This is a genomic window from Mesorhizobium sp. Ca11 (assembly GCF_020165275.1).
Lineage (GTDB): Bacteria > Pseudomonadota > Alphaproteobacteria > Rhizobiales > Rhizobiaceae > Mesorhizobium.
In genome coordinates, this window is the sequence record NZ_JAIUHU010000012.1 from 1 (window position 1) to 56,635 (window position 56,635).

Sequence of the window (56,635 nt, forward strand, 5' to 3'; positions counted from 1 at the left end):
CCGGAGGGGGGAAAGGTGGCGCTGCGAAGCAGCGACGGATTGGGGGAACCACGTGGCAATCAAGCCTCGGCCTGATCAGTTGCGCCAGTCACAGAAGATGTGTGCATAGCGTAGCCCACTTCGTGGGGCGAGGAACCCGAACGGCGCCGCTTGTCCATTTGCATCGCTGCCCGAAAACATGCAGACATGGCGCCCGACGCGAGCGGTGCCAGAGGAATCAGCATGGTGGCGGTAGAGACAGTGCAGCGGGCATCGGGGCGCGGCATTTGGGGCTGGATGTTCTTCGACTGGGCGGCGCAGCCTTTCTTCACCGTTGTCACCACCTTCATCTTCGGACCCTATTTCGTCTCGCGCATGGCGAGCGATCCGACTGCCGGGCAGGCCGCCTGGGGCTACGGCATTGCCGCCGCGGGCCTGGTCATCGCGGTGCTGTCGCCGGTGCTCGGCTCGATCGCCGACCAGACCGGGCCGCGCAAGCCGTGGATCGCTTTTTTCGCGGCCATCAAGATCGCCAGCCTCACGCTTTTGTGGTTCGCGGCGCCGGGGTCCAACCTTTTCCTGGTCGTGCTCCTGTTCTCGCTGGCTTCGGTGGCGGCCGAATTCTCCACCGTGTTCAACGATTCCATGATGCCGCGGCTGGTGCCGAAGGAAGAGATCGGCCGGATCTCCAACATGGCCTGGGGGCTCGGCTATCTCGGCGGCATGATCGCGCTGATCTTCGTGGTGCTGTTCCTGGCCGGCAATCTCGAAACCGGCAAGACGCTCATCGGCCTCGATCCGTTGTTCGGACTCGATCCGAAACTCGGCGAGGACGCGCGCTTCACCGGGCCGATGTCGGCCGGCTGGTATTTCCTGTTCATCCTGCCGATGTTCTTGTTCACGCCGGACGCCATTAAGGGAATCCCGATCGGCCCGGCAGTGCGCGAGGGCCTGTCCGAGCTGAAGTCCACCCTGGTGGAAGTGCGCCAGCGCAGCGGCATCCTGCGCTTTCTCCTGGCCCGTATGATCTATCAGGACGGCGTCAATGCGCTGCTGGCGCTCGGCGGCACGTTCGCAGCCGGCATGTTCCAGTGGTCGATCACCGAGATCGGCTTGTTCGGCATCATCCTCAATGTCGTCGCCATCTTCGGCTGCTGGATCGCGGCGCGGCTCGATACTGCGCTCGGCTCGAAGCATGTGGTGATGATCGCGCTGGTGATGCTGTCGGTCGCCACCATCGGCGTCGTCTCGACAGGGCCTGGCTTCACGCTGCTCGGCCTGGTCCCGCTGCCGACCGCCGATTCCGGCGGCCTGTTCGGCACAGCTGCGGAGAAAGCCTATATCCTCTACGGCCTGCTGATCGGGCTTGCCTTCGGTCCGGTGCAGGCGTCATCGCGATCCTACATGGCGCGCAGCGTGACCGCCGCCGAGTCCGGCCGCTATTTCGGCATCTATGCGCTGGCCGGCCGGGCGACGAGCTTCCTGGCGCCGTTCATGGTGGCGAGCATCACCACCATCAGCGATTCGCCGCGGCTCGGCATGGCGGCGATCATCTTGTTCCTCGGCATCGGCATGGCGATCCTGGCGGGGACACCCTATCCGGCGGATAAGCCGAAGAGGTAGCGCGACTTTTCCTTCTCCCCTTGTGGGAGAAGGTGGATCGGCGCGGAGCGCCGAGACGGATGAGGGGTGCTCCAGCTTGGCGAACATGCCCGTCGAAAGCTGCAATCGCCCACGCCTCATTCCCTGGAGCACCCCTCATCCGTCGCCTTCGGCGACACCTTCTCCCACAAGGGGAGAAGGAAGAAGCGCATCAATGCCTGAAGTGCCTCACCCCGGTGAACACCATGGCGATGCCGTGCTCGTCGGCGGCGGCGATGACGTCCTCGTCGCGCATCGAGCCGCCGGGCTGGATGACCGCCGTGGCGCCGGCTTCAATTGCCGACAAGAGGCCGTCGGCGAAGGGGAAGAAGGCGTCCGAGGCGACGACCGAGCCTTTGGTCAGCGGCTCGGCGAGGCCCGCCGCTTCGGCAGCGTCGAGCGCCTTGCGGGCGGCGATGCGCGAGGAATCGACGCGGCTCATCTGGCCGGCGCCGATACCGACCGTCGCTCCGTCCCTGGCATAGACGATGGCGTTGGACTTGACATGCTTGGCGATGCGGAAGGCGAATTTGAGGTCGGCCATCTCAGCCGGCGTCGGCGCGCGCTTCGTCACCACCTTGAGCTCGATATCGTCGACGACCGCATTGTCGCGGCCTTGCACCAGCAGTCCGCCGGCGACGGATTTCACCGTCGTGCCGGCGGCGCGGGGATCGGGCAGGCCGCCGGTGACCAGCAGGCGCAAATTCTTCTTCGCCGCGACGATGGCGGCGGCCTCGTCGGTGGCATCGGGCGCGATGATGACCTCAGTGAAGGTCTTGACGATCTCTTCCGCCGCCTCGGCGTCGAGGATGCGGTTCATGGCGACGATGCCGCCGAAAGCCGAGACCGGATCGCAGGCCAACGCCTTGGCGTAGGCCGCCTTCAGCGATGAGCCTTCGGCAACGCCGCAGGGGTTGGCATGCTTGATGATAGCGACCGCCGCCGAGCGCGCCGGATCGAACTCGCCGACCAACTCGAAAGCGGCGTCGGTGTCGTTGATGTTGTTGTAGGAGAGCTGCTTGCCTTGCAACTGCTTTGCCGTTGCCACGCCCGGCCGCTTGTCTCCCGACAGGTAGAAGCCTGCGCCCTGATGCGGGTTCTCGCCATAGCGCATCACCTGGTCGAGCCGGCCGCCGAACGCGCGCCATGTCGGGTGCTCGATCTCCAGCGCCTCGGCGAACCATCCGGAGATCGCAGCGTCATAGGTGGCGGTGCGGGCAAAGGCCTTGGCCGCCAGCATCTTGCGGAAATCGAGCGACAGCGAGCCCAGATTCATCTCCAGCGCGTTGACGACGGAAGCATAGTCGGCCGGGTCGGTGACGATGGCGACGTAGGCGTGGTTCTTGGCCGAGGCGCGGATCATCGCCGGCCCGCCGATGTCGATGTTCTCGACGATCGAGGCATAGCCGGCGCCGGAGCGGCGGACGTCCTCGAACGGATAGAGATTGCAGACGACGAGATCGATCGGCTCGATGTTGTGGTCGTGCATCGCCTTGGCATGCTCGGCGTCGTCTCGGATGCCGAGCAGCGCGCCATGCACCGACGGATGCAAGGTCTTCACCCGCCCATCCATGATCTCGGGAAAGCCGGTGAGCTCGGAAACGTCGCGGACCGCCAGGCCCGCCCCGGCGAGGGCCTTTGCCGTGCCGCCGGTCGAAACCAGCTCAACGCCGGCGGCGGCGAGCGCCTTAGCGAAATCGACCAGGCCTGTCTTGTCGAAGACGGAAAGCAGCGCGCGACGCACCGGAACGAGGTCAGGCGCCGGAATGTTTTTTGTGGGCACGGCCATGGCGGGCGGCCTTTCAGAGCTGTTGGCAGGGACGTTGGCCGGCCCTAGCATATGAGCCCCGGAAATCAAGTGAGTCCGGGATCAGGCGCGCAGCCGTTTGCCAGCCAGCCTCAGTTGTTTTCGGAATAGCCGGAAATAATGGTGCGGGTCAGCTGCCAGTGGACCTCGGCAATTTCCGAGGCCTTGAAGGCGAGCACGATCTGCCGGCTGCGGCGCGGCCCGCTCAGGCCGGCAAAGTAGATCGATTCCTCGACCTCCGGCACCACTTCGGCGCAGGTGAAGACCCAGCTGTCGCCCTGCGCGCCGGCGAGCGTCAGGCGGTCGTGGTCGTCCTGCAGCAGGCTGATGTCGGGATGAACGTGGAAGCGCACCGTGACGAAGTCGCGGCCGTTGTTGCGGATCGCGGCATTGCCCGGGCGCAGGAAGCGGTCGCGGCCGGCAAGGACGTTGCCGTTGCTGGTCAGCTTCAGCTCGCGCTCATGCAGGAAGCCGAACTGCTGGACATAGCCGTCATGACGGGCGACGAAGCCTTGCATGCCCTTCTGGTCGAGGCGCTTGCAGGGCACATGCTGCGGGCCGCCGATCAGTGGCGAACCCAACAGGTCGCTGACGCGCAGCGAGTGGCTGAAGCGCGCCGACGAGGTGTCATTGAGCGTGGCGGTCGAATGCGCGGCGGTGGCGCGGGCCAGCGGCCGGAATTCCGGGGCGCCGTAGGTGTCGATGCCGGCATTGACGATGAAGTGCTGGCGCCCGGAGGAGAGCTCGAAGGCGAGGCAGCCGGCATGTGCTGCGTTGGAGACGTCGACCGGCGGCGGCAGGCCGGTGTCGGCGATCACCGTCACGCCGCCCATCGACAGGCGCTCGTAGCCGGAATGCGGCGCGTGCAGCAGCGGCGCGCCCACCGTGTCGTCATGGCGCATGATGGTGGCGATGCGGTCGTGGATGGTGGCGCCCATGCCGTTGAAGCGGGCAAGGCTGCCGTCCTGATGGCGAAAGAAACGCAGCGCCGGCAACATCCGGTCGATGGCGCCGATCAAGGCCGACGGCGGCGCCTCGGCCTGGTTGGCATAGGTCTGGCGCAACGGCAGAAGGTCGGCCAGCAGCTCCAGCACCGCCATCGGCTTGCGCGAGATATGGCCGCCATCAGGCAGGATCTGATGCTCGAGCTCCTCGGCCAGGTTGCGTGTCGCGGCACGCAGCGCCGAGGCCGGCGCCGGCAGGGACAGCGCGGCGAAGGCGAGCGCGATGCGGGCGCGCAGCCTGGCCTCGCCATCGGGCATCTCGCGCACCATCGAGCGGAGATAGCGGATCTGCACGGCGAGCGATTTCAGGAACGCGCGATAGAAAGGGAATTCGGCGCCCTGCAGCACCACCGAGGAGTGCTGCAGCCAGGCGATCACCCGCTTGGCCGTCGTTCCCGGCTCCCAGGCGATGCCGGAGATCTGGTTGCCATGCATGGCGATCCAGTCGGTCACCAGGGCTCTCGCATTGGCGGCGGCGAGCTCGGTGCCGGTGGCGCGCATGTGGCGTAGCCAGCGGAAGCCATGCAACGATTTCTGCCAGCCGCGATTGGGCACGTCGAGCTGAAAGGGCGACTTGCCGCCGGTCTCGACCAAATGGCCCGACAGAGGGTAGCGGCCGTAATAGATCTCCAGCGCGATCTGCGGGTCGGCGAGCCGCAGATCCGGCGGCGCGATCAGGACGCGCTCGGGCGTGCGGCCGGAATAGCGCCAGCGATAGACCGGCCCGGCGCGGAGGCGCCGGCGCGTTTTGCGCCAGAACTCCCTCGCGACAAGCGTCCAAAGACGCGTCGTGCTGCCGGCAACAAGTGCCAATAGCCCTCCTGATGTCCCCATAACCCGAGCACAAGCTTATGCGATTCAAGAACTTATGCGAAGGCGGATTTCGCCGAAGTGAACCGCTTCACGCCGCCTTGCCCGTGCCGTCGCTAAAAAAGTCAGCAAATTTTATGAGATAACGTTTCAATCGGCCCGTCTCATCCGCGCGGCAAAGAAGCCGTCCAGGCCTGAAATCCCGGGCGATTCCAGCGCGAGGTCGGCCGGCGTGGTGCGCAACATACCCTCCGGGGTCAGAAACGGATCGACGCCGGCAAATTCGCCAGGCCGGATCGGATCGGCGACGATGCCGGGGCTCCCGGCGAGGAAATCGCGATAAAGCTCCTCGCCTTCGATCGGGTCGAGCGAGCAGTTGGAGAACACGATCCGTCCGCCGGGCCTGACGAGGGTGACGGCATGGGCAAGCAGCCGGCGCTGGAGATCGGCGAGCTTTTCGACATCGGCCATGGTCTTGGTCCATGGCACGTCGGGGTGGCGGCGCACCGTGCCGGTCGAGGAGCAGGGCGCATCGAGCAGCACGGCGTCGAACAATTGTGCCGGCCGGTAATCCAGGAGGTCGGTCTGGACGAGCTCGGCGGTCAGGCCAAGGCGCTCGAGATTCTGACTGAGCCGCGCCAGCCGGTTCTTCGAGGTGTCGAGCGCGGTCACCTCGGCGCCGGCCAGAATAAGCTGCGCCGTCTTGCCGCCGGGCGCGGCGCAAAGGTCGGCGACGCGCTGGCCTCTGATGTCGCCGAACAGGCGTGCCGGCAGGCTTGCCGCCGCATCCTGCACCCACCAGGCGCCGTCGGCGAAACCGGGGAGGTCGATGACATTGGCGGCAAGCTTCTCGACGCGCACGGTGCCAGTCGGCAGCACGATGCCGCTGAGACGCTCGGCCCAGATCACCGGGTCGGCCTTGACGGTGAAGTCGACCGGCGCCTCGTGGCGATGGGCGGCAAGGATGGCTCGCGCCTTGTCGGCTCCGTAAGCAGCGGTCAGCCGCTCGAAGAACCATTGCGGCGCCTCGCTGGTGGCGGCAAGCGCCGGGGCAAGCTCAGCCTCCTTGGCGCGCGCCAGCGAACGCAGCACGCCGTTGACGAGGCCGGCGAAACGCAGCGTTCGCGGATCGGACTTGGCGTGGGTGACGGCAAGGTCGACCGCGGCGCTGTCGGGAACATCGAGAAACAGGATCTGCGCGGCGGCGACATTGAGGATATGCGAGAGCGCCGTGGCGTTGGCCGGCAGCGGCTTTTCCAGGCGCTTGGACAAAAGCCCGGCAATGGTCATGCGGTGGCGCAGCGCCGTGACCAGGATGGCGCGCACCAGCGCCCGGTCGCGGCCGTCCAGCGCCTTGTATTGCGGATGGCCGTGCTCGTTATCGGTCAACCCGTCCAGCGGCGTGCGGGCATCGATGACGGCGGCAAGCAGCCGCGCCGCCGCCTTGCGTGCGGCAAGGCCGGCGACGTTCTCGTCACCAGCCTTGTGTTGCGGATTGCCTGAATGTCCGCGCCTCGGCGGCGTCACGACCAGGGACCCTTCGACCGGACATTGCGCGGTCCGGTCGGGTTGCGGCCCCAGGGATTGGGCTTTGGCGGCGCCGGCTCAGCCTCCGCTGGCGGCGGGTCCGCCGGCTTGCCCCATGGCCCCGCCGACGGCTCCTCGGGCTGAATGGGTGGCGGAGAAGCCCGGCGCCGGGCGACCGGCGATGCGCCACCCATCGCGCGCGCCATCTCCTGCAGCGCGGCTATGCGGTTCTCGGTGCTCGGGTGGGTCGAGAACAGATTGTCCATGCGCTCGCCATGCAGAGGATTGATGATGAAAAGATGCGCCATCGCCGGATTGCGCTCGGCATCCTCATTGGGGATCCGTTCGGCGCCGCGCGCGATCTTGTTGAGCGCCGAAGCCAGCCACAACGGGTTGCCGCAGATCTCGGCGCCGCGCCGGTCGGCTTCGTATTCGCGGGTGCGGCTCACCGCCATCTGCACGATCATCGCGGCGAGTGGCGCAACGATCATCGCGACAAGCACGCCGACAAAGCCGAATGGATTGTTGTTCTCGCGGCTGCCGCCGAAGAAGAAGGCGAAATTGCCGAGCATCGAGATGGCGCCGGCGAGCGTCGCCACGATCGTCATGGTCAGCGTGTCGCGATGCTGCACATGGGCAAGCTCATGCGCCATCACCGCCGCGACCTCTTCATGGGAGAGCCGCTCGAGCAGGCCGGTGGACGCCGCAACGGCAGCATTTTCCGGATTGCGGCCGGTGGCGAAGGCGTTGGGCTGCGGGTTGTCGATCAGATAGGTCTTCGGCATCGGCAGGCCGGCCTGCTTGGCCAGCGCCTGCACGATCGCGTAATATTCGGGCGCGTTCTTCGCGTCGACCTCGACGGCGCGGTTCATCGACAGCACCATCTTGTCGGCGTTCCAATAGCTGAACAAATTGGTGCCGGCGGCGACCAGAAGCGCGATGACCATGCCGCCCGAGCCGCCGATCAGATAACCGACGCCCATGAACAGCGCCGTCATCGCGGCGAGAAGCATGGCGGTGCGAAGCGTGTTCATCGTTTCATCCGTCTGGTCTGATGGCGGAGGAGGTGGCGAATAGAGGTCGATCCTTCTGTCGTCATGGCTATATGATGGGAGGCGCCGGTCTTCGTTTCAATCGGCGGGAGTATCGCATGACTGAAGAACCCAGCAAACCCGAAGCAGTTGCAACGACCAAAGAGCCGCAAAAAACGCTAACCCCAGCGGCGCAGCGCGCGTTGACCGAAGCCGAAGCGCGTCGCCGGAACTACCGAGCGGCCGAAGCGCAATTGCCGAAGGAAATCGGCGGTCGCGGCGGCAAGGAGCCCGGCCGCTACGGCGACTGGGAGGTGAAGGGGCTCGCCACCGACTTCTAAGCAACCGCACGCTCGGGCGCGAGCGCGATCCAGCCACTGACGTCCGTAGCGATGCCGATTTCCTCATAGGAACGGATTGTCGGGTGCGGCGTGACCAGCGGGTGGACATGCGTGGCGCTGATCACCACCACCGACGCACCGGAGGCCTCGCCTGCCGCGATGCCCGCCGGCGCATCCTCGAAGACCAGGCAGTCGCGCGCCTCAACGCCGAGACGCTTTGCCGCCAAAAGGAAGCAGTCCGGCGCCGGCTTGCCATGGGTGACATCTTCCGCCGTGACCATCATGGCGGGAACCGGAATACCGGCCGCCTCGATGCGCAGCAGCGCCAGCTCGCGCGGCGCCGAGGTGACGATCGCCCAGCGCTCCGGCGGCAGCGATTGCAGAAACGCGATGGCACCAGGAATCGGGACGATGCCTTCGAGGTCCTCCGCCTCGGCCTTGAGCAGCGCATCGGCTTCGGCGACGGCGTCGACGCCCGGCAGCTTCAGTCCCGCGATCGTCTCGATCGCGCGCTTGCCATGGATCGTGGGCAGGAAGCTCGCCACGTCGAGGCCGTGACGCTCCGCCCATTTTGCCCACACCCGTTCCGCCGCGGCGATCGAGTTGAGCACCGTGCCGTCCATGTCGAACAGGAAGGCAGCGAATTTTGAGCCTGCAAACATCGAATGTCCTGGAGAATCGTTTTCGGGAGGGGCGAAACGCAAAGCCCAGTTTAGACCGGCCGGCACCGCCTGAGAAGGCGAGAGGCCCACCATTTCATCCCGGCACGGGAACAAGCTCCGGCTCGCGGCGTTGAACGGGCAGTCTTTCCAAAATCATCAAGGGGGGCATGCGATGCTGATCCGGCTCGGCTATGAAATCGCCATCGAATGCGCGGCCGTGACGCCGATCATCTCGCTTCTCGACATCCATCCGGACCGCCATGCCGACATCAAGCGGCAGACGCGGGTTCTGACCTCGCCCTCGGTGCCGACCCGGACCTATCGCGACCGCCACGGCAATATCTGCCGTCGTTTCACGGCGCCGGCAGGCAACTTCCGCATCCTCTATGACGCGGCGGTCGAGGACAGCGGCGAGACCGACGAGGTGAACACGCTGGCGCACGAAACGCCGGTCGCGGAACTGCCGGACGATGTGCTGGTCTATCTGCTCGGCAGCCGCTATTGCGAGACCGACCATCTCAGCGACACCGCCTGGCAGCTTTTCGGCCAGCTGCCGCCCGGCTGGGCACGCGTCCAGGCGATCGTCGATTACGTCAACAGCCGGCTTTCCTTCGGCTACGGCTATGCGCGCGCCACACGCACGGCGGCCCAGGCGCATGAGGAGCGTGTCGGGGTGTGCCGCGATTTCGCGCATCTGGCGATCGCGCTTTGCCGATGCATGAACATTCCGGCGCGCTACGTGAACGGCTATCTCGGCGATATCGGCGTGCCGGCCGACCCGGCGCCGATGGATTTCTCGGCCTGGATGGAAGTCTACCTCGACGGCAAATGGTACACGTTCGATCCGCGCCACAACCGGCCCCGCATCGGCCGCGTCGTCATCGCGCGCGGCCGCGACGCCACCGACGTGCCGCTGCTGCACAGTTTCGGCCCGCACCGGCTCACCCTGTTCAAGGTCTGGACCTACGAGCAGGAAGGCAACCGCTTCAATCCCCCGCATCACGGCGTCGATCGGACGGCCAGCGCGCAGATGCTGGGGTAGGTTCTGTCGATATTCAGGTGAGGCCGGCCTGCGAAGGACGGCCTCCTGCGCTTCCGGTGCTCACGTACTTTAAGCACGCTCCGCTCCGGTTCTCGGAAGCCGCCCTTCTCGACTCGGCTGACCCGAATCTCAACAGACCCTGCGCTGCGCCATGTTTCACCGGAGCCGCTGACCCGCTTCGGCACAGTTCGATTGTGCCGAAGAGAGAACGACCGCGACAGTCTTCAAGACTATGGTAAGCGCTTCATGAAGGTCGCGTTTCCAAGGCATTTTCGTTTACTTCCGGTTCACCTTCAGATTTGCCGAAAGTCAGCAAAAACAACGGATTAACCTCTTGTTAATCGCCTTACGGCGGCTTCTGGCCGAAATCCTGCAACGCCTCTGCCGAGCGGCACGGTGCCGCGGACAGTGGAGGCGGAAGGGATGCGGCAGTTCAGAGGTGTCGTTCGTGGGGTGGACGGCTTTGCCCGCAACCGCGAAGGCAATTTCGCGGTACTGTTCGGAGCTGCCGCATCGGTCCTCGCGCTGGGTGTGGGATTCGCCGTCAATATCTCGCAACTCTACAATGCGAGGTCGAGCCTGCAGGGCGTCGTCGACGCCGCCGTGACCTCGACGGCCCGCGATCTCACCCTCGGCGTCATCACGGAAACCGATGCCAACAAAACGGTGCAGGCGTTTCTCGAGGCCAACAGCACGGCCGGCATCCTGCAGGCCAACCAGATCGTGCTCGACAGGCTTACGGTCAACAGGACGGCCAACACCGTACAGGCGGATGCGCATGTCGATGTCGGCCTCTATTTTCCGCTGTTCAGCACCAGCACCATGCGCCGCGTGACCGCCTCGACCTCGGCGCTTTATTCCGACAAGACCGTCGAGGTGGCGATGATGCTCGACGTCACCGGTTCGATGAGGCCCGACTGGCGCACCAAGACCAACAAGATCGGCGACCTGCAGGCAGCCGCATCACAGACGGTAAAGGATCTCCTGGATCAAAACCGGGATCCCAACGATCCCCGGATTCGGGTATCGATCATACCCTACGCCGAAGCCGTCAACACCGGCGGCCTGGCCGATACCGTCTTCGTCGAGACCGAGACGGGGCCGAAAGTGCCGCCGCCGATCGATGCCCCGGTAGCGGTTTCCACTACGGTCTCCGATCATTGCGCAACCGAGCGCAAGGACAAGGACGGCTACGCCGATTATTCATCGGACGGGCCCTACACGCAACGCCGGGACAACCAGGGCAAGATCTATCTGGCCAAAGTCAACCGCGACTACCGCATGACGCTATGCCCTACGGCTGCCCTGGTTCCGCTGACTGCTGATGAGGACAAGCTGCTGACGGCGATCGATCATTTTCAGGCTGGGGGCGTGACCGCAGGCGGCATTGCCGCGCAATGGGGCTACTACATGCTCTCGCCATCCTGGCGCACGGCAATCTCGAGCGCCCGCCTGGGTGCCGGCCCCGCCAACTTCGATCGGAACAGGGTGGCCAAGATCGCCATTCTGATGACGGACGGCCAGTTCAACACCGCCTTTGCCGGCGGACGCGGCGCGTCGCGGTCGCAGGATCAAGGTCAAAAGTCGCGCGCCAATGCCGAAGCCATCTGCGATAACATGAAACGCGACAGCATCGAGATATTCACCATCGGCTTCGATCTCAACGACCCGGCTATGTCCGCGACCGAACGCGATCAGGCCAAGTCCCTGTTGAAGAACTGCGCGACTGACGACACCTCGTCGCTCAAGCATTACTACGAGGCCGCCAACGGCGCCGAATTGAAACAGGCCTTCGGCGAAATCAGCCGTAATATCGAAAAGCTTACAATCAGCCGCTGAACTGCAGCGCCGACCCCAAAAAGGAAAAGGCCGCCGCTTCTTGACGAAGCCGGCGGCCTTCCGTGTTTCCGTCCATGACGCGGCTTCCGGCGGCAACCCCATCGGGCTACCTGCCGCGCGTCTCGCGCCTTAACGGGAAGACTGCTTCCCGAAAGTGCAATCCGCTGAGCTCACGTTATGGAAAACGAAATCACTCGACATCGGATCACCTCCTTTCAGTTCGTTGAACACACACAGATGATGGGGTGCGTCGCGGCAAATGGCAAGGTGCCGCGACGGAATGGCAAGCGGGAAATCCCTGCCCGCGGTGTTTTTGGGCAACAGATCGGGATTGCGCTACGCAGGCCAGTTGGATGACAGTGGCGCCCGGGAGGGCCCGCATTCGACGCATCGGGAGGTGAGAATGGACGCCGCCGACAAAGCCGCGCGGATCGCACGAACGGTCGTCGAGACGCTGAAACCGGGTTTCGCGGTCAAGCTCTGGACCGGCGAGCGCATCGGTCCCGCCGGCGGTCCTGTGCTCACCATCAACGACCAGGATATCGTCTGGCAATTGCTGCGCCGGCCGCGCTTCTCGACGCTGGTCGAGATGTGGATCTCCAAGACCATCGACATCGAAGAAGGCACGCTGTTCGATTTCTACGCGCTGCCTTCGCAAGGCAAGCTCAAGGCGAAGCTCAGATCGCTGCCGAAGCTGGCGATTTTGCGCGACCTGCCGGCGGTGCTTTTCTCGCGCAAACAAATGACGGCGCGCAGCGATCTTTCCGGCCGCAACCCTTATGTCAGCGGGTCGAACAAGGAGGCGATCCAGCACCATTACGACATTTCGAACGCCTTCTATCGGCTCTTCCTCGACGAGCGCATGGTCTACAGCTGCGGCTATTTCAGGGATTTCGCCAACGGCATCGACCAGGCGCAGATCGACAAGCTCGACCATATCTGCCGCAAGCTCAGGCTGAAGCCGGGCGAAACGTTGCTCGACATCGGCTGCGGCTGGGGCGCGATGCTGATCCATGCGGCGAAACATTACGGCGTCGTCGGCCACGGCGTCTCGCTGTCGCAGGCCCAGACCGAGCTTGCCCGCGAGCGCATTCGCGCCGAGGGGCTGCAGGATCGCATCACCATCGAGATAAAGTCCTATGCCGAGCTCTCCGGCAGCTTCGACAAGATCTCGTCGATCGGTATGTTCGAGCATTTGGGGATCGCCAACCACGCTGCCTATTTCTCGACTGTCCACCGCCTGCTGAAACCCGGCGGCATCTATCTGCATCATGCCATCACCCGGCGCAGCAAGGGCGACCTGAAGAAGACCCTGCGCAAGGGGCCGGAATACAAGGCCCTGATCAAATACATCTTTCCCGGCGGCGAGCTCGACACGATCGGCATGACGCTCGGCAATCTCGAGGCGCTCGGCTTCCTGGTCTATGACGTGGAAAACCTGCGCGAGCATTATGCGCAAACCTGCCGCCTGTGGGCGGAGCGCCTCAGTGCGCGCTTCGATGAGGCGGTCGCCGAGGTCGGCGAGCCCAAAGCGCGGCTGTGGCTGCTCTATCTGACGGGTTGCTCGATCACCTTCGAGCGCGCCTCGGCGCAGATTTTCCAGACCGTCGCCACCAGGCGCGCCCGCGGCCCGAGCGGCCTGCCGCCGACACGGGCGGATTTGTACCGGTAGACCCGACCCGCTTCAGTCCATCAAGCGCATCGGCGCGCCGAGCTCGATCCGCGCGGGCCGGTCGACCGTGCAGTAGACACCGAGATTGTGAGCGTTGTGGCGTACCAAATTGCGCAGGATGCCGGGGTCGGTGTCGAAGCCGTCCTGGGCGATGATGGTGAAGCCGCAGCGGCGGCAGGGTTCGGAGACGGTGAGCAGCAGATCGCCGACCGCGAGCTTCCTGCCGATCCATTGCGTCTCCGGAAAGGCGCCTTCGACCGGGTCCATCTCGACAACGATGTTGGGGCGGAAGCGGCGCGGATCGGGCGTTCCCTCGGGATGCAGCGTCTTCAGCCTGGCCAGCGAGGCGGTGGTGAGCAGATGGATCGGTGCCTTGGCATAGCGGGCCTCGGTCAGCGGGCCGGCGTAGCCGGGCGTCGCGTTCTGCGCGCCGAACGGCCGGATCGAAGCCTCGAAGCCGAGAAAGGCCGATACCGCGCGGTCGCTTTCCGGATCCGGCGCCGGCAGCCATTCGCCACCGGGCACCGCCACTTCGAGCTGCCATTCCCTATTCACCGGGGCCTCGCTCAGCCTGGTGCGGATCAGCGGCACCTTGTGCCATCTGGCCTCGCGGTCGGGCCTGGCGATCTCGCCGTCGGAAGCGTCGACCAGTCCGAACAGCCGGTCGCCGTCGACGGTCCTCAGCCCGACGGAGATGGCATCGCGCCGCTCGCCGGCGAGCGAACTCGCCGGATAGCGCCAGAGCTGGCTGACGGTGCCGAGGATTGCCTTGCCGGTCATCAGCCCTTCTTGTTCTGCCGGTTGGCGACGAGATCGTCGACCACGGCCGGATCGGCGAGCGTCGAGGTGTCGCCGAGCGCGCCGAAATCGTCCTCGGCGATCTTGCGCAGGATGCGCCGCATGATCTTGCCCGAACGGGTTTTCGGCAGGCCAGGCGCGAACTGGATCTTGTCGGGCGTGGCGATGGCGCCGATCTCCTTGCGGACATGCGCGACCAGCTCCTTGCGCAATTCCTCGCTCGATTGGGTGCCGGCCATCAGCGTGACATAGCAGTAGATGCCCTGGCCCTTGATGTCGTGCGGGTAGCCGACGACGGCGGCTTCCGACACCTTTTCATGGCTGACCAGCGCCGATTCCACCTCGGCCGTGCCCATGCGGTGGCCGGAAACGTTGATGACGTCGTCGACCCGGCCGGTGATCCAGTAATAGCCGTCGGCGTCGCGCCGGCAGCCGTCGCCAGTGAAGTATTTGCCCTTGTAGGTCGAGAAATAGGTCTGCACGAAACGGTCGTGGTCGCCATAGACGGTGCGCATCTGGCCCGGCCAGGAATCGACGATGCAGAGATTGCCGTCGGCCGCACCCTCCAGCACCTTGCCTTCGCCGTCGACCAGTTGCGGCCGGACGCCGAAGAAGGGTCGCGTGGCGGAGCCGGCCTTGAGGTCGGTGGCGCCCGGCAGCGGCGTGATCATGATGCCGCCGGTCTCGGTCTGCCACCAGGTGTCGACGATCGGCACCTTGGCGTTGCCGACGACGTTGTAATACCATTCCCAGGCTTCCGGATTGATCGGCTCGCCGACCGTGCCCAGCACGCGCAGCGACTTGCGCGAGGTCTTGTTCACGTGGCTGTCGCCGGCGCCCATCAGCGCGCGCAGCGCCGTCGGCGCGGTGTAGAAGATGTTGACCTTGTGCTTGTCGATCACTTCCCAGAAGCGCGACTGCGAGGGGTAGTTCGGCACGCCTTCGAACATCAGCGTCGTGGCGCCGTTGGCCAAGGGTCCGTAGACGATGTAGCTGTGGCCGGTCACCCAGCCGACATCGGCCGTGCACCAGTAGATGTCGCCGTCATGGTAGTCGAACACATACTGGTGCGTCATCGAGACATAAACGAGGTAGCCGCCGGTGGTGTGAAGAACGCCCTTCGGCTTGCCGGTCGAGCCGGAGGTGTAGAGGATGAACAGCGGGTCCTCCGCCTTCATCTTCTCCGGCTTGCAGTCGGCCTTAACGGTCGCGGCCTCCTCATGGTACCAGACGTCGCGTCCAGGCACCCAGCCGGTCTTGCCGCCGGTGCGGCGCACGACCACCACTTTTTCCACCTTGGTGCCTGCCTTGGCGGCGATGTCGATCGCCTTGTCGGTGTTGTCCTTGAGCGGGATCGGCTTGCCGCCGCGCAGGCCCTCGTCAGCGGTGATCACGATGGTCGATTTACAGTCGTCGATACGGCCGGCCAGCGCATCGGGCGAGAAGCCGCCGAACACGACCGAATGGATCGCGCCGACACGCGTGCAGGCGAGCATGGCATAGGCCGCTTCCGGAATCATCGGCATGTAGATGGTGACGCGGTCGCCCTTCTTGACGCCATGCTTCTTCAGCACGTTGGCGAAGCGGCAGACATGCGCGTAGAGCTCATTATAGGTGACCTTGCGGTCGTCATAGGGGTTGTCGCCTTCCCAGATGATGGCGGTCTGGTCGCCGCGCTTCTTCAAATGCCGGTCGATGCAATTGTAGGAAACGTTGGTCTGGCCGTCCTCGAACCACTTGATCGAGACCTTGCCGTCGAAGGAGGTGTTCTTGACCTTGGTGAAAGGCTTGAACCAATCGATGCGCTTGCCGTGCTTGCCCCAGAACTTATCCGGATTTTTCACGCTGTCGGCATACCATTTGAGATAGGTGTCGTTGTCGATCAACGCGTTCTTCTTCCACGCCGGCTGGACGCGGTGGACATGCACATCGGACATTTCTTTGCTTTCCTCCCAAACCATCCACCGGCTTGCGCCGCCGGCGCCATCGCGGCGAAGCGGCCGCGAATTCGCGGGCATTATTAACAGTTCCGCGGTGACGGCAACATTAGACGTTGGATTCGCGTGGCGGGATGACGCAGGGGCAATTGGACCAGCCATTAGCACTCTCGCTTCGCGGCTGCTAACCGCCTGTTTTAACGACAAAAATTTTGCAGAGTCTCGAAGAAATCCATAGACAGTTAAGCAACCGTGGGCACAATTCAGCGTTGGGAGGAAGGAGAATCAACCAAGGAAACGCAATGCGCGACAATTCCGAAATGGATCTGATGCTCAGGGGATACGGGCTGACTACGGCTAAGATCCTTTATCATTACCCCGATCACCCGCACCTGCTGCAAAGCTATGTCTGGCAGGACTATGACCTAGCTCCGGAATTCCCGGTGCTGATCCGCTTCATCGAGTTCTGGAAGACCAAGCTCGACGGCCCGCTGCATTCGGTCACCTACACGCATCAGAAGCTGATCGCGCCGAACGAGTGGCGGAAGGTGGATGGGGAGTTTCGGGTGCACTGAGGCGGCGGTACAGCTGATCTCCCCCGCAAGGGGGAGATTGGCAGTTTCAGCGCTGGCTTCACACCGCCGGCGGGTTCAACCGGGCGAAGCCTTCCTGGCGGCGATAGGGGAAGTACGGGTAAGGCGCCGTCACCGCGCTTGCTTCATCGAGCGCCGCGATCTGCTCCGCCGTCAACGCCCAGCCGACGGCGCCGAGATTCTGGCGCAGCTGCTCCTCGTTGCGCGCGCCGATGATCACCGATGCTACGGTCGGCCGCTGCAGGAGCCAGTTGATGGCGACCTGCGGCACGGTCTTGCCGGCCTCGGCGGCGACCGCTTCCAGTGCATCGATCACCTTGAAAAGCTGCTCGTCCTCGACCGGCGGGCCGAAATCGGCGGTGCCGTGCAGCCGGCTCTTCTCCGGCAAGGGTTTTCCGCGGCGGATCTTGCCGGTGAGCCGGCCCCAGCCGAGCGGGCTCCATACCAAGGCGCCGACGCCCTGGTCGAGGCCGAGCGGCATCAGCTCCCATTCATAGTCGCGCCCGACCAGCGAATAATAAACCTGATGCGCGACATAGCGCGGATAGCCGTGCTTTTCCGCCAGGCCGAGCGATTTCATCACCTGCCAGCCGGAGAAATTGGAGACGCCGACATAGCGCAGCTTGCCGGAGCGCACGAGGTGATCCAGCGTCGACAGCACCTCCTCGATCGGCGTCGAGGCGTCGAAGGCGTGGAGCTGAAGCAAGTCGATATAATCGGTGCCGAGGCGCTTCAGCGCCGCGTCGACGGAGCGAATCAGGCGCGAGCGGGACGAGCCCCAGTCGGCCGGGCCATCGCCCATCGGCAGGGACGTCTTGGTCGAGATCAGCACCGCGTCGCGGCGGCCCTTGATGGCCTCGCCCAGCACCTCCTCCGAAGCGCCGTTCGAATAGACATCAGCCGTGTCGAAGAGGTTGACGCCCGCCTCCAGGCAGATGTCGACCAGGCGGCGCGCTTCCTTCGCGTCGCTGTTGCCCCAATGGCCGAACAGCGGGCCGGAGCCACCAAAAGTTCCGGCGCCGAAGGAAAGGGCGGGCACTTTCAGGCCGGAGGCGCCGAGAGGTCGATAATCCATGTTTTTTCTCCTGATTGGATGTCGAAGGGAGTCAGCGCTCAGCACTGCGCGGTGACCGGCCTGCCGATCGCCCGGCCGCGTTCGAGACGCAGCGCCATGAACACGACGCCGAGCGCGGCGAGCGGCACTAAGCCGGCCACAAGGGGGACGGCGCCGAGGCCGGGGCCGTGGTCGATGACGAAGCCGCCAAGCCAGGCGCCGATGGCGTTGCCGAGATTGAAGGCGGCGATGTTGAAGGAGGAGGCCAGGCCCTGGCCGGCGCCCTCGGCCTTCTCCAGCACCCACATCTGCAGCGGCGCGACGGTGGCGAAGGCGGCGGCACCGAGCAGACCGACGGCGACAATCGCTGCCACCGGCTGGTGGATCGCCGCGGCCATCACGAACAGCATCGCCGAAAGTGCGACCAGCGTGCCGATAACCGTCGGCACCAGATGGCGGTCGGCAAGGCGCCCGCCAAGCAGATTGCCCGCCACCAGGCCACCGCCGAAAACCAGCAGGATCGGCGACACGGCTGCCTCGGAAAAGCCGGTGACGCGGGTGAGGATGGGCGCCAGATAGGTGAAGGCCGCAAAGACGCCGACCCAACTCAGCACCGTGGTCAACAAGCCGAGCAGCACCGGCCGGCGGCCGAGCACGGCGAGCGTGCCTTCGGAGGTCTCCTCTTCCTCCGTGGCGGTAGGCTCGTCGCGCGGCACCAGCAGCGCGATCACGGCAAAGGCGATGACGCCGATAAGCGTGACGGCCAGGAAGCTCGAACGCCAGCCATAGGCTTGGCCAAGCCAGGTGCCGAAGGGCACGCCGAGGATGTTGGCGACGGTAAGGCCGGTGAACATCAGCGCGATGGCCGAGGCCTTACGGTTGGGCGCGACAAGGCTGGTGGCCACGACGGAGCCGATACCGAAGAAGGAGGCATGGGCGAAGGCGGTGAGCACACGGGCCGCCATCAGCGTCCAGTAGTCGGGCGCCAGCGCGCAAGCGAGGTTGCCGACGGTGAAGACCACCATCAGGGCAAGCAGCAGGGTCTTGCGCGGCAGGCGTCCGGTCAAGGCGCCAAGCAGCGGCGCGCCGACGACGACGCCCAGCGCATAGCCGGAGATGAGCAGGCCCGCGGCCGAGATCGAGACGCCGAGATCGGCGCTGACATCGAGCAGCAGGCCCATGATGACGAATTCGGTGACGCCGATGCCGAAGGCGCCGGCGGTGAGGGCATAAAGAGCAAGAGGCATTGGCGATGGTCCATTTGGTGCTGAAGGACGCTCAGGCCCGCGCCCCGACACGCAAGATCGTGATCCGCCAAGCTGTGAACCAGCCTTGCATCGGGCATATTTTCTGTGAAATAGATTCACGAATGGCGAGACCGGACATCAACCGCTCCGGCGAGGTCGAAGTGTTCGTCCGCGTCGTCGAGGCGGGCAGCTTCTCGGCCGCGGCGCGGGCGCTGCGCATGACGCCGTCGGCCGTGAGCAAGCTGATCGCGCGGCTGGAGGCGCGGCTTGGCGCGCGGCTGATCAGCCGCTCGACGCGCAAGCTGCAGCTGACGCCGGAAGGGGCTGCCTTCCATGGCAGCGGCCTGCGCATCCTCGCCGATCTCGACGCGGCCGAGCGCGAAGCGGCGGCGGGCGCGGCGCCGCGCGGCAGGCTGAGGGTCAACTCCTATGTGCCGTTCGGCCAGCACCGGCTGATGCCGCTCTTGCCGCGCTTCCTGGAAAATTATCCCGAGATTTTCGTCGAAGCCGTGCTGACCGACAGTGTCATCGACCTTCTGGAAGAGCGCGCCGATGTCGCCATCCGCGCCGGGCCGCTGCGCGAGTCACGCCTGGTTGCGCGCAAGCTCGGCCAGAGCCGGATGGTCCTGGTCGCGTCGCCTGCGTATCTTGCAGCGCGCGGCAGGCCACGCGCATTGTCCGACCTCGCTCGCCACAACATGCTGGCCTTCGGCTTCGCCAGGCACATAGAGGGCTGGCCGTTTGTCGATGCGACAGGCAAATCGATCATCATGCCGATTGTCGGAAACATGTCGCTGACCGACGGCGAAGCGATGCGGCGAACGACGCTGGCAGGGGCCGGCATAGCCCGGCTGGCGCGCTGGCATGTTGAACCCGATATCGCCGCTGGGCTGCTCGTGCCGTTGCTGGAAGAGTTCAATCCCGGCGACGAGGAGCCGACGCATGCCGTCTATGTCGGTCAGGGCAAGCATCTGCCGGCCCGCGTCCGAGCGTTCCTCGATTTTCTCGCGGAAAGCGTTCGTCTCTGAATGAGGAAAGAGCCGCGCGCCAATGGCACGCGGCTCCGACCTGTCTGCCCGAGCGGAATTACGCCTTCGGCACGAACGGCGCGGGACGCCGGCCGGCGCCTTGCCGCTCCAGCATCCAGCCGGGATACTCGGCAGGCAGCGCGCTCACCTCGTCGAGCCTGGCGAGGTCGTCGGCGTCGAGCTTCAAGCCGGTCGCGGCGAGGTTCTGCTCGAGCTGGTCCATGCGACTGGCGCCGATGAGGACGCTCATCACAAAAGGTTTGGCCAGCACATAGCCCAGCGCCACCGTGGCGACGCTGACATCGTGCTTTCCGGCGACCTCGCGCATGACCGCAACCGCCGCCCAGGCGCGGTCCTCATTGACCGGCGGGAAGTTGAAGGAAGCGCGGCGGCCTTCGCCATTGCCGGGCGCGCCGGGGCCGTATTTGCCGGAAAGCAGCCCGCCGGCCATCGGCGACCAGACCATCAGGCCAAGCTTTTCCTCGTTGATCAGCGGCACGATCTCGCGCTCGAGATCGCGGCCGGCGATCGAGTAGTAGGATTGGATAGTCTCGAAGCGGGCATAACCTTTGCGCTCCGCGATGCCCAGCGCCTTGGCGATACGCCAGGCCTGCCAGTTGGAGACGCCGACGTAACGGACCTTGCCGCTGGCGACGAGGTCGTCGAGCGCGCGCAACGTCTCGTCGATCGGCGTGACCGTGTCGGTGCCGTGCAGCTGGTATAGATCAATATGGTCGAGCTGCAGCCGCTTAAGGCTGCCGTCGACCGAATCCATGATGTGACCGCGCGAGGAGCCGCGCTCGTTCGGCCCGTTGCCCATGGCCCCATGCACTTTGGTGGCGATGATAACATCCGAACGTTTCACGCCGAGGTCCTTGAGCGACTGTCCCAGCAACTGCTCGGACTGGCCGAAGGAATAGACATCCGCCGTGTCGAAGAAATTGACGCCGGCGGCGATCGAGCGGCCGACGATCTCGTTGACGCCCTTCTGGTCGAGACTGGCGATCAGGCCCCATTGGGCATTCTCGCCGGCGGCGCCGAATGTCATGGTGCCGAGGCAGAGTTCGGAAACGAACAGGCCGGTGTTGCCGAGCTGATTATAACGCATGGTGAGATTCCCCGAGAAAGGAGTGAATATGCACCAAGCAAATAGGAACGGTCCGTTTCGTTTCAAGTTCTGGCGCAAGCGCGGTGGTCAACTTGATGTGAAGTTGCCAATCAGCGGATCTTGAAACGTCAGACTTCCCAAGGATTGACGACCGTCACGCCCATGCCTTCGAAGTCGGCCACGTTTCGAGTGACCAGGATCAGGTCGTGCACGAGGGCGGTTGCCGCAATGAGGGTGTCGGCGTTCCCTCGCGTACGTCCGGCCGTGGTACGGCCCCACGCGAGGGCGACCTCTTCCGTGATCGCCAGGATGCGGTCCGCATTGTCTCGGCGCAGTTCCCGCAGCCAGACGTCAAGCCGCGCTGCCCTGTCGGGGTCGGTCTTGCGCTGCTTGACGGTCCCACGTTCGATCTCACCAATGGTGATCACACTGAGACTGATCGAGGTCGGATCAACCGAAGCCAGCCAGGCGGTTGGTTTCGGCAGTCGCCTCTGCGCGTCTGAAACAACGTTCGTATCGAGCAGATACATCAGAGGTCGACGTCCCGGATCATCGTATCCGAGCGGCGGGTGATTTCCTTATGAAACTCATCGTCCCAGCCGGGGCCGGTCAGAAGATATTCAGCGAGCGATTTCTTCTTCCCGGCCAAGCGGTCGTAGTCCTCGGCGGACAGCACGACCGCAGCCCGTTCGCCGCGAAGCGTCACGGTCTGCGGCCCTTCTGTTCGCGCGCGCTGGACCACTTTTGAAAAATTGTTCTTCGCGTCCTGAAGATGCCAGTTCATCCGCAGCTCCTAGCTAGCTTGGCTAGATATAGCGTGGCGGCAGCGGATCATCAATCAACCCCACGGAAAGATAGCGGGTGACGGCGTCACCGGTTGCCGAAGATTGCCGACCCGACCCTGACGCTGGTCGCGCCGAAGGCGATGGCGGTCTCGTAATCGCCGGACATGCCCATCGAGAGCTTCGCGACACCGGCCTCGCGGGCGAGCTTTTCCAGCAGCGCGAAATGCGGGCCGGGGTTTTCATCGGCCGGCGGGATGCACATCAGGCCTTGGATGGCGAGACCGTGCATGTCGCGGCAGCGTTTGACGAAAGCGACCGCCTCGCGCGGCTCGATGCCGGCCTTTTGCGGCTCGGAGCCGGTGTTGACCTGGACATAGAGTTTCGGCGCCCGGCCCTGCCGCGCCATTTCTTTTGAAAGCTCGGCGGCGATCTTCTCACGGTCGACCGTCTCGATGATATCGAAAAGCGCCACCGCTTCCTTGACCTTGTTGGATTGCAGCGGGCCAATCAGGTGCAGCTCGATATCAGCGAATGCCGCCTTCAGCGCCGGCCATTTGCCTTGCGCTTCCTGCACGCGGTTCTCGCCGAACACGCGCTGGCCTGCCTCGATGACGGGGCGGATGTCCTCGGCCGCGAAGGTCTTCGACACCGCCACAAGCGTGACGGCGCCGGGCGCTCGCTTCGCCTCGCGCTCGGCGTTCGCGATCTTCGCCCTGACCGCGTGAAGCTGCTCTACGGCGTTCGTCATGCCACTATCCTGCCTATAGTTTTCATGGTCGGCCGGCTCGCCGCAGTTGACGGGTCCGGCAATCCATGGTGAACACCGCGACGACATTGTCTCGGCTGCCGGCCCAGGCGTGTCGATATTCAGGTGATGCCGGCCTGCAAATGCCGGTTTCCTGCGCTTCCGGTGCTCACGTACTTAAGTACGCTTCGCTCCGGTTCTCGGAACCCGCCATTTTCGGCTCGGCCTGACCTGAATATCGACACGCCTTAATCCAGCACCGCGCACCTGCTTTTTAAGTGAAAAACATCCGATGGCAACCGAACGATACAATCCGCGCACGTCAGAGCCCAAATGGCAGAAGGCCTGGGCCGAAAAGAAGCTGTTCGAGGCCCGCAACGACGATCCGAAGCCGAAATACTACGTGCTCGAGATGTTCCCCTATCCATCGGGCAAGATCCATATCGGCCACACCCGCAACTACACGATGGGCGACGTGGTGGCGCGCTACAAACGCGCCAAGGGTTTCAACGTGCTGCATCCGATGGGCTGGGACGCGTTCGGCATGCCGGCCGAAAACGCCGCCATGCAGAATAAGGTCCACCCCAAGGACTGGACCTACGAAAACATCGCGGTCATGCGCGAGCAGCTCAAGATGATGGGCCTGTCGCTCGACTGGGCGCGCGAGTTCGCGACCTGCGACGTCGACTATTACCACCGCCAGCAGATGCTGTTCCTCGACTTCGTCGAGAAGGGGCTGGTGACGCGCAAATCCTCCAAGGTCAACTGGGACCCGGAGGACATGACGGTGCTCGCCAACGAGCAGGTCATCGACGGCCGCGGCTGGCGCTCGGGCGCGCTGGTCGAGCAGCGCGAGCTGACGCAGTGGTTCTTCAAGATCACCGACTTCGCACAAGATCTGCTGGACTCGCTCAACGGACTCGAAGAGTGGCCGGAAAAGGTCAAGCTGATGCAGCACAACTGGATCGGCCGCTCGGAAGGGCTGCTGATCCGCTGGCCGCTGGCAAAGCCCGTCGGCGATATGCATGAGCTGGAAGTCTACACGACAAGGCCGGACACCATCTTCGGCGCCTCCTTCATGGCGGTCGCCGCCGACCATCCGCTGGCGAGAAAAGCCGCCGAGAGCAATGTCGAGCTGGCGAAGTTCATCGACGAGGTCCGCCACATGGGCACCTCGGTGGCGGCGCTCGAGACGGCCGAAAAGAAGGGCTTCGACACCGGCATCCGCGTCGTCCACCCGTTCGACGAGAATTGGACGCTGCCGGTCTATGTCGCCAATTTCGTGCTGATGGAATACGGCACCGGCGCCATTTTCGGCTGCCCGTCGGGCGACCAGCGCGACCTCGACTTCGCCAACAAATACGGCCTGCCCGTGATTCCGGTGGTGATGCCGGAAGGCGAAACCCAAGGGAGCTTCCAGATCATCGAGGAGGCCTATGACGGCGACGGCGTGATGATCAATTCGCGCTTCTTAGACGGCATGAAGCCCGAGAGGGCTTTCGATGAAGTGGCGAAGCTCCTGGAGCAGAAAAGCATCGGCGGCCGGCCGATGGCGGAGCGCAAGGTGAATTTCCGCCTGCGCGACTGGGGCATTTCGCGCCAGCGCTATTGGGGCTGCCCGATCCCGATGATCCATTGCGAGGCCTGCGGCGTCGTGCCGGTGCCGAAGGCCGACCTGCCGGTCAAGCTGCCCGACGACATCGAGTTCGACCGCCCGGGCAACCCGCTCGACCGTCATCCGACCTGGCGGCATGTGAAATGCCCGCAATGCGGCCGCGATGCGCGGCGCGAGACCGACACGATGGACACCTTCGTCGATTCGTCCTGGTATTTCGCGCGCTTCACCGCGCCCTGGGCAAACGAACCGACCGAGCCGAAAGCGGCCGACGAATGGCTGGCGGTAGACCAGTATATCGGCGGCATCGAGCACGCGATCCTGCATCTGCTCTATTCGCGCTTCTTCACCCGCGCCATGCGCGAGACCGGTCACCTCAATCTGGCAGAGCCGTTCAAGGGGCTGTTCACGCAGGGCATGGTGGTGCACGAGACCTACCGCGTCGGCGGCCCGTCCAACAACGGACGCTGGCTGTCGCCGGGCGAGGTCAGGATCGAGGACGTCGGCGGCAAGCGCCGCGCCGTCGAGATCGCCACCGGCGAGGAGGCGACGATCGGCGCGCTGGAGAAGATGTCGAAGTCCAAGAAGAACACGGTGAGCCCGGAAGAGATCACCGACGGCTACGGCGCCGACACGGCACGCTGGTTCATGCTGTCGGACTCGCCGCCGGAGCGCGACGTCGAATGGACCGACGAGGGTGCGGCCGGCGCGCACCGCTTCGTGCAGCGCATCTGGCGCCTGGTGCAGATAGCGGCCGAATCTCTGCCCGGCATCAAGCCCGCGGCGGCGAAAGATGGCGAGGCGGGCGTGATTTCCAAGGCCGCGCACAAGATCCTGAAAGCGGTTGGCGAGGACATCGAGAAGCTCGGCTTCAATCGCGCGATCGCCCGCATCTATGAGCTCGCCAATGTGCTGGCTGCACCGCTCAACGACGTTGCCGAGGGCAAGGCCGACCCCGCGCTGAAGGGCGCCTGCCGCGAGGCGGTGGAAATCCTGGTGCACATCATCGCCCCGGTCATGCCGCATCTGGCGGAGGAATGCTGGCAGGCGCTGGGCGGCACGGAGATGGTCGCCGAGCGGCCTTGGCCGGTCTACGATCCGGCGCTGGTGGTCGACAACGAGATCGTGCTGCCGGTGCAGGTCAACGGCAAGAAGCGCGGGGATTTGACAATTGCGCGCGACGCGGATCAAGGTGCCGTCGAAAAAGCGGTGCTGGCTCTCGACTTCGTGCAAAAAGCACTGGAAGGTAAGGCTCCGCGCAAGGTGATCATCATCCCGCAGAGGATCGTCAATGTCGTTGCCTGATCCGGTGAAGTCACAACCGGTCCGCCTGCGCGGCCGCCTGGCGGTCTGCGGCATGGTCGCCGCGCTTGCGCTGGTTTCGGCCTGCACCGTGCGGCCGCTCTATTCCAGCCAGCCGCTGTCGCCCGGATCGCAGCTCAGCGCATCCGCCGAGCTCGGCTCGATCTCGATCAAGCCGGTCAACACCCGCTACGCGCAGCAGGTGCGCAACAATCTGATCTTCGCCTTCGGGCAGGGCTCGGGCGAGCCGGCCTCGCCGGCCTACACGCTCGATCTCGGCGTCACCGAGCTCGTCGAATCAGCGGCCATCGTGCAGGTGCAGACCCAGGAGGACGAGCCGACGGCGGGCACGGTCACGCTGACCGCCAACTACGTGCTCAGGGACACCGCGACCAACACGGTGATTGCCGTCGGCAAGCGCTCGATCCCCTCGTCCTTCGACCGGCCGCGCCAGGAATTCGCGGCCTATCGTGCGCAGATCGATGCGGAGAACCGCGCTGCGCGTGAGTTGGCCGACCTGCTGCGGCTTTCCATCGCCCAGGATTTGGCCAGGCACGGCAAAAAGGCCTAGTTCCTCGCCGGAGATTGGCTGAAGCCTTCCGAACTTCGTCGTCCTAGGGCGGAGCAGCCGCGAAGCGGCGTCGCGCAGACCCTAGGATCCATTCCGTTACCTCGGCCTGAAGGTGCGGCGGAGCAGAATTCTGCACCGTTGCGACGCTCGTATGTCACGGAGTGGATCCTCGGGTCTGCGCGCGTCGCTTCGCTCCTTGCTCCGCCCGTGGATGACGATCGCGATGGGCGTTCCGGCCAATCGCCAAGGCAGGTGACCTGGCAAGGCATAGGCACTTTGCCGCGAAAAAAGGCCGGTGCCCGGCCTTCTTTCCTACTCAGTTGCTTTTTGCCTTGCGCAATTCCCGGACGGAAAATCGTTACACACTTTTCCTGGAATTGCTCCGGCCTCAGCCGATCTTCTGGCCGGTTTTGGCCCAGTCGGCGAGAAAGGCGGCGAGGCCTTTGTCGGTCAGCGGGTGATTGACCAGCGCCTTCAGCGTCGCCGGCGGCGCGGTGACGATATCGGCGCCGATCAGCGCGGCTTGCTTGACGTGGTTCACCGTGCGCACCGAGGCGGTCAGGATCTCGGTCTTGAAATCGTAATTGTCGTAGATGGTGCGGATTTCCGAGATCAGCTCCATGCCGTCCGAGCCGGTGTCGTCGATGCGGCCGACGAAAGGCGAGATGAAGGAGGCGCCGGCCTTGGCGGCGAGCAACGCCTGGTTGGCGGAGAAGCAGAGCGTCACGTTGACCATGCGGTTCATTTCGGTGCGGATGGTCTTGCAGGCCTTGAGGCCGTCCAGCGTCAGCGGCACCTTGATGGCCACGTTCGGCGCGATCTTGGCCAACACCTCGGCCTCGGCCATCATGTCCTTGTATTCGGTCGCCACGACCTCGGCCGAGACCGGGCCTTCGACGATGTCGCAGATCTGCTTGGTGACTTCGGAAATCTTACCACCCGATTTCAGGATCAGCGAGGGGTTGGTGGTGACTCCGTCGAGCAGCCCCAGATCGTTGAGCTCCTTGATTTCCTTGATGTCAGCGGTGTCGACAAAAAATTTCATGGCGGTCTCCTTGGGGATTGCCGGGCGCCAGCCAGGCAGATGCGAGGGTCCCCTTTGATCTAGACCAAAGTCAGGGCAAGGTCACGCCTGATGATGGAAGATTCGCCCTTTGTCGCAGCCGCGCCCGTGCTGGTGCCGATGCCGGCCGAGCGGCCCTACACCTATGCCGTGCCGCCTGGCATGCGCGTGGTGCCGGGCTCGATCGTGCGCGTGCCGCTCGGGCCGCGCCAGGTCGCGGGCATCGTCTGGGACGGCGCCGTCGAAACCGTCGATACGAAGAAATTGCGGCCGATCGAGGAGGTGTTCGACTGCCCGCCGATCGACAGGGCGATGCGCCGCTTCGTCGACTGGATCGCGCAATACACGCTCTCTGCCCCCGGCATGGTGGCCCGTATGCTGCTGCGCGCGCCCGAGGCTTTCGACCCCGAGCCGTGGATCGAAGGGCTGCAGCGCACGCTGGCCGGGCCCGACCGGATGACCGACGCGCGGCGGCGCGTGCTCGAGACGGCCGAAGGCGGGCTTGCCTGGACGCGCTCGGGGCTGGCACATGCCGCGGGCGTCTCCTCGACCGTCATCGACGGGTTGCGGGCACAGGGCGTGTTCGAGACGGTGATGATCCCGCCGCGTCCGGTGGTGGCGGCGCCCGATCCTTCTTATGCCGTGCCGGAATTGATGCCTGACCAGAAAGCGGCGGCGGACAAGCTGCGCGCCGCGGTCGCCGCCGACGCTTTCAACGTCACGCTGCTCGACGGCGTCACCGGCTCCGGCAAGACGGAAGTCTATTTCGAAGCGGTGGCAGCGGCGCTCGACAAGGGCAGACAGGTGCTGATCCTGTTGCCGGAAATCGCGCTGACGCACGCCTTCCTGGAACGTTTCCAGGACCGGTTCGGCGCCAAGCCGGCGGAATGGCATTCCGACCTGCCGCCGCGGATGCGCGAACGCGTCTGGCGTCAGGTGGCCGAGGGCGGCGTGCGCGTCGTCGCCGGCGCGCGCTCGGCGCTGTTCCTGCCGTTCAAGGAACTCGGCCTGATCGTCGTCGACGAGGAGCACGATCCCGCCTACAAGCAGGAAGACCGCGTCTTCTACAATGCGCGCGACATGGCCGTGGTGCGCGGCCATATCGGCGGCTTCCCGGTCGTGCTCGCCTCGGCGACGCCCTCGGTTGAAAGCCGGGTCAACGCCAGCCAGGGCCGCTATCATCGCGCGGTGCTGTCGGCCCGTTTTGCCGAGGCGGCGCTCCCCGACCTGAAGTCGATCGATATGCGACGCGCGCCGCCGGCGCGGGGCGGCTTCCTGTCGCCTGTCCTCCTGGAGCAGATGCAGCGCACTCTGGAGAGACAAGAGCAGTCGCTGCTTTTCCTCAACCGGCGCGGCTATGCGCCGCTGACGCTCTGCCGCGTCTGCGGCCATCGATTCGGCTGCCCGGTCTGCTCGGCCTGGCTGGTCGAGCATCGCTTTCGCGGCCAGCTCGTCTGCCATCATTGCGGCCACAATGAGCGGCGGCCCGAAGCCTGTCCGGAATGCGGCACGCTCGACCATCTGGTGGCATGCGGCCCAGGCGTCGAGCGCATCGCCGAGGAAGTGGTCGGGCATTTTCCCGATGCCCGCACCATCGTGCTGTCGTCCGATCTTCTGGGCGGCGTGCGCCGGCTCAGGCTCGAGCTCGAGGCCGTCGCCAGTGGCGAGGCCGATATCGTCATTGGCACGCAGCTGGTCGCCAAGGGTCATAATTTTCCCGGCATGACGCTGGTCGGCGTGGTCGATGCGGATCTGGGATTGGCCAATGGCGATCCGCGCGCCGCCGAGCGCACCTTCCAACTGCTCAGCCAGGTGACGGGGCGCGCCGGCCGCACCGGCAAGAAGAGCCTCGGCCTCCTGCAGACCTACCAGCCGGACCATCCGGTGATGCGGGCAATCGTCTCCGGCGATTCGGAAGCGTTTTACGAGCGCGAGATCGCCGAGCGCGAACGGGCGGCGCTGCCGCCCTTCGGCCGGCTCGCCGGCATCATCGTCAGCGCCGCGACACGCGGCGAGGCGGAAAGCCATGCGCGGGGGGTAAGGCGCGCGGCGCCGCAGGCTACCGACCTCTTCGTGCTCGGCCCGGCCGAGGCGCCCTTGTCGCTGATCGGCGGCCGCCACCGCTTCCGGCTGTTGGTGCAAGGCGAACGCCGCGCCGACATGCAAGGCTTTATTCGGGCCATGTTGGCGAATGGACCGAAGCTGCGCGGCTCGGTCAGGGTGCAGGTCGACATCGACCCGCAGAGCTTCTTATAACCGGGAGAGACAGCCCCAACGGAGTGGTCGCTTGTGAAAACCCTCGGCCTGATCGGCGGCATGAGTTGGGAATCGACGGCGATCTATTACCGCCTGCTCAACGAGATCGTGCGCGAGCAGCTGGGCGGGCTGCATTCGGCCAAGCTGTTGCTGTGGTCGTTCGATTTCGCCGAGATCGCCGAACGCCAGCATGCCGGCGACTGGGAAGGCGCCGGCGCTCTTCTGGTGGAAGCCGCGCGCAAGCTGGAGGCGGGCGGGGCCGAGGGCTTGGTGATCTGTACCAACACCATGCACAAGCTCGCCGACACGGTGCAGGCGGCCATATCGATCCCGCTCATCCATATCGCCGACGCCACGGCGCAGGCTGTCCTCGATGCCAGAGTGAAGCGGCCGGCGCTGCTGGCGACACGCTTCACCATGGAACAGGATTTCTACAAGGGACGGCTCGCGGAGAAATACGGGCTGCAGCCGATCGTGCCCGACCAGGGCGGCCGCGACATGGTGCATCGGGTGATCTATGACGAGCTCTGCCAGGGCATCGTCCGGTCCGAATCGAAATCCGCCTATCTCGACGAGATCGGCCGGATGCGGCGCACCGACCGGGTGGACGGCGTCATCATGGGATGCACCGAGATCACCATGTTGATCGGCCAGGGCGATTTCGACATTCCGGTCTTCGACACGACGCGCATCCATGCCGCGGCCGCGGTCGATTTCGCGCTCGCCTGATGCGCTGTACCTAATGTGCCCGCCGTCCTCTGGCGCGCCTTCATTCCCTGGCTAGAATGCCGCTGTTTCAGAACAAGAAATAAGAGGGGGATTTTATGGACTTCGCGTTTCCGTGGCCCGCCAGCCAGGGTGAGTGGCTGGCTTGGTCGAGCGCCGTCGTGACCTTGGCGCTCGGCCTATTCCTGTTCCTGGCGCCCGGGCTTGCGTTTCGCGCGCTGCGCCTGCAGCCGAGGCCCGAGAAAGCGGCGGCGATCGCCGAGGGACGCGGCCGCATGTCGGGCTTTTATCTCGGCGTCAGCCTGTGCTGCATTCTTCTGGCGCAGCCGCTGCTTTACATGGCGCTGGGCTTCTCTTGGCTGTTCACCGCCTTCGGCCGGCTTCTGTCGATGATGTCGGACGGCGCCAACACCCCTTTCAACTGGGTGTCGATCGTGGTTGAATTGGCGCTGGCGGCGCTGCCGCTGGCCTTTGCCTTCGGCTTTGTACCGTGAATCCGGCGCTTGGGATCGGCGCCAGCCGCCTGATGCGACAAAAGTGCCTGAAAACCATGCCGGACGATGCATTGCGGTCTTAAAAAGCCTGTGCTAGACGGCAATCGACTTTCGACCGGGGATAGCGGAAGCCGCGCCTCCGTGCTTGGAAAAATGCAGTAAGGTCAAAGATTTAGCCAGAGTTCTCGCTCGCGCCAACAATCTGCGGCCTGTCAGACAAGAGAAAAGACGGTCCGTGGCCCAATCGTCATCGCCAATCTCAGCTGTCGCCGAACGCTATGCAGGCTCGCTGTTCGAGCTAGCGCTACAGGACAATTCAGTCGCCAAGGTCGAGGCCGACCTGGCCAGCTTCGAGGCAATGCTCAACAGCAGCGACGATCTCGCGCGGCTGATCAACAGCCCGGTGTTTTCCGGCGAGGACCAGGCAAGGGCCGTCGCCGCCATCGCCGACAAGGCCCAGATCACCGGCCTGGTGGGCAATTTCCTGCGCGTCGTCGCCAAGAACCGCCGCCTGTTCGCGGTACCCGGCATGATCAAGGCATTTCGCCAGATCGCAGCCGACCATCGCGGCGAGGCATCGGCCGAGGTCACCTCGGCGCATGCGCTGACGGCGGCGCAGCAGGCTGAACTCCAGGCGACGCTGAAGGGCATCGCCGGCAAGGACGTAGCCATTACCATGACCGTCGATCCGTCACTGCTCGGCGGCCTGATCGTCAAGATGGGCTCGCGCCAGATCGATACGTCGCTCAAAACCAAACTCAATTCGCTCAAGCTTGCACTGAAAGAGGTCGGCTGATGGACATCCGCGCCGCGGAAATTTCCGCAATTCTGAAAGACCAGATCAAGAATTTCGGCAGGGAGGCCGAGGTCTCCGAAGTCGGCCAGGTTCTGTCCGTCGGTGACGGCATCGCCCGCGTCTACGGCCTCGATAACGTCCAGGCCGGCGAGATGGTCGAATTCCCGGGCGGCATCCGCGGCATGGCGCTGAACCTCGAAGCCGACAATGTCGGCGTCGTCATCTTCGGTGCCGACCGCGACATCAAGGAAGGCGACACCGTCAAGCGCACGGGCGCCATCGTCGACGCGCCTGTCGGCATGGGCCTGCTCGGCCGCGTCGTCGACGCGCTGGGCAATCCGATCGACGGCAAGGGCCCGATCAAGGCGACCGAACGCAAGCGTGTCGACGTCAAGGCGCCCGGCATCATCCCGCGCAAGTCGGTGCATGAGCCGATGTCGACCGGCCTCAAGGCCATCGATGCGCTGATCCCGGTCGGCCGCGGCCAGCGCGAGCTGGTCATCGGCGATCGCCAGACCGGCAAGACCGCCATCATCCTCGACACGATGCTGAACCAGAAGTCGGTGCACGACAACGGCCCCGAGAAGGAAAAGCTCTACTGCGTCTACGTCGCCGTCGGCCAGAAGCGCTCGACCGTCGCGCAGTTCGTCAAGGTGCTGGAAGAGCGCGGCGCGCTCGAATATTCGATCATCGTCGCCGCCACCGCGTCCGATCCGGCGCCGATGCAGTTCCTGGCGCCGTTCACCGCCTGCACCATGGGCGAATATTTCCGCGACAACGGCATGCATGCGCTGATCAGCTACGACGATCTGTCGAAGCAGGCCGTCGCGTACCGCCAGATGTCGCTCCTGCTGCGCCGCCCGCCGGGCCGCGAAGCCTATCCGGGCGACGTCTTCTACCTGCACTCGCGCCTGCTCGAGCGTGCCGCCAAGCTCAATGACGACAACGGCAACGGGTCGCTGACCGCGCTGCCGATCATCGAGACGCAGGCCAACGACGTGTCGGCCTACATCCCGACCAACGTGATCTCGATCACCGACGGCCAGATCTTCCTCGAAACCAACCTGTTCTTCCAGGGCATCCGTCCGGCGGTGAACGTCGGTCTGTCGGTGTCGCGGGTCGGCTCCTCGGCGCAGATCAAGGCGATGAAGCAGGTCGCCGGCTCCATCAAGGGCGAGCTCGCGCAGTATCGCGAAATGGCTGCCTTCGCGCAGTTCGGCTCCGATCTCGACGCGGCAACGCAGCGTCTGCTCAATCGCGGTTCGCGCCTGACCGAGCTGCTCAAGCAGCCGCAATTCTCGCCGCTCAAGGTCGAGGAACAGGTCGCGGTGATCTTCGCCGGCGTCAACGGCTATCTCGACAAGCTGCCGCTGAACCAGGTCGGCAAGTTCGAGCATGGGCTGCTCAGCCATATGCGCTCGGCCGGCAAGGACGTGCTCGACGGCATCCGCAAGGAGAAGGCGCTGTCGGACGATTTGCGCGCCAAGCTCAAGGCCGAGATCGACGCCTTCGCCAAGACCTTCGCTTGAACGAAGCTGGACGGGATCAGGTTTGAAGCATGGCTTCGTTAAAAGACCTTCGTAACCGTATCGCCTCGGTCAAGGCGACGCAGAAGATCACCAAGGCGATGCAGATGGTCGCCGCGGCGAAGCTGCGTCGCGCACAGGAAGCGGCGGAAGCAGCCAGACCCTATTCCGAGCGCATGGGCGCGGTCCTGGCCAACATCACCCAGGCGATCGGCGGCGGCGGCGATGCTCCGGCGCTGATGACGGGCACCGGCAGGGACGACGTGCATCTGCTCATCGTCTGCACGGCCGAGCGCGGCCTGTGCGGCGGCTTCAACTCGCAGATCGCGCGCCTCGCCCGCGACCACATCCGCAGGCTGCTGGCCGACGGCAAGCAGGTGAAGATCATCTGCGTCGGCAAGAAGGGCTATGACATTCTGCGCCGCGACTACGCTTCGATGATCCTGGAGCGTGTCGACCTGCGCGAGGTGAAGACTCTCGGCTTCGCCAATGCCGATGCGATCGCGCGCAAGGTCATCCATCTCTTCAACGATGGCGGCTTCGACATCTGCACGCTGTTTTATTCGCAGTTCAAGTCGGTGATCAGCCAGATCCCGACGGCGCAGCAGATCATCCCGGCGGCCGCCGGGTCGACCGCTCCCGAGGCGACCAGTGGCGGCAATGCCGTCTACGAATACGAACCGGAGCCGGGCGAGATCCTCTCCGACCTCATTCCGCGCAACATCGCCGTGCAGATCTTTCGCGCGCTGCTGGAAAACGCGGCCGGCGAGATGGGCGCCAAGATGAGCGCGATGGACAATGCGACGCGCAACGCCGGCGACATGATCAACAAGCTGTCGATCACCTACAACCGCCAGCGGCAGGCGCAGATCACCAAGGAACTGATCGAGATCATTTCGGGCGCCGAGGCGCTCTAATCACGCCCCGCGCGGGACACCCGGCGAGCGGCGTGAACAACGGATAGACGAAAAGGGCAAAGACGATGGCGAAAGCAGCTACCCCGAAGACCGCCGCCAAGGCGGCACCGGCCCCCAAGGCGGCGAAGGCCCCGGCAGCCGCCGAGAAGGCCGCCGCTCCGGCGAAGAAGGCGGCCGCTCCGGCCAAGGCCGCGGCTTCCGCAGCCAGCGTTGCGGCCAAGCGCGTCGGCGCCGCCGGCAAGGTCCGCCAGGTCATCGGCGCCGTCGTCGACGTGCAGTTCGAGGATCACCTGCCGGCCATTCTGAACGCGCTGGAAACCGACAATGTCGGCAACCGCCTGGTGCTCGAGGTGGCCCAGCATCTCGGCGAGAACACCGTGCGCTGCATCGCCATGGACTCGACCGAAGGCCTGGTCCGCGGCCAGGAGGTCTATGACACCGGCGCGCCGATCTCGGTTCCGGTAGGTCCCGGCATGCTCGGCCGCATCATCAACGTCATCGGCGAGCCGGTCGACGAGGAAGGCCCGGTCGACGGCGTCGAAATGCGCGCCATCCACCAGCCGGCTCCGGCCTATGTCGACCAGTCGACGGAAGCGCAGATCCTGGTCACCGGCATCAAGGTTCTCGACCTCCTGGCGCCTTATGCCCGCGGCGGCAAGATCGGCCTGTTCGGCGGCGCCGGCGTCGGCAAGACCGTGCTGATCCAGGAACTGATCAACAACGTCGCCAAGGCGCATGGCGGCTTCTCGGTGTTCGCCGGCGTCGGCGAGCGCACCCGCGAAGGCAACGACCTCTATCATGAGTTCATCGAATCGGGCGTCAACAAGAAGGGCGGCGGTGCCGGCTCCAAGGCCGCGCTCGTCTACGGCCAGATGAACGAACCGCCGGGCGCACGCGCCCGCGTCGGCCTGACCGGCCTCACCGTCGCCGAATATTTCCGCGACCAGGGCCAGGACGTGCTGTTCTTCGTCGACAACATCTTCCGCTTCACGCAAGCGGGCTCGGAAGTGTCGGCGCTGCTCGGCCGCATTCCTTCCGCCGTGGGCTACCAGCCGACGCTGGCGACCGACATGGGTGCGCTGCAGGAGCGCATCACGACCACGACCAAGGGCTCGATCACCTCGGTGCAGGCGATTTACGTGCCGGCCGACGACTTGACCGACCCGGCGCCGGCGACCTCCTTCGCCCACCTCGACGCCACGACCGTGCTCAACCGCGCGATCTCGGAAAAGGGCATCTATCCGGCCGTCGATCCGCTGGATTCCACCTCGCGCATGCTCGACCCGATGGTCGTCGGCGAGGAGCACTATCAGGTTGCCCGCCAGGTGCAGTCGATCCTGCAGCGCTACAAGTCGCTGCAGGACATCATCGCCATCCTTGGCATGGACGAGCTTTCGGAAGAGGACAAGCAGACGGTTGCCCGCGCCCGCAAGATCGAGCGCTTCCTGTCGCAGCCGTTCTTCGTCGCGGAAGTGTTCACGGGATCGCCGGGCAAGCTGGTCGACCTTGCCGACACCATCAAGGGCTTCAAGGGCCTTTGCGCCGGCGACTACGACCACCTGCCGGAAGCCGCCTTCTACATGGTCGGCGGCATCGACGAGGCGGTCGAGAAGGCGCAGCGCCTCGCGGCTGAAGCGGCATAAGAAAGCGAATAGGGAGTAGTGAGTAGTGAGTAGAGAATAGCGGTGTGATCCGGGCCGTTGCGTCCCTTCACTACTGACTACTCACTATTCCCTACCTGCTAAGGTTTACATGGCTGAAGCTTTCAAGTTCGAACTGGTCTCGCCGGAGCGGCTGCTCGTTTCCGAGCAGGTCGAGTCCGTCGTGATACCCGGTGCCGAAGGCGAGATGACGGTGATGGCGCAGCACGCGCCGGTCATGACGACCATCAAGCCCGGCGTCGTCACGATAAAGACCGCGGGCGGCAAGGAAGAGCGCTTCGTCGTGTTCGGCGGTTTCGCCGACATCCTGCCTTCCGGCTGCACGCTTCTTGCCGAATCGGCGACGCATGTGAACGACATCGATCGCGCCGATCTTGCTCGTCGCATCCAGGAGGCCAAGGAAGACGCGGCCGACGCAAAGGACGACGAGAGCCGCAGCAAGGCGGAGCAGTTCCTCAGCCAGCTCACCACGCTGGAAGGCGCGCTGCTGCCGGCGTAATTTCGGCTGCCGATAAGCGATTGAGAAAGGTGGGGCTTGCTTGCCCCGCCTTTTTTTGTTGGTGCTTTCCGTTTGCGAAACAGTCCCGAATGCGAGTGGGGTCGATCATGCCCGCGCTGCAGGTAGTGAACGGGTCGGTCGGCAAACAGTGAATCCGTCCCGGCGCACCGTCGAGCCATGCCGGGCACAAACGCTATCCAACCGTTCCACTCTTGTTGCCGATGCCGAGCGCGGCGAGAGCCAGCTGCGAACCGCCCTGCTTTAAATGGACGAGATGTGTGGCGACAAATTCGATCAATTTCCGCCGTTCCGGGTGACCCTTGGCAAATCCTGCGAGATCGAACACCGCCGCCGTCATTTCTGCCGTCGGCAGATTGCGGCCGAACAGCTCGTTAAGGGCAGCATCGAGCGGGTCGGTGAAATGGCCCTCAGGCAAGCTGCTACCGCGCGCGGCGCAGGCGGCGATCCAAGCGGCGACAACCAGCGACAGATGTTCCGGCAGCAAGCCGGCCTCCAGCCGGGCGAGGGCGGAGGCGACGATGCGTTGCGGCAGCTTCTGGCTGCCGTCATTGGCGATCTGCGCAGTGCGGTGGGCGAGCGCCGTGTTGGAAAAGCGCTCGGCGAGCTCGGCCGTATAGGCGCCTGTGTCGAGCCCGGCCTGCTGCGGCAGGGTTGGAATGGCCTCGGCCCAGAGCCAATCGACGAACTGCCGAATCGACGGATCGGCAAAGGCGCGGTCGACGGTGGCGTGGCCGCTGAGCAGGCCGAGATAGGCGATGCCCGAATGCGCGCCGTTGAGCAGCCGCAGCTTCATGTCCTCGAAGGGGCCGACATCCTCGACCATGGTGACGCCGAATTTCTCCCAGGCCGGCCGCCCGGCGGGAAAGCGGTCCTCGATCACCCATTGCCGGAACGGCTCGGTCATCACCGGCCACGCGTCATCGATGCCGAGTTCGCCAGCGATGCGGGCGCGATCGGCGTCCGTGGTCGCCGGCACGATGCGATCGACCATTGAGGACGGGAAGGCCACTTCATCGGCGATATGGCCTGCCAACGGCCGGTCGCCGGAGCCTGTCTGGGCGTCGCGCAATTTCGCGAACTCGACCAACAACCGATGCAGCGTCGCGCCGTTGGCCGGCAGATTGTCGCAGCAGAGCACCGTGAAGGGCGGCGTGCCGGCGGCGCGGCGGCGCGCGAGCGACCCGGCGAGAAATCCATGCGCCGTCTTCGGCGATCCGGGGTTGGCGAGGTCGTGGACAATTTCGGGGTGCGCGCTGTCGAGCGTGCCGTCGGCTGCCCTGAGATAGGCCTTCTCGGTGATGGTGAGCGTGACGATGCGGGTGCGAGGATCGGTGAGCGCGGCGAGCACCGCGCCGGGGTCCTCCGGGGCGACGAGCAAGGACTGGATCGAGCCGATCACCTGCAGCTGCTCGCCGGCGCTGTCGCGGATTGCCAGCGTGTAGAGCCCGTCCTGCGGCGCCAGCGCATCGCGCGTGTCGGGGCTGCGCAGGGAGACGCCGATGATACCCCAATCGCTCTCGCCATCCGCCAGACAGGCATCGACATAGGCGGCCTGATGGGCACGGTGAAAGGCGCCGACGCCAAGATGGACGATGCCGGGCGCGACGGACTTGCGGTCATAGCGAGGCACCAGAACTTCGGCCTGCAGCTCCGCAAGGGTGGCGTTGGACAGACGGCCGTTCATGGAAGCTTGTCTCCGATCGGAAAACGACGGCAGCGACCTAACACCCGCTGTCGCCGTGCACAATGGCCACGTTCCTTTCGAAAGTCATCATACAACTGCATAATATTTGTATGTTGACATTATCTCTGGCCGATCTACCAATAGCGAAGCCTGGGAGGAGCTGCGTGGCCGTATTGACCGATCCGGACCTGCTGTTCGCGCCGGAAACGCGATCATTGGCGCGCGCCCTCTACGCGAGTGTGAAGGACCTGCCGATCGTCAGTCCGCACGGCCACACCGAACCGCGCTGGTACGCGCTCAACGAACCGTTTTCCGACCCGGCGCAGCTCTTGATCGTGCCGGACCATTACATTTTCCGCATGCTGTTCAGCCAAGGCGTGCGGCTGGAGGAACTCGGCGTCCCGACGCTCGACGGCGCACCCGTCGAAACCGACGGCCGGGCGATCTGGCGGCGCTTCGCCGAGCATTATTATCTCTTCCGCGGCACGCCCACACGGCTGTGGCTCGATCATGCGTTCGAGCATCTGTTCGGCATCGGGGAGCCGCTTACCGCAGCCAGCGCCGACCGCATCTACGACACGATCGCCGCGCTGCTGCAACGCGACGACTATCGGCCGCGCGCGCTGTTCGAACGCTTCAACATCGAGGTGATCGCGACGACCGAAGGCGCGCTCGACGACCTCAAATGGCACCGGACGATCCGCGACAGCGGCTGGAAGGGCCGCGTCGTCACCGCGTATCGGCCGGACGCCGTCGTCGATCCCGATTTCGAGGGCTTCGCGGCCAATCTGGATAGGCTCGGCGATATCACCGGATGCAACACCGGCAGCTGGTCCGGCTATCTCGAGGCGCATCGAAAGCGCCGCGCCTTTTTCAAGGAGTTCGGCGCGACCTCATCCGATCACGGCCATCCGACGGCCGAGACCGCCAATCTCTCCGACGCGGCGGCGCAGGAGCTGTTCAACCGCATCCGGCGCGGCTCCGAGGATGAGCGCGAGCGAAAACTGTTCCGAGCCCAGATGCTGACTGAGATGGCCAAGATGAGCCGTGACGACGGCCTGGCGATGCAGATCCATCCTGGATCATGGCGCAATCATTCGCCTTCCATTTTCCGGAAATTCGGCCGCGACAAGGGCTTCGATATCCCGACGCGGACCGATTATGTGTCGGCGCTGAAGCCGCTGCTCGATTGCGTCGGGCTGGAGCGCGACCTCACGATCATCCTGTTCACGCTCGACGAGACGAGCTATGCGCGCGAGCTGGCGCCGCTCGCCGGCGTCTATCCGGCGCTCAAGCTCGGGCCGGCCTGGTGGTTCCACGACAGCCCGGAAGGCATGCGCCGCTTCCGCGAGATGACCACGGAGACGGCGGGCTTCTACAACACCGTCGGCTTCAACGACGACACGCGCGCCTTCCCGTCGATCCCGGCGCGCCACGACGTCGCGCGGCGTGTCGACTGCGCCTTTCTGGCGCGGCTGGTCGCCGAGCATCGCCTCCGGGAGGAGGAGGCGCATGAGCTGGCGCGGGAGCTTGCCTACTCGCTTGCCAAGAAGGCGTACCGACTCTGAGCCGGAATATTCGTGATTTTTGAAGGGAGGAAAGACATGTTGCGTATTTCGAGATTGCTGGCGGCGACATTCGCCATCGGATCCTTGATGATCGGAGCCGCGCAGGCCGAAACCGTCCTGCGCTCTTCGGACACCCATCCGGACGGCTATCCGACAGTCGAGGCGGTCAAATACATGGGCGAGCTGATCAAGCAGCGCACCAACGGGCGCTATTCGATCGAGGTCTATCATTCGGCGCAGCTCGGCGAGGAAAAGGATACGATCGAGCAGACCCAGGCCGGCGTCATCGACCTCGATCGCGTCTCCATGGGGCCATTCAACGGCATCGTGCCGGAAACCGCCGTGCCGTCGTTGCCCTACATCTTCCGCTCGGTCGAGCATATGCGCCATGTCATGGACGGGCCGATCGGCGACCAGATCCTGAAGGCGTTCGAGGCGCATGACCTTGTCGGACTCGCCTTCTACGATTCCGGCGCGCGCTCCTTCTACAACACCAAGAAGGACATCGCCTCGATGGCAGACATGAAGGGCATGAAGTTCCGCGTCATCCAGTCGGACGTGTTCGTCGACATGGTCAATGCGCTCGGCGCCAACGCCACGCCGATGGCCTATGGCGAGGTCTATTCGGCGCTGCAAACCGGCGTCATCGACGGCGCCGAGAACAACTGGCCGAGCTTCGAATCCGCCAAGCATTACGAGGTCGCCAAGCACTACACGCTGGATCAGCACCAGATCGTGCCGGAGGTGCTGGTGATGTCGAAGGCAAGCTGGGACAAGCTGGCGCCGGAAGACCAGGCGATCGTGCGCCAGGCGGCCAAGGACAGCGTCGTCAAGATGCGCGAGCTATGGGACGCGCAGGAGAAGAAGTCGCGCGACATCGTCGAGAAGGCCGGCGTCAAGATCAGCGAGATCGACAAGCAGCCGCTGATCGACGCCATGAAGCCGGTCTACGACAAATATCTGTCGACGCCCGAGCTCAAGGACCTCGCCGCCCGTATCCAGGCGACGAAATGACCGGGATCGGCAACAGGCCCGGTGGCACGGAGGCTTCCGTGCTGCCACCCAGCCGGTCGGGTACGAAAGGGTTCTGGCTGCGGGTGGAACGGGCCCTTTCTGGGCTTGCGCGGCTGGCCTTGTGGGTCAGCGGCACCGGGTTGACGCTGATGACCGTCATCATCTTTTGGCAGGTCTTCTCGCGCTACATGCTGAACCGTTCGCCGAGCTGGACCGAGTCCTCATCCGTGCTGCTGATGGGCTGGTTCATCTTCCTGGGCGCCGCCGTCGGCGTGCGCGAGCGCACGCATCTTGGCTTCGACGTGCTGCTCTATGTCTTGCCTGCCTCGGCCAAGGCGGTGCTGCGCAGCATTTCCGATCTCGTCGTGCTGGCCTTTGGCGCCGGCATGATCGTCTATGGCGTGCAGCTCGCCAGGTTGACCTGGAACACGGTGATGCCGTCGCTCGCCTTGCCCGGCGGCGTCAGCTTCCTGCCGGTCATCATGGGGGGCGCGCTGGTCTGCCTGTTTTCACTCGAGCGGCTGGCGGGGCGCTTTGCCGGGCTGCCAGTCGATGCCGACATCTACACAACCGGCGAGGAGCTCTGAACCATGGCGCTGATCGTGCTTTTCGGCACTTTCGTCTTCCTGCTGGTTATCGGCACGCCGATCGCGTTCTGCCTCGGCGTCGCCAGCTTCGCGACGATCCTCACAATCGGCCTGCCACCCGTCGTCGTGTTCCAGCGGCTCAATTCCGGCATCAGCGTCTTTTCGCTGATGGCCATCCCGTTCTTCATCTTCGCCGGCGACCTTATGGTTCGCGGCGGCATCGCCGCCCGCCTGGTGGCATTGGCCGGGTCCCTGGTCGGCCACCTGCGCGGCGGTCTGGGACAAGTCAACATTGCCGCGTCGACCATGTTCGGTGGAATTTCCGGTTCGGCGGTGGCCGATGCCTCAGCGGTCGGCGGGCTGATGATCCCGCAGATGAAGGCGCGCGGCTACGGCGTCGACTATGCCGTCAACATCACCTCCGTCGGCGCCATCATCGCGCTGCTGATCCCGCCGTCGCACAACATGATCATCTATTCGATCTCGGCCGGCGGCCGCATCTCGATAGCGGATCTTTTCACCGCCGGGGTTCTGCCGGGGCTGCTGCTGGCCCTGTCGCTGATGGTCACCGCCTATCTGGTGGCAAGCCGGCGCGGCTATCCGACGGAACCTTTTGCCGGTTTCGGCCGGGCCTTGCAGCTGCTTGTCGCCGCCATTCCCGGGCTGATCCTGATCGGCATCATCTTTGGCGGCGTGCGCTCCGGTGTCTTCACCGCCACCGAAAGCTCCTGCATTGCCATCGTCTATGCTTTCCTGGTGACGTTGATCATCTACCGGTCGATGAGCTGGAACGATTTCGTCACCGCGACCACGGCCGCGGTGCGCACGACAGCGATGGTGCTGATGATCATCGGCTGCGCCGCGGCCTTCGGCTGGCTGCTGGCCTATCTCCGGGTTCCGGCAGCGCTTGTCGCGTTTTTGCAGTCCGTGTCCGACAACAAGCTGGTCATACTGCTCCTGATCAATGTCGTCCTGCTCATCCTCGGCACATTCATGGATATGTCGCCGCTCATCATCATCACCACGCCCATCTTCCTGCCGGTGGTGATGGCCTATGGCGTCGATCCCGTGCATTTCGGCGTCATCCTGATCCTCAATCTCGGCATCGGCCTCTGCACGCCGCCGGTCGGCGCGGTGCTGTTCGTCAGTTGCGCCATCGGCCGCATTCCCATCTGGACGGCAATGCGCTCGATCTGGCCGTTCTATGGAGCGGCCTTCATGGTGCTGATGCTTGTCACCTACATACCGGAAATCTCATTGTGGCTGCCGAGCCTGTTTCACTAGGAGGGCACCACGTGTCTCAAACAGTTGCCGACCTCAGGGTCGAACGGAAGCCGAAACTATCGGAGACTGTGGTCGCGGCGATCCGCAAGCAGCTCTTGGCGGGCGAGATTCCTCCCGGACAGAAGCTGCCAACCGAAGGCCAGCTGACGGAGACTTTCGGCGTCAGCCGCACGGTCATCCGCGAGGCGCTGGCCAAGCTTGCCGCCGATGGCCTGGTCGAAGCGCGGCAAGGCGCCGGCGTCTTCGTCAGCGAGCACATCTCGACGAGCTTCGGCGTTCTGGCCGCCGACATGGGAGCCAAGGATTCGGTCGCGCTCAACGTGCTCGAGGTCCGTCTCGCGATCGAGATCGAATCGGCGGGCCTGGCCGCCATCCGCCGCAACGCCGCCCAGGAGGCCGCGATCCAGGAGGCCTTCTTCGAGTTCGAGCGGCTGCTGCTCGCCAGCCAGCCGACCGGCCCGGCCGACCTCGCCTTCCACCGCGCGATCGCCAGCGCCACCAACAACCCGTTCTATGTCGAGATGCTCGATGTGCTGGGACGCCGCGCCATTCCCTGCGACGTGACCTCGCCCTGGTCGACAGAGCTCGTCCAGTCGGACGAGTACCAGCGCGGCCTGCAGCGCGAGCATCTCGTCATCCTCAATGCGATCTCGGCAGGCGATGCCGAGGCCGCGCGCGAGGCGATGCGCACGCATCTGACCCGCAGCCAGCAGCGCTACCGCGAGCGGCTGCAGGCCAGACAGGCCTATTATGCAAATTCGCTGAAAGCCGCATCGACCGAGTGACCATCAGACAAGGCCTAGAAATGGACCATACACACACCGAATTTTCCTCGCGCTTCGCCATCGATCCCATCACCGCCGCGGCCATGGGAACAGACGAGCTGCGCCACCATTTCCACGTCGAGGGGCTTTTCCAGCCGGGCCTCGTCAGCCTGACCTACACGCATTACGACCGCATGATCGTCGGCGGCGCCATGCCTATCGACAAGATCCTGCCGCTCGAAGCGATCAAGCCGACCGGAACCAAGGCTTTCCTCGACCGCCGCGAACTGATCGCCGTCAACATAGGCGGCGCCGGCACCGTCACGGCCGACGGCGTGGCTTACGAATTGGCGGCGCGCGACATGGTCTATCTCGGCATGGGCGGTGAGCAGGTGTCGTTCGGCTCGGCGGAGCCCGACAAGCCGGCAAAATTCTACCTGCTTAGCGCACCGGCGCATCGGCCCTATCCCAGCCAGTTGATCCGCATCGGCGACGCCAGACGGCTCGACCTCGGCAGCCAGGCGACCAGCAACGAACGCTCGATCTTCCAGTTCATCCACGCCGACGGCGTCAAGACCTGCCAGCTCGTCGTCGGCATTACGCAGCTCGCGCCAGGCTCGGTGTGGAACACCATGCCTTGCCATGTGCATGACCGGCGCATGGAAGCGTATCTCTACTTCGATCTGCCGGAAGGGCAGCGCGTCTTCCACTTCATGGGCGAACCGGACCAGACGCGCCACATCGTCATGCGCAGCGAGGAGGCGGTGCTGTCGCCGGGCTGGTCGATCCATTCGGGCGCCGGCACATCCAACTACGCTTTCATCTGGGCGATGGCCGGAGACAATGTCGACTATACCGACGTCGACCAGGTGGCGATGGATCAATTGCGGTGAGCGACCTTTCCGCCTTCAGCCTCACGGGCAAGCGCATCCTGGTCACCGGCGCCAACACCGGCATCGGCCAAGGCATCGCCGTGTCGATTGCGCGCGCCGGCGGCCTGGTGGTCGGCGTCGGCCGATCGGCGATGGATGACACCGCCGCGAAAGTTACGGCCGCGGGCGGCAGCTTCGAAGCGGTGAAGGCCGATCTCGGCGACCCGGCCGAGGCGGCCGCGATGTTAGACCAGGTCTGGGACGAGAGCGGCCGGCTCGACGGCCTCGTCAACAACGCCGGCATCATCCGGCGCGCCGATGCGGTCGACCTTACCGAAGCCGATTGGGACGAGGTGATGGACATCAATTTGAAGACGGTCTTTCGCCTGTGCCAGAGCTTTGCCAGGCGTGTGCTGGCGGAGCCCGGACGGCGCGGCAAGATCGTCAATATCGCCTCGGTGCTGAGTTTCCAGGGCGGCATCCGCGTTGCTTCCTATACGGCCTCGAAGCACGGCGTGCTCGGCCTCACAAGGCTGCTCGCCTGCGAATGGGCGGCGAAAGGCATCAACGTCAACGGCATCGCGCCGGGCTATATCGAGACCAACAACACCGAGGCGCTACGCGCCGATCCGGACCGCAGCGCGGCCATCCTCGGGCGCATCCCCGCGGCGCGCTGGGGCCGGCCCGACGACATCGGCGACGCGGCCGTGTTCCTGCTGGCGCGGGCGTCGGATTATATGCATGGCGCGGTGGTGCCGGTCGATGGCGGCTGGCTGGCGCGGTGACCGTCTCCCGCCGGAAGACCGCGCCGGACCTTTCCTGGATTTGCTTTACAAGCCGAACGGAAGCTGAGCGATGACCGATATCTTTTCCCATGCGGGCGAAAAAGCCTGGGAGCCGACGCCGGACGGCAACAGGCGGCGCGTGCTGGTGCATACCGATGAATTGATGATGGTCGAGTTCGCCTTCGACAAGGGCGGAGTCGGGGCGCTGCACTCGCATCCGCATGTCCAGGCGAGCTATGTCGCCGAGGGCTGCTTCGAGGTTACCATCGACGGCCGATCGGAGATCCTCGAAACAGGCAGCAGCTTCATTGTTCCGTCCAATCTCGTGCATGGCGTCAAGGCGCTGAAGGCCGGGCGGCTGGTCGACAGCTTTGCGCCTTGCCGGGCCGATTTCCTCGGCTAGGACAGGTCGGCGGCTCTATCGAACGCCGATTGGACCGGAGCGGTTTCACGCCTTTCCGGAACCGCCGCGACCGCCGCGTGATCGCGGCGGCCTGCCGCGAGCAGGCGATGCGCGGCATCGAGCATGGCCTCGACCGGCGCGTCGGCGACATAGGCCGAACGGCCTCGCCTTGGCGCCGTGACGACTTCGACCGCATTTGAAAGGGGGCGCCAGCGCTCCATATTGGCGCCGTTGTTGACGATCACCGCCGGCGTCATGACGGAGGCCATCAGATGCGCCAGTCCGCCCTCCATGCCGATATAGGCGACCGCCATCTCGCCCAGCGCAAGCAGGAGATCGTCGAAGCTCGTGATGTCCGGCGCCAGTTCCGGACCGGCTACCTGGAGGCGGCCTTCCCTTGCGAGGAGCGCCGGTGGCGTCGGTCCGCCGCCAGGGGTCGCCAGATACAGCACCCGGTAGCCGGCATCGATCAGATTGCCGGCAACGGCCACCACCTGATCTTCACTCATGCACTTCCTGCCCTGGGCATTGCCGCCAAGCAGGACGAGCGGACGGCCGCAACCGCCGCGCAGCTGGCGCGCCAGTGTCCGTGCGGCGTCCGGCACATCGAGCCTGTGATCGAAAGGCAGATGCCGCCCCGCCAGGCGCTCGACCAGCCGATGGTAGCGCCAGGCATTGTGTTCGGGCCGCAGCGTCAACCGCGTGCCCCAGCGCAGCGACAGTAGATGGCCGGCAAAGTTCGCTTCGTAGCGGATGCCCCGGCCCACAAGTCGAAGAGCCGTGAGCATGAGGCCCGGCACGCCGGTGCGCAGATCAACGACGATGGTCTTGCGGCCGCGCGGCGCGAATTCGGCAAGGATGGCGGAAAGCGGCGTCTTCGTCCTGAAGTCATCGACGAGATGCGCGACATGCTTGTGCAACACATGCGAGAGCGATGAGCCGCGCATGGCGCCGTAGACGATATGGTATTGCGGAAAGGCCGTCCTTGCCGCCCGCAGGGCCGGAATCCGCAGCAAGCCGTCGCCAAGCGCGTCGTTGCGGGCATAGAAGATCAGCACGGGCGCGGATGAATCCATGGCGAAAACGGATTCCATTGCTGTGGTGTCGGAGAAGCAGGACGACTGCGGAAGAATAATATCAGCAAGCCCCCGGCTGAGTTCTGCAAGAATATGCTTGGTTTCTTTTATAAAGAAAGCCCGATCTCGTCACTCCGCCGACGCCGGCCATGCGGGCCTTCTGTCGCAAATTTAGCTATGACATGCCTGCCTGGGACCGGCGCCGCCGGGTGAAGCGTTTCAGCGCTGCTGCAGCGCCAGGCGTATGCCGAGCGCGCAATAGATGCCGCCGACCACCTTGCCCTGCCATTTCAGCACCGCCGGATTGCGGCGCAGGAAGGAACCCAGGCCGCCCGCGCTTACGGCGAAGACGGCCGTGCTGAAGAGCCCGAGCAGAACAAAGATGATGCCCAGCAGCATCAGCTGCAGCACCACGAAACCACCTTGCGGGTGCACGAATTGCGGCAGGAAGGCCAGGAAGAACAGCGCGGTCTTCGGATTGAGCACTTCGGTCAGGATCGCCTGCCGGAAGGCCCGGCCCGCGGAAATGGGGAGCGTCGTGGCCGCCAGGTCAGCCGGCGCCTTTTCGAAAATGGCGCGGATGCCGAGATAAACGAGATAGGCCGCGCCGATATATTTGACGATGCTGAACAGCATCGCCGAAGCGGCGATGACGGCCGAGATGCCGACGATGGCCATGACGGTGTGGATCACGTCGCCAGCCGCGACACCGGCGCCGGTGGCGATGCCGACCTTCGTGCCCGAGCTCGTCGCCCGCGCGACCGTGAGCAGCGTCGCCGGCCCCGGGATGAAGACGAAGCCGAACACGACCGCGATGTAGGTGACGAGCGTCGCGGGATCGATCATGCCAAGGCTCCTTTTGCGTCGGGCGCCGCTCTTCATTCGGAGCGGCTCGGCGTTATAGCACCGCAGAACGGGCCGGGGGAACTCTCGGGCGGCGAAGTCGGGATCGCCGCGATTCGAGCGGAATGTCGTGACGGCCCTCCAGGCTTCGGTGATTTAGTCGCAAGCGCACGCTATCCCCACAGCTCTGTCGTTCGAAGCCGCCGCGAATGGATCGCGGCATTGCTTTGACCTTTCGTTTCAATGCACGTCGTTGTATCGAAACGACAAGGCCGAACGATGCCGGATCGGCAATCGAGCCAAGGCGCCTGCCCCAGGCGGCGGCAAGATCAAGGGGGCTGGCTTGGAAGAGCAAGCGACATGTGAGACCCGGCGATGCTGGGCTGGAACGTGCAGGCTCCACGACAGGCGCGCTTGTCGCCAGGATGGAATCGGCGACCGGAAGCAGCCTGCCGCATGATCGCGCCACCCATTCTCACCGCGAGCCGGCTTGGGCTTATCGTGACGCCGGACATGTTGCCCGGCGGCGATGGGATCAACATCAACGGGCCGTCGCTGATCGGCATGCCGGACTGGGCGCCGGGGCGGCTGGGCGCCTACTATCTCTATTTCGCCGATCACGGGGGTTCCTATATTCGCCTCGCCTACGCCGATTCGATCGAAGGCCCGTGGCGCATCCATCCCGGCGGGGTACTGTCCCTCGCTCAATGTCCGTTCATCAAAGGCCACATCGCGTCTCCCGACGTTCATGTCGATCAGCGGAATCGCCGCTTCGTTATGTATTTTCACGGACCGGCAAAAGGCGGAGAAGGCCAGACGACCTTTGCCGCGACATCCGGTGACGGCCTTCATTTCAATCCGCTTTCCGAGCCGCTCGGGCCTTCCTATGCCCGGTTCTTCCGCCACGATCAGTGGTGGTACGGTCTTCTCGGGACAGGAGCCATCACCGTCTTCCGCTCCAGGACCGGCATCTCCGATTTCGAACGGGGTGCGGTCGTTCTGTCCGGCATGAAGCATCTTCCCACCCCGAGGCATCTTGCACTGCAGAAATCCGGTCGCTGGCTGCGGGTCTTTTACACGCGCAGGGGCGACGCGCCGGAACGGATACTTCACGGCACGATCGATCTCGCCGAGGACTGGAGAGGCTGGACGGTCAAAGGCGAGACCGAACTGCTGCGACCGCAGACGGACTTCGAAGGCGCGGGCTTGCCGGTTTGCCCCAGCCGGGACGGACCGGCCGAAGGCGCGGAGAACGCGTTGCGCGATCCTGCGATTTTCGAGGAGAGAGGCCGCACCTGGCTGCTCTACGCCGTTGCCGGAGAGAACGGCATCGCCTTGGCCGAGATCACGTCGAGGGACGTTCCTGGCAAAGCAGCCCGGATGCCGGCGACCACTCTGCGCCGTGGCGCAAGACGACTGTTCTGGCGATTGCGCAAGGCTGCGCCCCGGCTGCCCTCTGCAATGACGTTTCGCAAAAGAATCTTCATTGCCGGCTGTGCTCGCAGCGGAACCACGCTAAGCCGTCGTTTGATGGCGTGTTTCGACGATATCTATGTTCATAGGGACGAAGCGCCGTATCAGGCGCTGCTCGAACTGGATCGCCCCGAAGTCAATCTGGTCGTCAAACGCACCTATGAGAGCCATAAGGACATCGAGCATCTGCCTGGCTCGGTCGGATTGATCTATTGCGTGCGGCATCCTTTCGACGTGCTCACAAGCTCCCATCCAGAGACGGTGAACGAACGGCGTTTTCACGTAACGACCGAGCGCTGGGAGGCGGAGTATGACGGGTTGACGCGCCTTAGAAAGGCTCAACCCGAAAGAGCCGTTTTCTATCTGCGCTATGAGGAATTGATCGCCGAACCCGATATCGTCCAGGGCAGGATCGCCCGGTCGTTCGGTCTTTCACCGGTCACGCTTTACAGCCGCGATGCGGACAATCCGATACGGCCGACGTCGCTGAGAAAATGGGAGCGCAATGAAGAATTCCAGACCTACCTGCATGGCCTGCCAGCGGCGTTCCTCGCCCGCGTGGAGAGCTTCTGCCACGAATTCGGCTACGAAATGCCGGCCTACACCTTGAACGCGGGAACGGCGCGGTGATGCCGGCGCAGGCAGTGAGCATCCGGGCCGAGGATCACAAGCGGCGCGTCCTGAAGGATGTGTTCGGCTTCGACGATTTTCGCCCCGGGCAGGCGACCGTGATCGAGGCGTTGCTGTCCGGGCGGCATGTGCTGGCGGTGATGCCGACAGGCGCCGGCAAATCGCTCTGCTATCAGGTTCCGGCGCTGGTCAAAGGCGGGCTTACCATCGTGGTGTCGCCGCTGGTGGCGCTGATGCAGGACCAGGTCGCCGCCTTGCGCCTTGCCGGTGTGGCCGCCGACACCATCAATTCCTCGCTCGACCGCGACGCCAATGTCGCGGCCTGGCGCCGCGTGGCGTCCGGGCAGACGCGGCTGCTCTATATGGCGCCGGAGCGGCTGATGACGGAGCGGATGCTCGAAGCCCTGTCCCGGCTCGATGTCGGCCTGATCGCCATCGACGAGGCGCATTGCATCTCGCAATGGGGACCGGCCTTCCGGCGCGAATATGAAGACCTGTCGCAGTTGCGCGGCGTGTTTCCGCAGGTGCCCATCATCGCGCTGACGGCGACGGCGGACGAGGCCACGCGCGCCGACATCGAAGCGCGGCTGTTTGCCGGGCGCGCCGAAACCCTGGTGCTGGGCTTCGACCGGCCCAATATCAAGCTGGCGATAGAGCCCAAGCAGGACAGCAAGCGCCAGCTGCTGCGCTTCATCGAGCGTCACCAGGGCAAGAGCGGCATCATCTATTGCCTGTCGCGCCGCAAGACGGAAGAAATGGCGGCTTTCCTGGAGAAGAACGGCGTGCGCGCGCTCGCCTACCACGCCGGCATGAGCAAGGACGCGCGAGAGGCGAACCAGAACACCTTCATGAGCCTGTCGGGCGTCGTCATGGTGGCGACCATCGCCTTCGGCATGGGCATCGACAAGCCCGACGTCGCCTATGTCTTCCACACCGACCTGCCCGGCAGCCTCGAGGCGTATTACCAGGAGATCGGCCGCGCCGGCCGCGACGGCCGAGCGGCGGAAGCGCACATGCTCTACGGCGCCGGCGACATCCGCACGCGCCGGATGTTCATCGACGACGAGGATACCTCGCCCGAGCACAAAAGACGGGCGCATCGCCGGCTCGACACGCTGATCGGCTATTGCGAGACGGCGCAGTGCCGGCGCCAGGTGCTGCTCGGCTATTTCGGCGAGGAGGCGCAAGCCTGCGGCAATTGCGACAACTGCCTCGACCAGGCGCCGCGCGCCGACGGCGGGACGGAGGCGCGGATCATCCTCGCGGCAGTCGCGCAGAGCGGCGAGCGCTTCGGCGCCGCCCATGTCATCGATATCCTGCTCGGCCACGAGACCGAAAAGGTGCTGGCCAGAGGCCATCAGCAGCTCGCCAGCTTCAGGACCGGCATCATGCATCGGAAGCCGGTCTGGCTGTCGCTCATCCGGCAACTTGTCGCCGGCGGCTTTCTGGTGCCGGATCCCGACGGCCATGGCGGCCTCGCCATCTCGGAAAGCGGCCGCGCGCTCGGCCGCGGCGAGGTTGCGTTCGAGTATCGTGTCGAAGGTCGGGACCGTCTGGCGCGCGGCAGGAAGCGTGCCGCGCAAGGCTCTGCCACGGGCGAGAGCGTGGACACTTCCTTGCTGGCCGCGCTCAAGACGCTGCGGCTGCGGCTCGCCAAGGAACGCCAGGTGCCGGCCTATGTGGTGTTTTCCGACCGCACCCTGATCGACATGGCCGAGCGCCGTCCGCGCGACCTCGACGACTTCGCCGAGGTGAACGGCGTGGGTGCAGCAAAGCTCAAGGAGTTCGGCGAGGCGTTCTTGAGTGCGATCGCGGCGCACCCGTCAGAAAGCTGACAAGACGTATATCTCAGCCTACTGCCGCCGGAGTCTCAACCCACGCCTTGGACGGCCTGAACCATGGCGTTTACGGCTTCAACGGGCTGGAGGCCAGCTTCGCGCACCAGCGTGCGCCAGGTGAAGAAGCTCAGCGCCACGCGCAGCATCGCTCGCTGGCTGCCGCCAAGGCCTTCGCCGAGCACTGCCTGGCAGGTCGCGAAATACGGGCCGATGCTCGTCTCGACAGCCTCCCGGGTTGGCGGGTGATGTTCGGCGTCGCGCAACACGCTGGCCACCACGCTTTCATTGCGCCCGTACCACTCGTAGATCGCCAGCAGCCCGATCCGCATCCGTTCGCCTGGGTCGGCCACAACTCGCCACGGCTCCGGGCTCGGCAGCGGATGCGTCTCGATGTGCGTGCTCGAGCAGGCCTGCAGCAGGCTGCGCTCGTCGGGGAAGTGGGCGTAGAGCGTGTGTCGCTGAACGCCGGCACGCTCGGCGACCAAGCTGAAGGTCGTTGCTGCGGGACCAACGCTACCGTGCAGGTCGATCGCAGCTTCGACGATGCGCCGCCGGGTTTCCGCCTGCTGCTCGGCACGCCGTTTAAGGGTGTATTTGCGGGTCATCTATTTAAATGCACATGAGTGTGCACCCATTGTTGACAGGGCTCAAATATTTCGCTACACACATATGTACTTCGATTTTGATCGAAGTCCAGCCCTGGGTAACCGGGAGAGGGAACGCAACCATTGTTTTGGAGGAGATTCCATGGAAACGAAAATCGACGAAATCGCCGAGGGCATCTACCGCCTATCGACCTATGTATCGGACATTGCTCCGCCCGTCGGCTTCACCTTCAACCAGTTCCTGGTCATGGGCGATGAGCCGCTCATGTTCCACACCGGTCTGCGGAAGATGTTCGCGCTCAACCGCGACGCGCTTGCCCGCATCATCCCGCCGGAGCGTCTTCGCTGGATTGGATTTGGCCATTTCGAATCCGACGAATGCGGCGCCATGAACGAATGGCTCACCGTTGCGCCGCAAGCAACGGCCGCGCACGGACAGACAGGCGTCTACGTGTCGCTCAACGATTTCGCGGATCGTGCGCCGCGGGTGCTGAAGGATGGCGAGGTGATCGACATCGGCGGCGGCAAGCGCGTGCGCTTCATCGATACACCGCACACGCCGCATGGTTGGGACGCCGGCGTCATGTACGAGGAATCGACCGGCACCCTGCTCTGCGGCGATCTGTTCACCCAACTCGGCAACGACCGCGCGCTGACCGACGGCGATGTTGTCGGCCCGGCGATCGCCGCCGAGGATCTGTTCAAATATTCGGCACTCAATCCCGGCATGGGCACGACCATCCGCGAGCTTGCCAAGCTCGCGCCACGCACTCTGGCGCTCATGCATGGCCCGTCATTTTCCGGCGACGGGGCTGCGGCCCTGCGGGCGCTTGCCGAGGACTACGACCGCCGTGTCTCGGCTCAGATGGCCGAAGCCATGCAGAGGCTGGCAGCATGAGCGCGCTCGTAGAGGGCACAAAGACGGACTGCCGGATCACCGGCGTTTGCGGCCGTCAGGGGCGCACCTGCCCGACGCCGGCTTCCTATGCCGCATCCTGCTTCGGGCTCAGGATGTCAGTCCTGCGAAGGGCGCCGCGCGAATGCGTAACCTGAAATGAATAAGCGGCCTCCTTCGCCAAGGCTTCGGAGGCCATCTTCGCGAAGGATCGCCAATCAGCTGGCAAGGCAACATTTCTTGAATTTCTTGCCGCTTCCACAAGGGCACGGATCGTTGCGCCCGACGTCGCGCCAGGGGTTGGTGGCCGGTGTGACGCTGGTGAAGGCCAGGTCCAGCCGTGAGGCTTGCCCATCCTCGTCCTCGTCAAGATCGAATTCGTCGTCGCCGAACTCGAAGTCGTCGTCATCGTCAAGGCCGCGGGTCCAATCCAGCGCCACAAGGACATCCTCGATGTAACTCAGACTGGCGCGATCGAACCGGCCGATGTCGCCCGGTTGCTGCTCGGCTTCCCGCAGGTCGCTTTCGAAATCACTGCGTTCAAGCGCATCTTCCGGGATCAGGCCCTCATCCCAAGCGCTGTAGGCAAGCGGAACGAGGTCTCGCAAGGCAAGCATCGCGATGGCTTGCAGCCAGCCGACCCACACGTAATCCCAGTCGTCGGCCAGCCTCTCCCTGTAGAACCGTTCCACGAAATCCCTTGTCCGGTCGCGCTCGATGCGACCTTCCCAGGTCAAAAAGGTCACCGCGCCAAACGCCGCATCGCGGATGAATTCGTCGCCGGAGCGGTCGGCAATGATGTCGAACAGCGCGCCGGCGTCGCCGTCGAATACGCCTACGATGATGCGCGACAAGGTTTCGGTTATGGCGTCGCCAAGCAGCCGGTCGGCTTCCTTCCCAGGGCGGCGCAGCAGACGCAGCAAAGCTTGGCATGCCTGGGTGTCGCGGGCGCCGCCGAGGATATACACGCCCCTGAAGAGCAGCATCTCTTCATCGTCCGACAAAGGCTGTCCGTTGGCGGCGCGTTCAAGGACCATGCGCAGCGCAGGCGCTGATTCTTCTATCCTGATCGTGCAGACCGCGATTGCGAGATCCGGCACCTGCCGTTCAGTCGCCACGGCATGGAGATAGCGGTCTATCGGAAACAGTTTGAAGTCGCTGCTGTCGTCGGAAAGCAGCTTTTCCAGATCTTCTTTTTTCATCGCGTCCAGTCGCGTCGATGGAGCCCCGGCCCGGCGGTATGCTACCGATCCCCCAGCCACACACTTGTGTCAATCCTGAGAGCGAGGATGAGCGAATACCAATATTATGAATTCCAGGCGGTCGACCGTCCCCTTGGCAACGCGGATCGCCACGTGCTTCGCGATTTGTCATCGCGGGCGCGGATCACCGCCGCAAGCTTCACCAATTTCTACGAGTGGGGGGATTTCAAGGGCGATCCGGACGAGCTCATGGAGCGCTGGTTCGATCTTCATCTTTATTGGGCCAATTGGGGTTCCCGCCGCCTGATGATCAAGCTGCCGGCTCGGCTGGTTGATCGGGATCGCGTGGACGCCTTCCTTGGAGCGACCGACGACGTCATGCTCAGGGTCGCTGGTGAGAACATCATTATAAGCATCGCGCGCGACGAGTTGGAGTTCGAGTACCTGGACGACGACGACTCAGGTTGGCTCTCGGCCTTGGCGCCGTTGCGGGCCGACTTGCTCGCCGGCGATCTTCGGCTTTTCTACCTACTTTGGTTGATGGCTGTCGAAGCGGGCGCGATTGAACCCGATGAGCCTGAACCGATGCCGGGAATCGGACCGCTGACCGAGGCGCTCGAAGCGTTCGCCGAGTTCTTCGGCATCGACCGCGATCTCGTCCAGGCGGCGGCTGAGCGAAGCGCGACAACAGGTCCCGATGGCGCGGCACCGGATATCGCCCGGCGGGTGGTCGCGGCGATGAGCGACGTTGAGAAAACCAGTCTACTCATGCGGGTTTTCAATGGCGAGCCGAATATGTCCGCCGAGTTGCGGGCCACGATTCGGGCACGTCTGGAACCCGAAACGACAATCTCGCCTGGCCCTTTGCGCACAGCAGCGGATCTGCAGGCGCGGGCCGAAGAAATCCGCCTTTCCCGCAAGCGCGCCGAGGCGGCGCTGGCGGAAGCGCAGCGGCGACTGCAAGCGGAAGCGGCTGAGAAGGCCCGCGATATCCGGGTCGAGGTCCTTCGCCAGCGGGGTGAAAATGTCTGGGAAGAGGTCGAGGTCGAGATCGGGCGGCGCAACCCCGCCGGCTACGATAAAGCAGCGGCGCTCCTTTCCGATTTATTGGCGCTTGCCGAAAAACAGGGCAGCACCGAGGATTTCCGTCTCCGGCTTCAGTCGCTCCGGGAGCGCCACGCAGGGAAGGGGCGCTTCCTCGAACGCCTGGTGGCGCTGGGATAGGTCTTGCAAGGGAGCCGGCTAACGCCAAAGGCAAACCTTGACGTCCTTACCGACATAGCAGGCGCCTTCGCGGCGAAGTTCTCCCCAATCGCCTGCCTCGCCGTGCGTGTCGCGAATGTCCGCGTTCGCATAGCCTGCCCAAAGATCGCCGTCCTTGTAGACAACTGCCCAGTAATCCTTCGACATTTCACCGGCCCCGCTATGCGTGTCGGGATAGTCGATGCCCGCAAAAACCTGACGAGGCCCTTGGATATTGAAATCGCCGCCCTTCTCGATTTGGTAGGAGCATCTTCCGGAGATGCGGGTCTCACCATGAACGACCAGCAGGCAGCGGCCCCATTTGTAGCCGCTCGGCAAACGATGCCGTGGTTGCGCATGCGACGGTGAAAGGGAAAACGCAATTGCAAGGGCAACCGCAATTGTTCGCGCGATCATCTTGTCCCCCGTTGTGAAGCCGCGACCGGGCATTGTTAGATTTCGCCCCGAGCGCATGCGGTCCTCTACGCAACAACCCGTGAGATCATATTGTTATCGATCACGGTCGGATTTTTGTCACCCGAGGGCCACGGGATTTCATCCGCAGGCCGATGGGCCAGGTGAGGGGGATGTAGGGAAAGCTCCGAGCCGCCCTCCTTCGCTAAAGCTTCGGAGGGCATCCTGCTTCGCGCGGAAGACTGCGCTGGTCCTGCCAAGCTCGGAGAGCGAAGCAGGATGGCGGAGAGGGAGGGATTCGAACCCCCGATACCCTTGCGAGTATGCCGCATTTCGAGTGCGGTGCATTCGACCACTCTGCCACCTCTCCGCGAGGTCATGGTCGGCCGTTGCCGGCGCGGCGCACTAGATAACGGCTGACTGCTCCGGTTACAAGGCCCTATTCGCCCGATTTCCAGCTTCCGCAAAAAGCGATTGTGACGGGACGGACCGATATTTGCCGGCAACGCGCTCGCGGCCTCTCCAAGGACAAGCCGCTTGCCTTGACTCCGGCGCAACCTTCGGTTAGGGACAGCCCGCATTCGGCGTGGAGGCTCTTCCGCGCCGCTTGTTTTTTGAACCCGCAGACTGACAAAAAGACGGCCGAACCGCCCGAGGCGGTTCATCGAGGCCGACCGAACAGCGAAAGGCAAAAAATGTTCGCAGTCATCAAAACGGGCGGCAAGCAGTATCGCGTCGCCGCCAACGATCTCCTGAAGATCGAGAAACTCGAAGCCAAGGTCGGCGATATCGTCGAGATCGGCAATGTGCTCGCGCATGGCGAGGGCGAGAATGTCACCTTCGGCGCGCCGTTCGTCGATGGCGCTCTGGTCACGGCGGAAGTCGTCGAGCAGGGCAAGAACCGCACCGTCATCGCTTTCAAGAAGCGCCGCCGCCAGAATTCGCGCCGCAAGATCGGCCACCGCCAGCTTTTGACCACCGTCAGGATCGCCGAGATCCTGCTGGGCGGCGCCAAGCCGTCGAAGAAGGCCGCCGCCAAGGCAGAGGCCAAGGCCCCCGAAGCCAAGGCGGAAGTCGCCGCCGAGGCAAAGGCCGAAGCCGCTCCGAAAGAGGCCAAGGCCAAGAAGGAGCCCAAGTCTGAGGCCGCTTCCGGCGAAGAGGCAAAGGCCGCGCCGCTGTTCAAGGCGCCGAAGGGCGAGCCGGATGACCTGACCGTGATCAAGGGCATCGGCCCGGTCGCGGCGAAGGACCTCGCCGAACAGGGCATCGTCACCTTCGCGCAGCTCGCCAAGCTCACCGACAAGGATGTCGCCAAGATCGACGAGCACATGCCGTTCAGCGCCGACCAGATCAAGGACT

The 56,635-nt window shown here is 64.5% G+C and carries 50 protein-coding genes and 1 tRNA gene (1 of these 51 cut by a window edge); 30 read left to right on the forward strand and 21 right to left on the reverse strand.

The genetic code is table 11. The features are described 5' to 3' along the window. Positions 1 to 222 precede the first annotated feature (222 nt). Positions 223 to 1,602: an MFS transporter gene (locus LB538_RS20595; RefSeq protein ID WP_224528353.1), complete on the forward strand. Its 1,380-nt coding sequence runs from the start codon at positions 223 to 225 to the stop codon at positions 1,600 to 1,602. A gap of 190 nt (positions 1,603 to 1,792) precedes the next feature. Here LB538_RS20595 and purH read toward each other — a convergent pair whose 3' ends face one another. From purH to htpX, 4 genes are all read right to left on the reverse strand, one after another. Further along, entirely contained in the window at positions 1,793 to 3,409 is a 1,617-nt protein-coding gene (purH, locus tag LB538_RS20600; RefSeq protein ID WP_224528351.1) for a bifunctional phosphoribosylaminoimidazolecarboxamide formyltransferase/IMP cyclohydrolase, read from the reverse strand. A gap of 110 nt (positions 3,410 to 3,519) precedes the next feature. After that, positions 3,520 to 5,265: a heparinase II/III family protein gene (locus LB538_RS20605; RefSeq protein WP_411909043.1), complete on the reverse strand. Its 1,746-nt coding sequence runs from the start codon at positions 5,263 to 5,265 to the stop codon at positions 3,520 to 3,522. 126 nt (positions 5,266 to 5,391) lie between these two features. Beyond that, a complete protein-coding gene (locus LB538_RS20610) occupies positions 5,392 to 6,768 on the reverse strand; it encodes an RsmB/NOP family class I SAM-dependent RNA methyltransferase (protein ID WP_411909044.1) in 1,377 nt (458 codons plus the stop codon). After that, complete coding sequence (gene htpX, locus LB538_RS20615) at positions 6,765 to 7,802, reverse strand: zinc metalloprotease HtpX (RefSeq protein ID WP_224528334.1); 1,038 nt, start codon at positions 7,800 to 7,802, stop codon at positions 6,765 to 6,767. The genes LB538_RS20610 and htpX overlap by 4 nt, the downstream gene beginning before the upstream one ends. Before the next feature lie 116 nt (positions 7,803 to 7,918). Here htpX and LB538_RS20620 point away from each other — a divergent pair, with 116 nt between their 5' ends. Further along, complete coding sequence (locus LB538_RS20620; protein WP_224528333.1) at positions 7,919 to 8,140, forward strand: DUF1674 domain-containing protein; 222 nt, start codon at positions 7,919 to 7,921, stop codon at positions 8,138 to 8,140. Here the strand turns inward: LB538_RS20620 and LB538_RS20625 are convergent. Next, positions 8,137 to 8,802: an HAD-IA family hydrolase gene (locus tag LB538_RS20625; RefSeq protein WP_224528330.1), complete on the reverse strand. Its 666-nt coding sequence runs from the start codon at positions 8,800 to 8,802 to the stop codon at positions 8,137 to 8,139. The genes LB538_RS20620 and LB538_RS20625 overlap by 4 nt on opposite strands. A gap of 172 nt (positions 8,803 to 8,974) precedes the next feature. Here LB538_RS20625 and LB538_RS20630 point away from each other — a divergent pair, with 172 nt between their 5' ends. The 3 genes from LB538_RS20630 to LB538_RS20640 all read left to right on the forward strand — a co-directional run bounded on the left by LB538_RS20630 (position 8,975) and on the right by LB538_RS20640 (position 13,355). Further along, positions 8,975 to 9,844 (forward strand): transglutaminase-like domain-containing protein, encoded by an 870-nt coding sequence (locus LB538_RS20630; protein WP_095769748.1) that lies wholly within the window; start codon positions 8,975 to 8,977, stop codon positions 9,842 to 9,844. 423 nt (positions 9,845 to 10,267) lie between these two features. Continuing rightward, entirely contained in the window at positions 10,268 to 11,683 is a 1,416-nt protein-coding gene (locus LB538_RS20635) for a pilus assembly protein (RefSeq protein ID WP_224528324.1), read from the forward strand. 403 nt (positions 11,684 to 12,086) lie between these two features. Beyond that, positions 12,087 to 13,355: an SAM-dependent methyltransferase gene (locus tag LB538_RS20640; RefSeq protein ID WP_224528321.1), complete on the forward strand. Its 1,269-nt coding sequence runs from the start codon at positions 12,087 to 12,089 to the stop codon at positions 13,353 to 13,355. A 12-nt stretch (positions 13,356 to 13,367) separates the two neighbouring features. Here LB538_RS20640 and LB538_RS20645 read toward each other — a convergent pair whose 3' ends face one another. Both LB538_RS20645 and acs read right to left on the reverse strand, forming a co-directional pair. Then, complete coding sequence (locus LB538_RS20645; RefSeq protein WP_224551557.1) at positions 13,368 to 14,135, reverse strand: MOSC domain-containing protein; 768 nt, start codon at positions 14,133 to 14,135, stop codon at positions 13,368 to 13,370. Continuing rightward, entirely contained in the window at positions 14,135 to 16,090 is a 1,956-nt protein-coding gene (acs, locus tag LB538_RS20650) for an acetate--CoA ligase (protein ID WP_224528314.1), read from the reverse strand. Before acs ends, LB538_RS20645 begins: the two co-directional genes overlap by 1 nt. Before the next feature lie 302 nt (positions 16,091 to 16,392). Here acs and LB538_RS20655 point away from each other — a divergent pair, with 302 nt between their 5' ends. Beyond that, positions 16,393 to 16,665: an usg protein gene (locus tag LB538_RS20655; RefSeq protein WP_095769745.1), complete on the forward strand. Its 273-nt coding sequence runs from the start codon at positions 16,393 to 16,395 to the stop codon at positions 16,663 to 16,665. 58 nt (positions 16,666 to 16,723) lie between these two features. Here the strand turns inward: LB538_RS20655 and LB538_RS20660 are convergent, their stop codons facing one another. Both LB538_RS20660 and LB538_RS20665 read right to left on the reverse strand, forming a co-directional pair. After that, positions 16,724 to 17,758: an aldo/keto reductase gene (locus LB538_RS20660; RefSeq protein WP_224528312.1), complete on the reverse strand. Its 1,035-nt coding sequence runs from the start codon at positions 17,756 to 17,758 to the stop codon at positions 16,724 to 16,726. Positions 17,759 to 17,796: 38 nt separating this feature from the next. Continuing rightward, the gene (locus tag LB538_RS20665) at positions 17,797 to 18,984 is read right to left on the reverse strand and encodes an MFS transporter (RefSeq protein ID WP_224528310.1); all 1,188 of its coding nucleotides are present in this window, start codon (positions 18,982 to 18,984) and stop codon (positions 17,797 to 17,799) included. Positions 18,985 to 19,106: 122 nt separating this feature from the next. On the opposite strand from LB538_RS20665, the gene LB538_RS20670 reads away from it, so the two are divergent. Continuing rightward, positions 19,107 to 20,012 (forward strand): LysR family transcriptional regulator, encoded by a 906-nt coding sequence (locus tag LB538_RS20670; RefSeq protein ID WP_224528308.1) that lies wholly within the window; start codon positions 19,107 to 19,109, stop codon positions 20,010 to 20,012. 58 nt (positions 20,013 to 20,070) lie between these two features. On the opposite strand, the gene LB538_RS20675 is transcribed toward LB538_RS20670, so the two are convergent. The 4 genes from LB538_RS20675 to LB538_RS20690 form a co-directional block, all read right to left on the reverse strand. Continuing rightward, positions 20,071 to 21,120, reverse strand: a complete 1,050-nt coding sequence (locus LB538_RS20675) for an aldo/keto reductase (RefSeq protein ID WP_224528306.1) — start codon at positions 21,118 to 21,120, stop codon at positions 20,071 to 20,073. A 128-nt stretch (positions 21,121 to 21,248) separates the two neighbouring features. Further along, entirely contained in the window at positions 21,249 to 21,650 is a 402-nt protein-coding gene (locus LB538_RS20680; protein WP_224528303.1) for a type II toxin-antitoxin system VapC family toxin, read from the reverse strand. Continuing rightward, positions 21,650 to 21,904: a type II toxin-antitoxin system Phd/YefM family antitoxin gene (locus LB538_RS20685; protein ID WP_095769739.1), complete on the reverse strand. Its 255-nt coding sequence runs from the start codon at positions 21,902 to 21,904 to the stop codon at positions 21,650 to 21,652. The genes LB538_RS20680 and LB538_RS20685 overlap by 1 nt, the downstream gene beginning before the upstream one ends. 86 nt (positions 21,905 to 21,990) lie before the next feature. Further along, on the reverse strand, positions 21,991 to 22,653 hold the full coding sequence (locus tag LB538_RS20690) for a YggS family pyridoxal phosphate-dependent enzyme (RefSeq protein ID WP_224528302.1): 663 nt from the start codon (positions 22,651 to 22,653) through the stop codon (positions 21,991 to 21,993). 289 nt (positions 22,654 to 22,942) lie between these two features. Here LB538_RS20690 and leuS point away from each other — a divergent pair, with 289 nt between their 5' ends. Beyond that, positions 22,943 to 25,570 (forward strand): leucine--tRNA ligase, encoded by a 2,628-nt coding sequence (gene leuS, locus LB538_RS20695; RefSeq protein ID WP_224528298.1) that lies wholly within the window; start codon positions 22,943 to 22,945, stop codon positions 25,568 to 25,570. Continuing rightward, a complete protein-coding gene (lptE, locus tag LB538_RS20700; RefSeq protein WP_140841843.1) occupies positions 25,557 to 26,138 on the forward strand; it encodes an LPS assembly lipoprotein LptE in 582 nt (193 codons plus the stop codon). The genes leuS and lptE overlap by 14 nt, the downstream gene beginning before the upstream one ends. A gap of 388 nt (positions 26,139 to 26,526) precedes the next feature. On the opposite strand, the gene fsa is transcribed toward lptE, so the two are convergent. Continuing rightward, positions 26,527 to 27,183: a fructose-6-phosphate aldolase gene (gene fsa, locus LB538_RS20705; protein WP_224517043.1), complete on the reverse strand. Its 657-nt coding sequence runs from the start codon at positions 27,181 to 27,183 to the stop codon at positions 26,527 to 26,529. Positions 27,184 to 27,273: 90 nt separating this feature from the next. Between fsa and LB538_RS20710 the strand changes: the two genes are divergently transcribed. The 8 genes from LB538_RS20710 (at position 27,274) to LB538_RS20745 (ending at position 36,076) form a co-directional block, all read left to right on the forward strand. Continuing rightward, positions 27,274 to 29,457 carry a primosomal protein N' gene (locus tag LB538_RS20710; RefSeq protein ID WP_224528294.1) on the forward strand — a complete coding sequence of 728 codons (2,184 nt, stop codon included), beginning with the start codon at positions 27,274 to 27,276 and terminating at the stop codon, positions 29,455 to 29,457. Positions 29,458 to 29,490: 33 nt separating this feature from the next. Beyond that, entirely contained in the window at positions 29,491 to 30,186 is a 696-nt protein-coding gene (locus LB538_RS20715) for an aspartate/glutamate racemase family protein (protein WP_224528291.1), read from the forward strand. Positions 30,187 to 30,281: 95 nt separating this feature from the next. Next, positions 30,282 to 30,677, forward strand: coding sequence for a DUF4345 family protein (locus LB538_RS20720; protein WP_140546140.1), 396 nt, complete (start codon positions 30,282 to 30,284; stop codon positions 30,675 to 30,677). A gap of 235 nt (positions 30,678 to 30,912) precedes the next feature. Beyond that, positions 30,913 to 31,473 (forward strand): F0F1 ATP synthase subunit delta, encoded by a 561-nt coding sequence (locus LB538_RS20725; RefSeq protein ID WP_224528289.1) that lies wholly within the window; start codon positions 30,913 to 30,915, stop codon positions 31,471 to 31,473. Beyond that, positions 31,473 to 33,002, forward strand: coding sequence for a F0F1 ATP synthase subunit alpha (atpA, locus tag LB538_RS20730; RefSeq protein ID WP_140546138.1), 1,530 nt, complete (start codon positions 31,473 to 31,475; stop codon positions 33,000 to 33,002). Before LB538_RS20725 ends, atpA begins: the two co-directional genes overlap by 1 nt. Positions 33,003 to 33,031: 29 nt before the next feature. Continuing rightward, the gene (locus tag LB538_RS20735) at positions 33,032 to 33,916 is read left to right on the forward strand and encodes a F0F1 ATP synthase subunit gamma (RefSeq protein WP_224528287.1); all 885 of its coding nucleotides are present in this window, start codon (positions 33,032 to 33,034) and stop codon (positions 33,914 to 33,916) included. 65 nt (positions 33,917 to 33,981) lie between these two features. Continuing rightward, complete coding sequence (gene atpD / locus LB538_RS20740; RefSeq protein ID WP_095769728.1) at positions 33,982 to 35,559, forward strand: F0F1 ATP synthase subunit beta; 1,578 nt, start codon at positions 33,982 to 33,984, stop codon at positions 35,557 to 35,559. A 109-nt stretch (positions 35,560 to 35,668) separates the two neighbouring features. Further along, a complete protein-coding gene (locus tag LB538_RS20745; protein WP_095769727.1) occupies positions 35,669 to 36,076 on the forward strand; it encodes a F0F1 ATP synthase subunit epsilon in 408 nt (135 codons plus the stop codon). Positions 36,077 to 36,269: 193 nt separating this feature from the next. On the opposite strand, the gene LB538_RS20750 is transcribed toward LB538_RS20745, so the two are convergent. Further along, positions 36,270 to 37,781, reverse strand: coding sequence for a mannitol dehydrogenase family protein (locus LB538_RS20750; protein ID WP_224528285.1), 1,512 nt, complete (start codon positions 37,779 to 37,781; stop codon positions 36,270 to 36,272). A gap of 164 nt (positions 37,782 to 37,945) precedes the next feature. Here LB538_RS20750 and uxaC point away from each other — a divergent pair, with 164 nt between their 5' ends. The 8 genes from uxaC to LB538_RS20790 all read left to right on the forward strand — a co-directional run bounded on the left by uxaC (position 37,946) and on the right by LB538_RS20790 (position 45,058). Beyond that, entirely contained in the window at positions 37,946 to 39,349 is a 1,404-nt protein-coding gene (uxaC, locus tag LB538_RS20755; protein WP_224528283.1) for a glucuronate isomerase, read from the forward strand. 36 nt (positions 39,350 to 39,385) lie between these two features. Next, positions 39,386 to 40,363 (forward strand): TRAP transporter substrate-binding protein, encoded by a 978-nt coding sequence (locus LB538_RS20760; protein WP_140546131.1) that lies wholly within the window; start codon positions 39,386 to 39,388, stop codon positions 40,361 to 40,363. Further along, positions 40,360 to 40,950, forward strand: a complete 591-nt coding sequence (locus LB538_RS20765) for a TRAP transporter small permease (protein WP_224528280.1) — start codon at positions 40,360 to 40,362, stop codon at positions 40,948 to 40,950. Before LB538_RS20760 ends, LB538_RS20765 begins: the two co-directional genes overlap by 4 nt. A gap of 3 nt (positions 40,951 to 40,953) precedes the next feature. Beyond that, positions 40,954 to 42,234, forward strand: a complete 1,281-nt coding sequence (locus LB538_RS20770; protein WP_224528278.1) for a TRAP transporter large permease — start codon at positions 40,954 to 40,956, stop codon at positions 42,232 to 42,234. Positions 42,235 to 42,245: 11 nt separating this feature from the next. Next, positions 42,246 to 43,019, forward strand: coding sequence for a FadR/GntR family transcriptional regulator (locus tag LB538_RS20775; protein ID WP_140723430.1), 774 nt, complete (start codon positions 42,246 to 42,248; stop codon positions 43,017 to 43,019). 20 nt (positions 43,020 to 43,039) lie between these two features. Continuing rightward, a complete protein-coding gene (gene kduI, locus LB538_RS20780; RefSeq protein ID WP_224528277.1) occupies positions 43,040 to 43,891 on the forward strand; it encodes a 5-dehydro-4-deoxy-D-glucuronate isomerase in 852 nt (283 codons plus the stop codon). Further along, complete coding sequence (kduD, locus tag LB538_RS20785; protein WP_224528275.1) at positions 43,888 to 44,655, forward strand: 2-dehydro-3-deoxy-D-gluconate 5-dehydrogenase KduD; 768 nt, start codon at positions 43,888 to 43,890, stop codon at positions 44,653 to 44,655. Before kduI ends, kduD begins: the two co-directional genes overlap by 4 nt. Before the next feature lie 70 nt (positions 44,656 to 44,725). Beyond that, complete coding sequence (locus LB538_RS20790) at positions 44,726 to 45,058, forward strand: cupin domain-containing protein (RefSeq protein WP_224528260.1); 333 nt, start codon at positions 44,726 to 44,728, stop codon at positions 45,056 to 45,058. Here LB538_RS20790 and LB538_RS20795 read toward each other — a convergent pair. Together LB538_RS20795 and LB538_RS20800 are read right to left on the reverse strand one after the other, a co-directional pair. After that, positions 45,055 to 46,134 carry a glycosyltransferase family 9 protein gene (locus LB538_RS20795; RefSeq protein ID WP_224528258.1) on the reverse strand — a complete coding sequence of 360 codons (1,080 nt, stop codon included), beginning with the start codon at positions 46,132 to 46,134 and terminating at the stop codon, positions 45,055 to 45,057. The two genes, LB538_RS20790 and LB538_RS20795, sit on opposite strands and share 4 nt — an antisense overlap. Positions 46,135 to 46,353: 219 nt before the next feature. Next, the gene (locus tag LB538_RS20800) at positions 46,354 to 46,980 is read right to left on the reverse strand and encodes a LysE family translocator (protein WP_224528255.1); all 627 of its coding nucleotides are present in this window, start codon (positions 46,978 to 46,980) and stop codon (positions 46,354 to 46,356) included. A gap of 510 nt (positions 46,981 to 47,490) precedes the next feature. Here LB538_RS20800 and LB538_RS20805 point away from each other — a divergent pair. Continuing rightward, complete coding sequence (locus tag LB538_RS20805) at positions 47,491 to 49,080, forward strand: hypothetical protein (RefSeq protein ID WP_224560569.1); 1,590 nt, start codon at positions 47,491 to 47,493, stop codon at positions 49,078 to 49,080. Further along, on the forward strand, positions 49,080 to 50,915 hold the full coding sequence (gene recQ, locus LB538_RS20810; protein WP_224528251.1) for a DNA helicase RecQ: 1,836 nt from the start codon (positions 49,080 to 49,082) through the stop codon (positions 50,913 to 50,915). The genes LB538_RS20805 and recQ overlap by 1 nt, the downstream gene beginning before the upstream one ends. A gap of 35 nt (positions 50,916 to 50,950) precedes the next feature. On the opposite strand, the gene LB538_RS20815 is transcribed toward recQ, so the two are convergent. Continuing rightward, positions 50,951 to 51,523 (reverse strand): TetR/AcrR family transcriptional regulator, encoded by a 573-nt coding sequence (locus LB538_RS20815; RefSeq protein WP_224528247.1) that lies wholly within the window; start codon positions 51,521 to 51,523, stop codon positions 50,951 to 50,953. A gap of 142 nt (positions 51,524 to 51,665) precedes the next feature. On the opposite strand from LB538_RS20815, the gene LB538_RS20820 reads away from it, so the two are divergent. Then, positions 51,666 to 52,421, forward strand: coding sequence for an MBL fold metallo-hydrolase (locus tag LB538_RS20820; RefSeq protein WP_224528243.1), 756 nt, complete (start codon positions 51,666 to 51,668; stop codon positions 52,419 to 52,421). 215 nt (positions 52,422 to 52,636) lie between these two features. Here the strand turns inward: LB538_RS20820 and LB538_RS20825 are convergent, their stop codons facing one another. Beyond that, positions 52,637 to 53,680, reverse strand: a complete 1,044-nt coding sequence (locus LB538_RS20825; protein ID WP_224551559.1) for a DUF1186 domain-containing protein — start codon at positions 53,678 to 53,680, stop codon at positions 52,637 to 52,639. A gap of 27 nt (positions 53,681 to 53,707) precedes the next feature. Here LB538_RS20825 and LB538_RS20830 point away from each other — a divergent pair, with 27 nt between their 5' ends. Next, a complete protein-coding gene (locus LB538_RS20830) occupies positions 53,708 to 54,844 on the forward strand; it encodes a hypothetical protein (protein WP_224528234.1) in 1,137 nt (378 codons plus the stop codon). Positions 54,845 to 54,862: 18 nt separating this feature from the next. Here the strand turns inward: LB538_RS20830 and LB538_RS20835 are convergent, their stop codons facing one another. Together LB538_RS20835 and LB538_RS20840 are read right to left on the reverse strand one after the other, a co-directional pair. Continuing rightward, positions 54,863 to 55,312 (reverse strand): hypothetical protein, encoded by a 450-nt coding sequence (locus LB538_RS20835; protein ID WP_224528231.1) that lies wholly within the window; start codon positions 55,310 to 55,312, stop codon positions 54,863 to 54,865. A gap of 244 nt (positions 55,313 to 55,556) precedes the next feature. Further along, a tRNA-Ser gene (locus tag LB538_RS20840) sits at positions 55,557 to 55,646 on the reverse strand. A gap of 325 nt (positions 55,647 to 55,971) precedes the next feature. Here LB538_RS20840 and LB538_RS20845 point away from each other — a divergent pair. Next, positions 55,972 to 56,635, forward strand: the 5' portion of a protein-coding gene (locus LB538_RS20845; RefSeq protein WP_224528228.1) for a 50S ribosomal protein L21. It continues 35 nt past the right edge of the window; 664 of the gene's 699 nt are visible here — the first part of the coding sequence; its start codon is at positions 55,972 to 55,974; its stop codon lies beyond the right edge, outside the window.

Coding starts and splice junctions, on each gene's coding strand:
- LB538_RS20690 (WP_224528302.1), bottom strand. CDS start 22,653: ATGACGAACGCCGTAGAGCAGCTTCACGCGGTCAGGGCGAAGATCGCG.
- LB538_RS20795 (WP_224528258.1), bottom strand. CDS start 46,134: ATGGATTCATCCGCGCCCGTGCTGATCTTCTATGCCCGCAACGACGCG.
- kduI (WP_224528277.1), top strand. CDS start 43,040: ATGGACCATACACACACCGAATTTTCCTCGCGCTTCGCCATCGATCCC.
- LB538_RS20635 (WP_224528324.1), top strand. CDS start 10,268: ATGCGGCAGTTCAGAGGTGTCGTTCGTGGGGTGGACGGCTTTGCCCGC.
- LB538_RS20670 (WP_224528308.1), top strand. CDS start 19,107: ATGGCGAGACCGGACATCAACCGCTCCGGCGAGGTCGAAGTGTTCGTC.
- LB538_RS20765 (WP_224528280.1), top strand. CDS start 40,360: ATGACCGGGATCGGCAACAGGCCCGGTGGCACGGAGGCTTCCGTGCTG.
- LB538_RS20800 (WP_224528255.1), bottom strand. CDS start 46,980: ATGATCGATCCCGCGACGCTCGTCACCTACATCGCGGTCGTGTTCGGC.
- LB538_RS20820 (WP_224528243.1), top strand. CDS start 51,666: ATGGAAACGAAAATCGACGAAATCGCCGAGGGCATCTACCGCCTATCG.
- LB538_RS20655 (WP_095769745.1), top strand. CDS start 16,393: ATGCGCGACAATTCCGAAATGGATCTGATGCTCAGGGGATACGGGCTG.
- LB538_RS20830 (WP_224528234.1), top strand. CDS start 53,708: ATGAGCGAATACCAATATTATGAATTCCAGGCGGTCGACCGTCCCCTT.
- LB538_RS20645 (WP_224551557.1), bottom strand. CDS start 14,135: ATGACCGGCAAGGCAATCCTCGGCACCGTCAGCCAGCTCTGGCGCTAT.
- LB538_RS20790 (WP_224528260.1), top strand. CDS start 44,726: ATGACCGATATCTTTTCCCATGCGGGCGAAAAAGCCTGGGAGCCGACG.
- fsa (WP_224517043.1), bottom strand. CDS start 27,183: ATGAAATTTTTTGTCGACACCGCTGACATCAAGGAAATCAAGGAGCTC.
- LB538_RS20835 (WP_224528231.1), bottom strand. CDS start 55,312: ATGCCCGGTCGCGGCTTCACAACGGGGGACAAGATGATCGCGCGAACA.
- LB538_RS20630 (WP_095769748.1), top strand. CDS start 8,975: ATGCTGATCCGGCTCGGCTATGAAATCGCCATCGAATGCGCGGCCGTG.
- atpD (WP_095769728.1), top strand. CDS start 33,982: ATGGCGAAAGCAGCTACCCCGAAGACCGCCGCCAAGGCGGCACCGGCC.
- LB538_RS20620 (WP_224528333.1), top strand. CDS start 7,919: ATGACTGAAGAACCCAGCAAACCCGAAGCAGTTGCAACGACCAAAGAG.
- LB538_RS20640 (WP_224528321.1), top strand. CDS start 12,087: ATGGACGCCGCCGACAAAGCCGCGCGGATCGCACGAACGGTCGTCGAG.
- recQ (WP_224528251.1), top strand. CDS start 49,080: ATGCCGGCGCAGGCAGTGAGCATCCGGGCCGAGGATCACAAGCGGCGC.
- lptE (WP_140841843.1), top strand. CDS start 25,557: ATGTCGTTGCCTGATCCGGTGAAGTCACAACCGGTCCGCCTGCGCGGC.
- LB538_RS20750 (WP_224528285.1), bottom strand. CDS start 37,781: ATGAACGGCCGTCTGTCCAACGCCACCCTTGCGGAGCTGCAGGCCGAA.
- LB538_RS20815 (WP_224528247.1), bottom strand. CDS start 51,523: ATGACCCGCAAATACACCCTTAAACGGCGTGCCGAGCAGCAGGCGGAA.
- LB538_RS20605 (WP_411909043.1), bottom strand. CDS start 5,265: ATGGGGACATCAGGAGGGCTATTGGCACTTGTTGCCGGCAGCACGACG.
- LB538_RS20680 (WP_224528303.1), bottom strand. CDS start 21,650: ATGTATCTGCTCGATACGAACGTTGTTTCAGACGCGCAGAGGCGACTG.
- LB538_RS20675 (WP_224528306.1), bottom strand. CDS start 21,120: ATGCGTTATAATCAGCTCGGCAACACCGGCCTGTTCGTTTCCGAACTC.
- acs (WP_224528314.1), bottom strand. CDS start 16,090: ATGTCCGATGTGCATGTCCACCGCGTCCAGCCGGCGTGGAAGAAGAAC.
- atpA (WP_140546138.1), top strand. CDS start 31,473: ATGGACATCCGCGCCGCGGAAATTTCCGCAATTCTGAAAGACCAGATC.
- LB538_RS20710 (WP_224528294.1), top strand. CDS start 27,274: ATGATGGAAGATTCGCCCTTTGTCGCAGCCGCGCCCGTGCTGGTGCCG.
- LB538_RS20770 (WP_224528278.1), top strand. CDS start 40,954: ATGGCGCTGATCGTGCTTTTCGGCACTTTCGTCTTCCTGCTGGTTATC.
- LB538_RS20595 (WP_224528353.1), top strand. CDS start 223: ATGGTGGCGGTAGAGACAGTGCAGCGGGCATCGGGGCGCGGCATTTGG.
- htpX (WP_224528334.1), bottom strand. CDS start 7,802: ATGAACACGCTTCGCACCGCCATGCTTCTCGCCGCGATGACGGCGCTG.
- LB538_RS20685 (WP_095769739.1), bottom strand. CDS start 21,904: ATGAACTGGCATCTTCAGGACGCGAAGAACAATTTTTCAAAAGTGGTC.
- LB538_RS20660 (WP_224528312.1), bottom strand. CDS start 17,758: ATGGATTATCGACCTCTCGGCGCCTCCGGCCTGAAAGTGCCCGCCCTT.
- LB538_RS20720 (WP_140546140.1), top strand. CDS start 30,282: ATGGACTTCGCGTTTCCGTGGCCCGCCAGCCAGGGTGAGTGGCTGGCT.
- leuS (WP_224528298.1), top strand. CDS start 22,943: ATGGCAACCGAACGATACAATCCGCGCACGTCAGAGCCCAAATGGCAG.
- LB538_RS20665 (WP_224528310.1), bottom strand. CDS start 18,984: ATGCCTCTTGCTCTTTATGCCCTCACCGCCGGCGCCTTCGGCATCGGC.
- purH (WP_224528351.1), bottom strand. CDS start 3,409: ATGGCCGTGCCCACAAAAAACATTCCGGCGCCTGACCTCGTTCCGGTG.
- LB538_RS20735 (WP_224528287.1), top strand. CDS start 33,032: ATGGCTTCGTTAAAAGACCTTCGTAACCGTATCGCCTCGGTCAAGGCG.
- LB538_RS20625 (WP_224528330.1), bottom strand. CDS start 8,802: ATGTTTGCAGGCTCAAAATTCGCTGCCTTCCTGTTCGACATGGACGGC.
- LB538_RS20805 (WP_224560569.1), top strand. CDS start 47,491: ATGTTGCCCGGCGGCGATGGGATCAACATCAACGGGCCGTCGCTGATC.
- LB538_RS20760 (WP_140546131.1), top strand. CDS start 39,386: ATGTTGCGTATTTCGAGATTGCTGGCGGCGACATTCGCCATCGGATCC.
- LB538_RS20745 (WP_095769727.1), top strand. CDS start 35,669: ATGGCTGAAGCTTTCAAGTTCGAACTGGTCTCGCCGGAGCGGCTGCTC.